The organism is Thermoactinomyces sp. CICC 10523, from assembly GCF_016055105.1.
GTDB classification, from domain to species: domain Bacteria; phylum Bacillota; class Bacilli; order Thermoactinomycetales; family Thermoactinomycetaceae; genus Thermoactinomyces_A; species Thermoactinomyces_A daqus.
The window spans coordinates 57,672-106,861 of sequence record NZ_JAECVX010000012.1 but is presented as its reverse complement, the minus strand read 5'-3'; the positions used below and the strand labels follow the sequence as shown (position 1 = coordinate 106,861).

The following is a 49,190-nucleotide window of genomic DNA, read 5'->3' as shown; positions in this document are numbered from 1 at the left end:
GAGAAGCTGACGAGTGGAGTTTACGGGGAACCTTCAAAGGCTAAATGAGGCACCGGGGTGGGTCAATTTTAAACCGGCTGAAGTGGGTCAATTTAATCCCGGCGTTGACAGGCATTATTCAAAAACATATTTGGGCATGGTATCTATGCATATTTGCTCTTCCTGTATTAACGGCTTACTTATTTTTTAAGGTGATCACTTCGGGTTGGCTTAATCGTTTGACTAAGGAATTTCAAGAGCCTATTCTTACTCCGTGGGATTGGGTCTTTCGTAAAAAGAAACCTTATTGGGTTATCGTTCGGCTAAAAGATGGGAGTCGGATTGGCGGGGTATATTCAGAAGGATCTTATGCTTCAAAATACCCGGCAAAAGAACAAATATACCTGGAGAAAGTATATACATTAGATGATAATGATGATTTTGTTGAAATGATTCCAGGGAGTGCAGGGATGATCATATTTGGTGAAGAAATATTGGCAGTGGAATTGTATAGTAGTGTAGAAAGTGAGGATGGATCGAATGAGCAAGAAGAGACAGAAGAACAAGAATACGGAAAAGGGTAAACAAGGAGAGAGTAGTACTGTTTTTTATAGGAATATATTTGTAGGGGATTTTCGTAATAATTCAGCAAGTTATAGACCGAATGAACCTCTTAATTTATCATCTCTTCCACCTAAAAAAGGACCTGGTAAACCGTCGATTAAACTTCCGAAAGACAAAGGATAATAAAGTAACCGCCTGGCAAAAGGGCGGTTTTATTATGATTTCAAAGATCCTCCTTTAAAACCGTTAAAAAAACCGTCTCTGTCCCAGGGATCATTTGGAACCAAGGGTGTCGGGCAAGGCAGAGAGAAGCCGCCGATTGCTCAGAGAACCCCATAAAAAGGAAGCTACATAGTTTTATGCTTCATTTCTTGATTGGGGTAGAGGACATAGCGATTTCATACGCAATGCTCATTTTTGGTATGAAGTAATGCTGAGAAATTTTCACACCTGCCAGAAAAACGGGAAGAGTCTATTCAAAATTTTGAATGTTAACTGAAAATGCAAAATCTATCTTTGGGGTGTCAAAAATTATGCGAATTATTCATCTTTTGCTGACTGGTAAGAAAAAATTCAATCTTATTTGACACGAAAAATTGATTCCGATAACATTATATTATCGGAACTTATAGTGAAGGTGATCAATTATGCTTTCTCCTTACCAAAAAAATGAAATCATGCTTACTGAGAATGAGGGATTAACCCGGAGCGCCATGGATGTTTTTAAAAACCTCCATGCGGGTAACACGCTTCGGGCCTATGAATCAGATTTCAGAGATTTTAGCAAATATCTTGATTCCATCGGGAAACACCCCGAGGATGTGACCGGCACAACCATCATCAACTATTTGGATTCGTTGAAAGAAAAGGGACGCAAATATTCCACGATCCAGCGCCGGCTTGTTGCGATCCGCGCGGTCTACAAAGAATATGGGCAGATGATGGAGCAAGAGGCCCAAGCAAGAGGGAATAAAGAATTTGTCTATCACAATCCGGCCAGCACGGACCGGGTGAAAGGGTGGATGAAGGCACTCCGGAAAACCATCGGGATTGCCCAAAAACAAAAGAGGCCAGCCACCAAACGGATCATGAACGCATTTCTGAGTGAGATGGAGGGAGACCGGTTAATCGATATCCGAAACCGCGCCTTATTGGTCATTGGATATGCGGGAGCCTTTCGACGTTCCGAACTGGCTGCGTTGAACGTGGAAGACATCGAACGTGATAATGAAGGGATCTATATCATCGTGAGAAAAGGAAAAACCGACCAAGAGGGGCAAGGATTGAAGAAGTTCATTTATTATGGCGAAAGGGCCAGTCAATGTCCGGTCCGTTTACTGGATGCCTGGCTTCGGGCTGCGGGCATCACTGAAGGAGCGGTTTTTCGTCAGGTGAATAAGGGGGGGCGGGTCGGCAATCGGATGAGCGACAAGGCCATTTACAATGTAGTGAAAGACGCCGCGGAAAAAGCCGGTTTCGATAAGAGCGAATTCGGCGGCCATAGTTTGCGTGCCGGCATCATCACTCAGTTGGCGGATGATGGAGTGGAAGAACGCGATATTATGCGACACAGTGGTCACAAGAGCATCGCCATCATGCGGAGGTACATCCGGGAAGTCGACATCAAAAAGAAAAGTCCGACCAGAGGGATTTTATAATTTTCCTCTGTTTTGAAATAAGCTGCCCAGGTAATTCGTGCAGCTTATTTCATCGGAGCAACAGACCAGTCTGATGTCCGCTATTTATTCCGCCTCGATCGGTTCTTCCCCGGCCAATGAGTGGAACTATTTTTTGATTAATGTGTTTAGGAGTTTTTTTGCTCTTTCTTGTTCGCTCGCAACATTTTTATTTCCATATCGTTCTTTTAGATAAAGATCAGTCAGTTCTTCCATAAATACTTTTTTGTCGGGTATAAATGGGGCAATCTTCCGGATATATTCCGGCGCCGTTTCGTTGGGACGTCTTTTGGTAAATGATTTACCTGCGAACTTGAGAAATGTACGATAGGTTCTTCTGATTGGTGTAAGTGAATTATCATTCATTTTTAAGTCTGTTTTTTTAATAGGGTTTATTTTAAAAAGAAATTCCCGCTCTTCGATTTCTTCTTCATGTTTAGCTGCAGATTTGATTGATTTGGTGTTGGATTCGAAGGATTTATAAATAAAATAAACGACGATGACCGAAATGAAAATCATAAAAGCCGATTGTACCCACTGACCACTAAAGCTATTTTGGTTGAGAGAAGATTGGACGTGGGTGAGTCCGTTTATTTGATTAACAGACGCATCATAAAATCGAGGCCTGAAAGGCAAGTCGTCAGGGATTAATTGCTCGAGAATAAATCCAACAACATCGATGACAGGAGAAAAGAGGTAAAATAAAAAAATGGCGATTGTTTTATAAACGGGCCAACCGGAAAGTTGGATGATCCATCCTCCCATAATTCCAGTAATTAATAAGGCAAAAGGAATAAAGAATTCATAAAGGGAGCTTTTTGATTGATGACTTTCCTCATCTCTCGACATTTTGGAGATCATCGATAAAGAAACCATCCTTGTAAACAAGAAAGCGATAAAAAAAAGAAAAACTTGGTCTTCCCAATAACGGTTAACTGCAAATAGATAAGCTGCGCCTACAGAAAGAAATATCCCTGCCAAATTAAATTTTGTTTGTGTCTGCAATAAATAGCGCCGGGAATCCGTTTGTTCATTTGCAATAGCTAAAGATTTGATTAAAAGCAGATTAAATAGGAAGCAAAAAAAAGAAACTGCTGAATCTTCATATTTTAGTTGCCACCAGGCAGTGATCATCAAGAGCAGAAGCAATTCAGCCATAAAGAATCGTTTGCCGCTGAAATATTTACCGAAAACAATTGATCCCCATACTAAAATGAAAGAGCTGATTAAAAATCTGACGGTAAAGTCGCCGCTTTGATTTAATATTGCTGTCAGTGCGATAAATTGGATCGAAACGGCTGATACTTGGCTTGCGTAACAAAAGAAAAGGAACCTGTATTTTGGAAGCAAAACTTATTCACCTCCATGGTTTCAGCTCTTCAAACATGTAAATGGGTATTTCCTTTTCCATTTGAATATCCTTTCTTGAGAGTGGGGGAAAGGCAATGACGGATACATGTGAACCACGCTTGATGATACTCCCGATCCTTTCGGTTATTTCCTTATTCCAAAAAGATGTCAGGATAATCAAATGGTTTGTTTTACTAATATTATCATCATTATATTTTTTTAAGACCGAACTAAACGGGCAGGAAGGGAATGATTTAATTTTTCCCAACAAAGAAAGCAAAAAATCTAAGTGGTCATATGAACAGTTTGGTTCTATTTTCAATACTCCTGGCCCGCTCCACGCCGCGTTGGAAAATAAGCCGTAAGGAAACCCCGATTCTTGCGCTTTAAGGAAAATCGCAGCCGCAACCCGGCATTGCTGGTCAACAATCTCCTTTTTGATGCCCAACCGGAAGTAATCATGAGATTGGAGATTTAACATGACATGAATAGATGTTTGCGAAGTGGTATCATACTCCTTGACCATCAATTTTCCGGTTTTTGCTGTGGCTTTCCAGTCAATTTGTTTATACGGATCATTTGCTGTATACTCACGCACACCTGAAATTCTGGTTTCATCTCCATGGTACCAACGATATAATATGTATTCTCCCGATAACTCAGTTAAGGCGAAGGATGCAAATTCTTCTTCCATTGGTTGGGGACGTACCAACAGACGGGTATCCGTCGGTAAGTCAATATGTACCTCATTTAATCCTATACCATCATACAAAACGCATCGAACCGGCTCAAAAAAATAATAGCCTCGTTTCAAACAGCGGATCCGATAACGTTTTCGCACCCGTTGTTTGGGAAGTAAATAGGTTCGTATGCTTAACTTTTGTTTCGCTTGCTGATCATAAATCCATCGAAGGCCTTCAGGCAGCAACTGATTAATATGAATCAAAGGAATGGGAAAATATGATTTATTTTCAATTCTGATCCAAAACTCAATTTGATCATCTTCTTGGACAGGTTTGTGTGGTAATTCATAGATAATCTCTATATTCTTTTGAATATTCCTCTCCCAAAGGCGGCTATAAAACCAAATCATACACACCAATATGGCCATCCAAAAAAGCAGCATCATGATCGATCCCCTGTCAGTTTTGCATCATCCTCCACAGGCACAGGAATGTTCCGTAAGATTTCATCAAGAACATCCGATTCGCTTCTTTTTTTCATTCGGCTGGATGACTTCACTTTGATGCGGTGAGATAACACTTTGGATACAGGCGCTTTTACGTCATCGGGAATAACAAAATCCCGACCGTGAATCGCCGCAAAAGCTTTGGAAGCTTTGGTCAGGAAAATTAATCCCCTTGGTGATGCACCTAAAGAAATTTCCTCATGTTCACGAGTCGAACGAATGATTTGGATAATATAAGTTTCAAGATCCTCCGTGATGGTTACTTGATTAATTGTGTTTTGTGCAAGAATGATATCTTGCGGGCTGACGACAGGTTTAATTTGTTCGATCGGGACAAACTGAGTAAATCTTCGAAGAATAAAACGTTCATCTGCTTCCGAAGGATAGCCGAGTGATAATCTCATCAGAAAACGGTCCAATTGAGCTTCAGGAAGTGGGAACGTCCCTTGAAATTCGATCGGATTTTGTGTTGCGATGACAAAAAAAGGCTTTTCTAACGGGTGAGTTGTTCCCTCTATGGTAACCTGTCCTTCTGCCATCGCTTCAAGCAAGGCCGATTGTGTTCTCGGAATTGCTCGATTTATTTCATCAACAAGTAAGAATCGGGTAAACAAGGGACCTTTACGAAACGTAAAATCTCCGGATTTTTGATTGTATACAGTTGTGCCCAGGATATCAGAGGACAGAAGATCGGGGGTACATTGAATTCTTTTGAAAGAGCATCCGATGCTTGAGGCAATTGCCTTACATAATACCGTTTTTCCTACTCCGGGAAGATCCTCAAGCAGTACATGTCCGGAACAAAGTAATCCTGTCAATACAAATTTTAAAGTCTCATCTAAACCTATTACAACCTTGTGGACTTCATTATTAATTTTTTCAGCTAATTCCCTGATAAATTTCATTTTGATTACTCCTAAAAAACATAATATTATGAATTATGGTCAGAGTATTATATCATAAAAGTGAGAATAATAAAATAACAAGGGAAACCACTCTCTAACATAAGTTCCCCTCCGAAGCGAATTTGACGTTTCTCGTTTCGAAGGGGATTTATGCGACGGGAGTGGATTATTTTTTTCGGCGATCCCGAGTCAATCATAAGCTGAGGGGATCAACTGTTTCAATTTCTTCATGATGCGGTAAACGCGTTTGTGATTGGAAAAGCAGAAAGTCCCCAAGTAGCCTGACCTACCTAATCCCCCATATATTAACGACTTTTTTGGTTAGTGTTACAATATTGAAAACTGGATCGAGAAAGGTGACACCATGAAACAATCGTTTGTTCCAAGTAACGCATTTATTGATCCATATGGTCGAAATATGCCAGAAGCTAAACATCTGATGGAAGCTGTTATGAGTTTGGTACTTTCAAACTTATCTTCGGCATCTCAACGATTGCCGCTGTCACAATCATTGAAACCATCTTATGCATATTTTCCCGAAGAAGGGCTTTCAACAGAAGAAATCCTTCAACAATTAAAAGGAATTTTAGAGAGTTCAATGAATCCTGCTCATCCTCATTACATTGGACATATGGATTCGATCCCAACGCTCATGTCTTGTTTAGGTGAGTTTATTAGTGCATCGTTGAATAACAATATGTTAAGCCTTGAGATGTCACCTGTGTTCTCGCATATGGAAGTTGAAGTCATACAGACGATTTCTCAATTTTTTGGTTACAATGAGAAAGCAGGAGGAGTCATGTTGAGCGGAGGAAGTCTTGCAAACCTTCAAGCCCTTGCGGTGGCTCGAAATCATGCTTTCCCTGTTTTACAAAATGGTTTATCCGGTATTGATGGGCAACCTGTGGTGTTCGCCTCCGAGGTGGCTCATACATCTTTGCAAAAAGCTGCTATGCTTCTCGGATTAGGGACTTCTTCTGTGATTCCTGTCAAAACAAATGCAAATTCACAGATGGACACTGCTGATTTGGAGGTCAAGATTAAGCAAGCCCGCAATCAAGGGAAGAAACCTTTTGCCATCGTTGCTACGGCGGGAACAACCGTAACGGGAAACATTGATCCAATCCCTGCCATTGCAGAAATCGCACAACAATACAGGCTATGGCTTCATGTGGATGCCGCATATGGGGGAGCGTTGGTATTCTCCAAAAAACATCGTGATCGCCTTACAGGAATTGATAAAGCTGACTCCATTACGTTTAATCCCCAGAAATGGATGTATATCGCAAAGACGTGTGCAATGGTTATATTTAAAGATCGAACCATTTTAGAGAAAGAATTTCGTATCCCGGCTCCGTATATGAATGATACCGAATTTACAAATCTCGGAGAAATTAGCGTTCAAGGAACTCGTCATGCAGACATATTGAAGTTGTGGCTATCCTTGCAACATATTGGGATGAAAGGCTATGAGCAACTTCTTGATGAGAGTTATGTCTTAATGGAAACCTTTATTGAGCAAATCAAGCAACGCCCGTACCTTGAACTGGCAAGCGAGCCTGACACAAACATTTGTTGTTTCCGAGGAAGACCTGAGTATATTCCACCGGATCAATGGAATTTAGAACTTCAACAAACGCTCCTGCGTGATGGACAAACCTTCTTCTCTTTACCAACCTATCGGGGAAATCGTTGGTTAAGGGCGGTTCTTCTCAATCCATTTACTTCTGTAGAAATGATCCATCAAGTGTTTGACAGAATGGATCAATTTTATAAACACAGAAGAGGCGATTCGTAAGAGTCGTCTTTTCATATGGTCTTGAGACGAATGTATTTAAGTGTCCGAAACAACGTCATGCTGCTGGTACCAAGATTTCTGAAGCCCGGCATGTTTTCACAGATAAAAGGATGGCCAGTATATCCCAAGCTGGTAAGAATCTTGCCAATCGACCAGCAGTCTGTAAGCAGGGCTGTGATTAACGCAATTTGATTCAGCGACCGTTGTTTTTTCATTACTCATCTTGCCTAAATTGAAATCGCTTAATATGATATTTTTGGGAGGGATTACAATGGAGGAAAGAGCAGAGAAGATCAGAAGGCTGGCCGATATCGAGGAACATAAATTGAGAAAGGTGATAGCAACAGACCCGCATCCGGTCTATACTGACATGGATGATTACTGTGATGTCTGCTGTCTCCGCTTAAATCGAATACATATTCGGATTGTTGAAGACGTACAAAACATGGACGACAACGGGATCAGGGCGTGTTTAGATTGTATTAAAAAGCATGATCTTAAAGTACTGGATAACAAAAAAGCGCTTGAGTATGAAGCCATGACAGAAGCAAAACTCAGGATCAAAAAAGGTACGCAAATTAATTTCTGAAAAGGGGAGGAATTTTAAAAATAATGTCTAAAAGAGATGTCAAGATAGGAGGTGAAAATGATGAAACGTTTTCTCATCGGAGAACCTCCGGCTGGAAAAACCGGAGGAGAACCGCCGCAATGCTAATCTCTCTTCTCAGCTATATTTCTGCTATTGGAGGGCCCCTGAGTAAGGGGCCTCTTTTTTATATATGTGCTGCTCAGCAAATTATTCACTCAGTGAAATTACTGCCGAACCGTCAGTATCGGCCCAACCGAATCCACTTTGGGCGTGAAAGGTGTAGTTCTTCGCATCGCCGCGAATGTCGTAAACCAGCGTAATCTGTTTTTCACCTGTCGGAGGAAATTCATTCAAAAAGCTGCTTTCGTCGCTGCTGTCCATTACATATAAAATCGCATCTGTGTCCGGCTCAAATGAGCGATTCTGTTTGTCTTTCAGTACAGTCATACTGGAATCAATGACTCTTGACTCTTTGGCATTATTCTTTACTGATACTTTCAGGATAGCGAAGTTGCCGGCGCTCGGCTTCTTTGATCCCATTATGTTTTTAAGCTGGTCTTTTTCCTCAACGGAATCTACCCGATATTCCAGCTTGCCAGCTTTGACCCACTGACCGATTTTCGCTACTTTGGGTTGTTCCGGCTTTTTAGCCGGGGCAGGTGATGACACCGGCGGTTTGTCGGCTACCGGTTGATTGTTAGACGTATCTCCACCTCCGAAAGCGAAGCCGAAAATGACGAAGAGGACAAAAACACCGAATCCCCACCAAGCCCATTTTCTTTGAACGCTTTTGAAGTGATCAACACTTTTCCATGATTTCGCTTTCCAAGCCCATTCACTTCCTTTAGCGCCTAATATGATATTCATGATAAAACCGAATATTGGGACAAATGCGAGCAAACCAATCCAGACTCTGTTGCCGATCGCCCATATCGGCCCGAGAAAAAAGCCCCCCAGTTCCATTTTTTTACTCCGGATACATCAGAATGGTTTGTAATGTTTTGATCCATGTCCAATTCCTCCTGATTTGTTTCCAAAAGTCATAATGGATTCTTCGATCTGTGCTTTTATGTCTTCGATGCGGTAGTAAAGCAGAAAGGCATCTATAATGCTTTGAATAGCATCTCCGACATAAAAGCGATGAGCGCCGAATATGCCCAAGAAGAACCAGAGCAGATAAGCTGTAGATTTTTTCTTTTTTGCTCCAACTCAGAGTTAACAAACCATGGCTGTTATTTTATGTCATCAAATCGTCTGTAAACAGATTGCTCACCTTTTCACCTCCTTTGTTTTGTCAGGCCCGCTGATCCGCATCAACGGGCCTTATTCTAGATAAAATCCCAATCCCGGAATAGCTGGTCTTTCACCCGTTCAAAAATTTGTGGATCAATATCTTCTTTGTTGGTTGTCCATGCGCTTTTAGCTCTATAATCTCCGAATTCAACGAATGCTCTTTTTGGCTCCCCTTATTTTAATTCGCAATCGGTTTCCGTTTTTTGTCATTTTGCGGCTCATTTTTTGTCAATTAACTACAGGACTTTGGCAGACTGGTGTCGGGTTGTCCCGGCCAGTTCGGCCAGGTTTCTCTGGCTGGGCCATTCTTTATGTTGGTTGAAAAATTTTTCGGCCGCTTTTTTGATATAGTCGGGCGATATCTTCTTTTTGGCTAAAAATAGTAAAGCTGCCCCCAAAAAGGGCAGCTTTACTATTCCAGTCGATTTCGTCCCCTCTATCATGACTGTTGTGGTGCTATTTTGCCTCAGGTCCATTGTGATATCGGGAGAGGTTTCCTCATTGGTTGGCCAAGATCGTTCCGAGCCGTTTTTCGATGTCACGTGCCCTGCCTCCGTACTGCTTCATCTACCGTATTTTAAAAGATACCATTTTGCGATATTTGATTGGACTGACACCGAATTTTTTTCTGAATATCCGTTCAAAGGAAGAGAGACTGTTGAAACCAGTCTCAAAGGCGATGGAGGTGACGGATTTTTCGGAGTGGCGCAACAGTTGCGATGCAAGGTGCAATCTTTGATCCTGAAGATATTGGCCTGGTGTGGTACCAATATGTTTTTGGAATAAGCGAATCAAGTGAAATTTACTGAGATTGGTGATCTTGCACAGGTCGTCCAAGGTGATTGAAGAGGACAGATTGGAATGGAGATACTCGATCCCCTTTCGCAATGATGGATGTGCAACCGGAGGCGGAGATGACGGGAACCAGCAGTTGGAGTGAGTTCCTTTGTGGACGGACAACAAAAATGACGCCAAGTTCCATTCAAATTCATCCAATTCTATGCCGCTAAGCGGATGATGAAGACTTCTTGACAACGCTTGTTCCGCCTGTTGAACCAAAATCTTTGTGTAGCTGTCTTCACTCCACGGAAAGAAACAAACTTCGGTTTCGGAGACGTTCAGACGGTCGGCAACGACTTTTTCAAGAAAGTCTTGTCGAATCGTAATCAATAAAATCCGTGCCCCGCCTTCGGCTGCCGAATGCTTGTGCCGCTGACCGGGGGACAAAAGCATGCGACTTTCCGAAGACGCCATATGCAGGGTGGTTTGCTCATGTTGCATGATGCTTTTTCCCGCAAGCGGAATGCTGATCTGGTACACGTCCTCATGACCGTGATATTCATCGGCTTGTCTTTCTCTGAGAGTGAAGATTGTAAACTTACAGTTTTTTAGTCTTAGTTGTAGTGACATGTTCTCCTGTCCTCCGATTCAAGGTTGGAAGGAACGAGGGGGATTACTTCTATAGGAACATTATATTTTTATTAATACCTTCCCGGCAATAATTGCTACTTGAAGAGCAACGAATGCCGAGCCTCTTTCGACGGTTTCTTTAGATAATGATAATAAACAAGAAAGGGGAATCGTTTACAAACGGTGAGGAGGATGCTTTATGACATACAAACGGCGTTGTTTCATGGTGACGGCATATGCTCCGAAAGGGATGAAACTGAGGGAGGCCAATCATCTGTTCAATCGGTACATTGCTGACCGGGAGCGGGGTCACTGTGTCTTTCACGATCACTTCCTCGATCAATCTGGCGGGGTCGCATTTTTTGAGGTAAACAGTAAGGAACAGGAGGACCGGATGCGTAAGGCTTCCGATCTTCCGGGTTGGACGGTTCAGATCCATCCGCTGATCCATTCCCAGTCGGCGGCGGGTTTTGTGGCACAGTTGGATTATACTAGTGGAAACTATTTCAATATTCCCTTGTCTTCCCTAATGGAACGAATCCGCAGTGCAAAGGAAGAGAATCGAAGTCCCTACCAAGCATGAGTGCCTGATTCATATAGGAGCAAACCACTCTCTAACATAAGTCCCCTCCGAAGCAAATTGACTTTTTCGTTTTGATTCGAAGGGGATTTATTCGACGGGAGTGGATCAATTATAAGCCGTCAGTAAGAGTGACTAATTGTCTATCTTTTCTTGCACGGGGAAAGAAGTCATCGAACGGCAACTTGTTGTTCAGCTTGTTGATTCTGAACTTCTTGCGGTAACATGAAGCTAAGAACTGCTGCTCCTCCCAACATAATGGTCGCAGTCAGGAACGAAAGAGCGTAGCCTCCTGTTAAATCGTATAACCATCCTGGAATGAAAGCACCCAACGCGGAGCCCGCCTGATGGCCAAAAGAGAGCCATCCCAATACCAATCCCACATTTGACTGAAAATATCTGGTTGCGAATAGCGTGGTGGGAGCCACGGTGGAGAAGTCCACCAACCCGAAAAGGATGGAAAAAAACCAGAGTAAATACGGTTGATGGATGTAAATAAGGAAGAAAACCGTGATTGCCCGAACAGCATACAAGGTAACTAACATCCACCGATTGCTCCAACGGTCGGCGAAGTGTCCCGAGGCCAAGGTTCCCTCCACATTGAACAAAGCCAACAGACTGACAGCTGTTCCTGTCGCTGCGGGGGAAAAGCCATGGTCATGGGCGAAAGGAACGAGATGCGTATCTATTTAACCTGTAGTGGTAAATCTGCAAACGAAGTAGGGAAGGATCAGACACCAAAAACCCCGATGCCTCCAGAAAGAGAAATTGGAACCTTGTCTCTTTGCTTTTTTTGTAGCAATGTCTGATTGGTTATCTGGTGATCCTCCATAGGGTTGAAGCCCCATGTCCGAAGGCCGGTTTTTCAGAAACAGCAAAAGAAGAGGGAACGCTAAAACAACAAGAATTCCTCCCAAGGTGAGGGACGCAGCTTCCCATCCTTTCTCCCGAATGACCCCCAGAGCCAGGGGCACCATGAAAAACTGGCCGGCTCTAAACCCCGAAGTGATAATGCCTAAGGCCAATCCCCTCTTTTTATTGAACCAATTTGTTACCGCAATCGATGCAGCAACACTCGATGCGCCTCCAAATCCAATAGAAGCGAGGATGCCAAACCAGAGCCACAATTCAAAAGGAGTGGAGGCAGTCACTGTTAAAAGAATACCTATACCGGTAATTAAAGCGCTATAAGCAAGAATTCGACGAACTCCCCATCGATCGATTAATTTTCCTATCAAGGGCTGAGTCAACTCATAAATAACGAAACTTAACGTTCCGGTAAATGAAAGCATCCCTCTTCCTGTGGAAAAGGACTGTTCCCATGGTACAATGAATGAACCGAACGATAACCGGGCTCCCTGTACGGTTAAAAGGGAAAAAAGGAGAAGAACAGGATCCACCATCCATAATGTATTTTTCGCATCTTGATCTCCTTTCCAAGTTTCTTTCTGACATAATAAACCGGCTGATTTCTGAGTTAAATATAAAATCAAACGATTTAAAAGAGAAATGCTTATGATTTTTACGTGTTTATCATTATGTAACTAAAAATCGTAAGGATTGTGCGAGATCTGCGCTAAAGTAAACTGCTTTTGAAGGATTTGATCAATCGAGGGAACTTGCCATGAAAAAGACCTCGTCTTTCAGGGCTTGGTACCATTATGTTCATTAATATTTTTGCAGGAATGGATGTGAATTTGATGGATGAAATCGATATAAAGATTTTGGAGCGTTTACAGCAGAATGGGCGAATCTCGTTCAGTCAACTCGCAAGAGAGTTACACTTGAGTTCTCCGAGAATAGCGGAACGCAAGCTGCTCATTATCATTCAGGCAGGAGAGTTAAAGGTGCCTTGCGGTGAGTTTGAAAAAAAGATTAAGGAGGAGCCTGCGATCCTGGAGTGCCATCGAGTGACAGGTTCCGATAGTTATTTCATGAAGGTAGCAGTACCATCCATGAAAGAATTGGAACAACTGGTCGACAAGTTTACCCCCATTAGCCGTTTCTGTACGTCTGTGGTACTTTCTTCCCCGGTTACCGGCCGGATCATTTTGCCGCCAGAAGACGTCGAAAATGGTTAGACTTTCTGATTTGCAAGGCAGATAATAACAAATTGCCAGTTATTTTGGAAGAAGGGATTGCAAGATGTATCAAGAAAGTTGCTTGTTATTTTTCACAGGCTTGTTCGCTTCGTTTTTAGGGACTCTGGCCGGCGGAGGAGGACTTATTACAATCCCTGCAATGATGATTTTTGGCCTTCCGGTTCAGATCGGAGTAGCCACAAATAAGTTTTCTTCTGGAATTGCATCTTTGTCCAGTGTTGTTACCCTCATAAGGCACAAGGAGATTACATGGAAACAAATCTGGCGATATCTGTTTGTAGCAATGATCGGGGGAATGATCGGTGCAGCCATTACTTCACACTTAAATGAACATACGATGAACGTGACAGCAATTTTTCTTCTCATTTTCGCCCTGCTTATTTCTATGAAAAAATGGGATTGGGGAAACAAAAAAACAGTTTCTTGGGCGAAGAAGCTGGATCTTTTGTGGACATGCCTTATTGCTGCGTATGACGGAGGGTTTGGACCAGGTTCATCTACCTTTGGAATCCTTCACTATGTGAATTTGACCAGAGCTTATATCCGAGCTGTCCAATTAACACGAGTCCTTATTTTGGGAAGTTGTTTGGGAGCCTTTATGATTTTCTATCATACCGGATATTTTCAATGGAAATATGCCATACCATTAGCATTGGGGTCTGTTATCGGAACAGAATTGGCTTTGAAAGTTTTACCAAGGATTCCGGGGGAATGGGCCCGGAAACTGATCAATATCATTATTTTTTTGCTGATTATGGAAGTCGGGTTTAAATTAATATGATCGGCATTACCAACCCGTTCATCGTACGGGTTGTTTCTATATGGGGTAAGTCCGAGATACGTGTAAAATATACAGTTGCAAATGGGGTAAGTTGGAAAAAGTCGATTCCTAGTAAAGGAACGGCTTTACAATTATTTATAGATATCACATGCTCTCGTACTCTTTGACCACCTTATAAAATGAGTTCTTTTTCAACCCAAGTAATCGCATGAATTCAACGCCTGTAATCTCTTTGTTTTTCCATCTCGGATAGTGAGAGGCTAATAACTGGCGTTGCTCATGGGACAGCGTCTGTAAATTGATCTTGGGTCTTCCTAAATGTTTACCTTGAGCTTTTGCAAGCGATATGCCTTCAGCTTGGCGCTGTTTGATTTTCTTCCGTTCTTGTTCGGCAACATAGGAGAGGAGACTCAAAAACTGGTCCTCCATGAGTTTGCCGATATCCCCTATCTCTCGATATTTGCGGCTATCAAACAATGTTTCGTTTTCCAACACCACAATATCTGCTTGAATTTCCCTCGTAATCTGTTTCCATTCCTGGATGATCCCATCATAATCCCTGCCAAGGCGATCAAGAGCGTCAAGATAAAGAAGATCCCCTTTGCGTAGGATACGCTTCATCGTCTGGTAACCGGGCCGCTCAAAATCCTTCCCACTTTGCTTATCAACGAAGATCATCCGTTCCTCGATTCCTAACTCCAACATTTTTTTGATTTGGCGTTCCTCATTCTGATCTGCAGATGAAACACGAACATAACCGATTTTCACCATGAACTTCCTCCAGAAAATGCATTTTCTACCTTTTATTGTATCTGATTACGTTTCCAAAGGTATATGTATTTTCATAAACGTTTAAAAAGTGATTTTCATACATTTTTAAACGCATCAATCTGCATGTATTTCATAGTTTTTAAAGGTCTACCTTTAAGGACATTGCAATAAATAAAACATCAACTTTTTTTGATTTATCTATTTACCCATCAAAATTATTTGATGTATAATTGAATCAAGAAAAGTTGATATGAAATAACAGGAGAGTGAAAACGATGGTATTAAAACCCCATGTAGCGATTAACGTGAAAGACTTGAACAAATCTGTTTTTTTCTATACGCAATTGTTTGGCGTCGAACCGGTGAAAGTTCGACCTGGATATGCTAAGTTTGATCTGGAACAACCAGCTTTGAATTTCACCTTAAATGAGGGCGGAGAAGTAAGTGGTGGACTGAATCATTTGGGAATTCAAGTGAAATCCACTGAAGATGTGTTGGCCACCAAAGAGCGTCTCCAAAAAGAGGGACTGGCCACTTTTGACGAGATGAATACGACTTGCTGCTATGCTCGCCAAGATAAAATTTGGGTTACCAGCCCGGATGGGCACCGTTGGGAAGTGTTTACGGTATTAGCAGATGCCGAAGAGCAATCCAATGAATCGGCTGTTTGTTACACATTGGATGAACCTAAACAAACAGAAACGATTGCGGCTGCTCATAATCAGCAAAAAGGAGGTGGGCATGATGTCCTTATCTACAGAAAAATTTGCTCAAATCGCTAAGGCCCTAAGCGATCCGATTCGCATCAAAATCCTCGATCTCATCCAAGCCGGGTACGATCAACTGGGTGCTTCGCCTCCTGTTGCTTGTTGTTCTGGTGGTGTTTGTGTTTGTGATATTCAAGAGCAAATGAATATGGCGCAATCCAAAGTGTCTTATCATCTGCGAGAATTAAAAAATGCTGGTCTCCTTCACGAGACCACGGTAGGAAAATGGAATTTTTATGCGATCAACTATACTACGATGAAGTTATTTCAAGACGAACTCCAGCGCCGTTATCTCTTGGAGACAGAAACTGTCGGAACAAATCTGGATCATTAACTTCAACAGAAAGACAGGAGGATTCCATGGTTATCATTCGCTCAGCCCTTCCCTCGGATGCTTTGGCTATTACTGAAATATATAACCAGGGAATTCAAACACGACGAGCCACTTTTGAAACTTCCTTATATACAGTGGAAAACAGGCGGAAATGGATCGTTGAGCAAGAGGAGCATTATCCCATCTTGGTAGCGGTGCTTGATGAATTGGTAGTTGGCTTTGCATGTGTCCATCCTTACCGATCTCGAGACTGCTACCGGGGTATTGGTGAATTTTCCATTTATATTCGAGATGGTTATAAAGGCCGGGGAATTGGGAAACATCTGCTCCATTCACTGGTGGAAGCATGTGCAAAGCGTGGTTACTGGAAACTGGTCTCAAGAATCTTCGATTTCAACCATGCGAGCAGAGCCTTGTGTCGAGCCTGTGGGTTTCGAGAAGTTGGAATCTATGAAAAACATAGTAAATTAGATGGCGAATGGCTTGATTGTGTCATCGTAGAAAAACTGATTGAAGAAAACCTTGATTAAACGAGTAAAGAGTCATTTCCCTTTGTACAGGGAATAACTCTTTATTTGTTATTTCCCTTCTTTCGCAAACTGTATAATCCGTGCTTCAATTTGGTCTCGAACGCGGCGGAACACTTCCCATACTTCTTCCTCAGTTCCCTGGGCTTTTGCTGGATCTTCAAATCCCCAATGATCACGGTGAACATGAGGAGGTGTCATCGGGCATTTATCGTTGGCATCGCCGCAGAGAGTGATAACGTAGTCCGCTTTATTCAGCAACTCCGGATCAATGATCTCGGATGTTTGATTGGAAATATCGATTCCTTTCTCCGCCATGACTTTCACTGCTTTTGGATTAAGTCCATGTGCCTCAATCCCTGCGCTGTATACGTCAAATCGATCGCCTAAATATTTCTTTCCAAACCCTTCCGCCATTTGACTGCGGCAAGAGTTTCCTGTGCAAAGGAAGTAAATAATTTTCCTATCTGACATCGTTGTTCTCTCCTCTTTGGAATATAGATTTTAGCTTGATTCAATCATTTTTTGTGCAAAGTATTTGCGTCGGAACCAAAATGCGACGTTTACGAGTCCAATTAATACCGGCACTTCTACAAGTGGACCAATGACAGCAGCAAAAGCAGCCCCTGAGTTAATACCGAAGACACCGATCGCAACTGCGATGGCCAACTCAAAGTTATTGCTTGCGGCAGTAAAGGAAAGAGAGACCGTTTTTGAATAATCTGCTCCAACCTTTTTGCCCATATAAAACGAAACAAGAAACATTACAACAAAGTAAATTAACAGAGGAATGGAGATTCGAATTACATCCAACGGTAATTGAAGGACCAACTCACCTTTTAAGGAGAACATGACAATAATCGTGAACAGCAATGAAATGAGTGTAATGGGGCTGATTACAGGAATGAATTTAGTCTCATACCATTCACGTCCTTTAGCTTTCACCAATGCAAGACGGGTGATCATGCCGGCAACGAAAGGAATTCCCAAGTAGATCAAAACACTTTCGGCGATTTGGCCCATGGTAATATTGACGACAGCTCCTTCTAATCCCAACCATTTCGGTAAAACCGTGACGAAAATATACGCGTAAACTGAATAGAAGAGAATTTGAAAAATCGAGTTGAAGGCAACTAACCCAGCGGCATATTCTCTGTTTCCATTTGCTAAGTCGTTCCAAACAATAACCATAGCAATACATCGAGCAAGACCGATAAGAATAAGACCAACCATGTATTGAGGATCATCTCTTAAGAAAAGGATAGCTAACACGAACATCAAAATAGGACCAATCACCCAGTTTTGGATCAGAGATAAACTGAGGATCCGGTAGTTCCGAAATACTTGCCCGATTTCCTCATATCGAACTTTGGCCAGTGGAGGGTACATCATCAAAATCAATCCAATGGCAATAGGAATGGATGTAGTACCTACCTGTAGTTCTGTTAAGACTTTCACCATACCTGGAAATAGATAACCGGATCCAATACCAATAACCATGGCAAGAAAAATCCATAACGTAAGATAACGATCCAAGAAGGAGAGTCTTCTCATGACTCCACTCATTCCATCACGACCTTTCTTAATAAGTTTTAGGATGAGGACGGAGCATTAATCGCAGACTACTTTTCGCCCACTTTTCTTTAACTCCTCGATTTCACTTCGCATATCTGGAAGTGTCTCTAGTACCGATTGAAAGAAAGGGTACATGGAGCCATCTAATGAATAGAAAACCCATTGACCATTCCGGCGTTCTTTCACCAACTTCGCGTTCTTCAATTTCCGCATGTGTTGAGAAACGGCCGGCTGCGTCATATTCAAAATTGCTACCAGCTCACATACGCATAATTCCTCCACTTTTAGTAAAGCGAGAATACGCAAGCGAGTTTTGTCCGCCAAGGCTTTATGACACTCCGCCATCTGCTCCCAATCCATCATATTCATCACCTCATCATTATATAAGCATGTACTTATATTTTTGTCAAAGATGAAAATAAAAATAACCAGTTCTAAATAAAACTGATCAGGGTCATGACAGTCTCGACACCACCATGATTTATGTGAAAATAAACATGACTACAGCATGAGGGGGGATTGACCTTGGCATCCATTGAACGTACTGCATATCCCCGGCTCAAGCGTTCATACACCGAAAAAGAGTTGGAACGGGTATATAAACCTTCAAGCGAAGAAGTTCGATTTGTATACGAATTAACACGGGGTCCAAAATCCTTGCTAAGCGCAATGATTTTGTTGAAGACTTCGCAACGGTTGGGCTATTTTCCTAAACTCGAAGAAGTGCCTACTCAGATTGTCGATTATATCCATGACCGAATGAAACTACCTCCAGAAGTTGTTCCAGGATATGATAAACCACGAACTCGGTATCAACACCAGACAGCTATCCGGAAATTCCGAGGCATCCAATCCTACGGGAAGGAAGCCCAACGGATTGCCTTAGAGGCGGTGCAAAAGGCAGCCCAAGTCATGGATCATCCGGCAGACTTGATCAATGTGGCCATTGCCGAACTGATTCGGCAAAACTATGAACTCCCAGCTTTTAGTACGCTGGATCGTTTGGCGCGTCATATCCGAAAATCGGTCAATGACGGATTTTTTGAAATGGTGTTCCAACGTCTAGGCAATCAGGAAATCAAACGGTTGGATGAATTACTGGAACGGGGAGAATCTCACTATAGCGAATACAATCGTTTGAAAAACCTTCCTAAAAAGCCCAAGTTGTCGGAGATCCGGGAGCGGTTGGATCATTTGGCCTGGTTAACAACTTTTGGGGATGCAAGACCGTACTTAGAGGGCATCTCACCGGCCAAAGTGAGCCATTTTGCGGCTCAAGCCAAAGCACTGGACGCACGGGAGATGAAAGATTTTTCACAGGCAAAACGAGCCGCACTTCTTCTCTGCCTGATCTATCGCTCCCAAACAAAGACACGAGATCACCTTGGAACCTTGTTTATTAAGCGGATGGCCAGCCTCCATAAGGCTGCTAAAGAAGAATTGGAGCAAATAAGAGAGCAACACCGGGAGAAAACAGAGTCCTTGGTTTTGGCATTCACAGAAGTGTTACAAGCCTTACAGGATAATCCTGAAGATGCGGAAGCGGGACGCTTGATCAAAGAGGTTTTAGCTTCCCGAGGGAGCATTCCGGATCTTCTCGATGATTGTGAAGCCGTCGCTTCCTGCCAAGGAAACAACTACCTGCCCTTGATTCTTAAGTTTTTTCGACAGAATCATCGCCCCGTCTTGTTCCGGCTGATTAATTCCCTTCAGCTTGATTCCACTTCAGAGGACGGCCGTCTAATTCAGGCCCTCGAATTTGTGAAGAAACACCAAAATAGCCGAAAAGAGTGGCTCCAAGATGAAGTGGATTTGTCGTTTGCTTCTGATGCTTGGCGCCGTATCATCCGGGTTAAACAGCGTGTTGGCGGATATCAAATTGCTCGCCGCCATTTAGAGGTGTGTGTGTTCTCCTACTTGGCAACGGAACTGAAAACAGGAGATGTCTGCATTCAAGATTCTGATGACTTTGCCGATTACCGCGAGCAACTTCTATCTTGGGAAGAATGCCAGCCTCTTTTATCTGAATACCTTGATGAAATGGATTTTCCTGAACAAGGGAAAGAGTTTGTCCAACAATTACAGGAATGGATGAACCACACTTGCCGAACTGTCGATTGCAAATACCCTGACTCTGATGCTGTTGTCATCAACGAAAAAGGGGAGCCGGAATTAAAGAAAGTCCGGGCAAAAGAACGTACAGTGGATCAAAAGCATTTGGAGAAATTAGTCCTTGAAAGGATGCCGGAACGGAGCATCCTTGATATCTTGTGTAACGTAGAACATTGGATCAGATGGACACGTCATTTTGGGCCGCTATCTGGATCTGATCCGAAACTGGAAAGACCGACGGAACGATATATCCTCAATACCTTTACGTACGGCTGCAATCTTGGACCTGCCCAAGCTGCTCGGCATATGCGAGGGTTGGTCACTCCTAAGATGCTCTCATTCGTGAACCAGCGCCACGTGACAGCACAAAAACTGGATCAAGCAATTAAAGATATCATCAATGAGTATTACCGGTTCGATCTTCCCCAACTTTGGGGCAGTGGTAAAACGGCCGCCGCGGACGGAACCAAATACGATATCTATGAGGAAAATCTATTGGCTGAATATCATATCCGGTACGGAGGATACGGTGGTATCGCTTATCACCATGTATCCGATAACTACATAGCGTTATTCAGTCACTTCATACCCTGCGGGGTCTGGGAAGCTGTTTACATTCTTGATGGCTTACTGAAAAACAAATCCAATATTCAGCCTGATACCGTACATGCGGATACCCAAGGACAATCCACACCCGTGTTTGCCTTGGCCCATCTGTTAGGAATCAAGTTGATGCCCCGGATTCGAAACTTGAAAGACTTGACGTTTTTCCGCCCCTTTGAAGGCGTTCGCTATAAGCACATTGACTCCCTTTTTACTGAAACAATCAATTGGAAACTCATTGAAACCCATTGGAAGGATTTACTTCAGGTCGTACTTTCGATCAAGGCCGGAAAAATCTCTTCAGCTACATTGCTTCGTAAACTGAGTAATGACAGCCGTAAGAACCGACTATACAAAGCGTTTCGAGAGTTGGGGCGGGTAGTGCGAACCGTGTTTTTACTGGAATATATTTCAGACTTGGAGCTTCGCCAACAAATCACAGCTACCACAAACAAGGCTGAAGCTTATAATGGCTTTTCTAAATGGCTCTTTTTCGGCGGTGAAAGCATTATTGCTGATAATGATCCAGAAGAGCAAGAAAAGGTGATTAAGTACAATGATCTTGTTGCAAACGCAGTTATTCTTCAAAATGTAGTGGACTTAACAGCCGTGCTACGGGAGTTGACCAGAGAAGGATACGGAATCGAAAGTGAAGCCGTGGCTACTTTGAGTCCTTACATGACCAGTCACATAAAGCGCTTTGGTGACTATGTAATTGACATGGACAATGCACCTGAGCCCCCAGAACCACAATTAATCCTGCCAACTAGCATTGTGGAATAGCAAGTCATAAACTAACCAGCTCCCTTAACGTGAAACAGGCAAGGGAGCTGGTGTTATTTTGATTTGGAACAAATTTCTATTTATAACTGTATATTTTACACGTATCTCGGACTTACCCCTATATTATATTTTGATTGCCATTATGACCGTTATTCAGCCTTGTGTTTATATTCTGAATTATCCATGACTGATGCTCAGGAGGAAGCATGAACACGTGATTCCTGAGTTACCTGTATAAATTTGAAATGACTTGAGAAACCATCCACGATGCGCGCTGGCGTTCCCGTGACCGCCACGTTGGGAGGAGAGCAGGACTTTTGTCTTTACATAATGTAAAAAACATATTACACTAACCATCAAGCAGATAGAGTGGTGATCAATCATGACGTTAAACAAAAAAGGGAAACTCCGGAACAGGATCATGGTGTTGCGAACAGAAAAGGGTTGGACACAAAAAGAGTTAGCGGAAAAAGTAGGGGTTACCAGACAGACGATTATTTCGTTGGAAAGGAACAAATATTCGCCATCTTTGGTGTTGGCTTTTGAGTTGGCGCGCGTTTTCGGAAGAGATATCAATGATGTGTTTCAATATAGCATATCTGAAGAGGAATCGGATGATATTTGAATTATCTAAATATAATGAATGTGAATATTACTTTCACCTGGACGGGGGATTGATGTCTGTTCATCTTGGGTGACGCGGTGGGAGAAGTGATTTTACAGACTGTTGTTAATCAAGTAAACATGAAAGTAAGACGAGCAGAGGTTTATGGCTTTTCGGTACCGAATGGTGCAGGTAAAACAACCACTATTGGTATGTTATATAAGTGCCTAAAAGTCTAATAAAAAAAACAGGCCATCGTGACCCTTAATCAGAATAAAGTTAGCGATAATTTCCGATAAAAGAGTTGTTTCACATGGCTCTGTACAAGATTACCATAGATTTTGAGATTTGCCTCGTCTATGGATAAAAGATTCAAAAGGGAATGTAGTGGCTAAATGGTTCGAGTTTTGTGATCTTAATGATCCGATTTTTGTTTGATGAAATAGTAAAGATCGCCCATCAGTGATAGCAAAAGCCAACCGATATTCACAAGTAGAAACGGGTTTAACAATACATCGGCGATAGAAGGATTCTTCTCCATGATTTTGGTCATGCCCATCGCGGGTAAGGACCATGGATAAAAATATCCAATCCAATAAGCTTTTTTGGAGCCAACGATAAGGAAGACAGGGAGCGCCAACAAAACACTGAAGACGACAGATTTGGTGTAGTTGCCCCAATGGGCAGAAATAGCTAATTGTAAAGCAATCAATGGCAAAGCACCAAACCAACCCAAGATGATACTCTCTATCATAATGAGCCAAGGAAAAGCGCTGTCAAAATTGCTCACCCATCTGGCGATCGCAAATTCAAGGAAAGCGATCACTTGGGTAAGCCCTAACAAGATCGTTAGCCAGAGGAATTTAGACAAATAAAATTGCTTCCACGATATTGGATATGTTAAGATTTTGGACCAGTTATTCCCTTCGTGTTCTACTTTGCATACATTGGCAGCGAGTAAACCGGACAGGACAGGGAAAAAGATGGTCGGATAAAAGAAACTGGTCATCCCCCATGCCGTAAGCGAGTCATTGGTGCTTAGATAATGGTTGGTTTCGGTCATAATTTTCACATAGATCAATACACCATATGTGATTGGCAGCAAAGGCAGCAGCAAAATGAGCCACCATATATTGGTTTTTCTTGTTTTTAACCATTCAATTTTTAAAAGGGTCACCAAACAGAAGTCCTCCTTTAACCGTTAGTTGAATTCCTTTTGGTAAAAATGTACCACCCCGATGGCCAACGATATCGCTCCAAACAGAACCGAAAGCAGTAAACTGCTCCCATCCAATGCAGACGTTGTTTTTTCCATGAATAATGCCTGATAAGAAGTTGGTTCAGCGGGTAAAAAAGTGGACCAAAATCCCCACGGAGTCCACCATCCCCATTTTTTAAAAACGGGCGCTAAAATGATAGCAGCGATGCCGATTGCAATAGGTGTCGTCTGGTTTCGACTGACCATCGATATCCACAATTGAAAAGATATATATGGTATTGCAAGCATGAAAGGAGAATAAACACGGAAAATAAGTTGATTTATGGTAACAAGGTGTTCGATATCCCAAAATAGACAGATGAAGTAAACGCCCAGCACGAACAAGATCCCCATTACCAAAGTGAAGATCAGAGCCCAAAAAAATTTAGCCAGATACACTTTCCATTTCGCTAAAGGCATGACAAATATTTGTTTCCATGTGTTTGATATTTGTTCCATGCTTACCAAATAAGAAGTGAAGATCGGAACGGTGAAGGCGATTACCTGCCAGAGAAAACGGCTAACCAGTGTGAAAATCAATCCCCATCCTTGCTCTGGGGTATGATTTGTTTGCAAGTAAAATCGAAGCGCCAATCCTAAAAGGGTACAAAAGGTAAAGGGGACAATACCGATAAGCCATACCATCCAACTGCGTCGGAATTTAATGAATTCGACACCGATCATCGAACTCATGATGAAATCTCTCCATCTTGTACCATTTTCAAAAATATTTGCTCGAGAGAAGTATCTTCTTCCTGAATTTGATAAATCGTAAAGTGATTATCAATTAATAGTCTTTGCATCTGAGCAACAGTTTCTTGTGAAGGTGAGTCAACATAAATAAACAGGTGATCTCGAGAGATGGAGTAATGGTTTTGTCGAAGTAATGACTCGGCTTCTTCTGAACGGTCTGTCTTGATAATGAGGCGCTGTTTATTTTTATTTTTGAGTTCAGTATTCGACCCTTGAAACAGCTGATGACCATGGTGGATAATGCCCACGCTGGTCGCCATTTGTTCCACTTCACTCAATAAGTGGCTAGATACCAAAATGGTGACCTTAAATTTTTGGGGAAGCTCTTTGATTAAGTTCCGAATCTCATGGATTCCTTCTGGATCTAAGCCGTTGGTTGGCTCATCTAATATCAAAAATTCGGGCTGATTTAAAAGAGCGGTAGCAATCCCCAAACGTTGCTTCATCCCCAGCGAATATTTGTTTACTTTTTTGTGTTTGTCCTTTTCCAAATGAACCATTTTTAGCACTTCGTTGATTCGAGACTGAGAAACATTGAGCATTCTGCGTGCAATATCGATGTTTTCGTATCCAGTAAGATGTCCGTAATAACTTGGTTTCTCCACTAAACATCCGATTCGCCTTAAAATTGAAATCCGGTCTTTGTGAAACTCTCTCCCGAATATTCTAACTGTTCCTTTCGTAGGACGAGTGAGTCCATGTGACTCCTCCTCAATGAAATGAAGGATGGTAAAGCGGATGAGTCCTTCTTGGAACGACTCAATATTTTTTCCGCAACCAAAGGAGTGAAAGGTTGCCTATCAATAATGAACCCATGAGAGAGAGCGTAATGACATTTTTGTATATTGTAATTGAAAAATTCAAATAAGAATCCAAGACAATAATGGCTGTGAGGGCTGCCGCAAGGATGGTTAACGTTATTCTGTAAGATTCGTTGAAAATCAGCAGACCACGTTCATCTTTCCCCTCATTACGATATATGATCATTTTTAAAATAAACGCAATCACAAAGATGATAGGCACCACTTTGGTGAGTAAATCCATCTGTACCATCTCCTTTTATACATATTAACGAAAATTAAAATTTAACTGCAGCTTCGTGTTCAATCCCAATAGCAATATATTTTTTACATTTTAACAACCACTTTTGTATAGTGATAATTTTCTCATTTTTAGGAAAACCAGACTCTGCGCTGATTGGAACGCCGAGAAGTCCCTTTTGTCGGGTCGGCTCTTTTTTTTGCAAAAAACAGGGGTCTAAAAGCCTTTTGTGAGCAAAGGAAAAATCTTCCGACGGCAGCATGATGACCACTTTCAAACAAGAACGACTGAAACACCGGTAACCGAATCATCCCCCGTTTCGTCCATCCGGTCGCACCCGCCTGCTTTCCTCGATTCCGATCAGCCAGCCAAACCCGCCTTTTCTTAGCCCGGTCAACCGGACATCATGATAATGATAGTGGATCACTTTCAGCCAATCATGTGATCGCTTGCCCACTTAATAGATGGAATCTGTCTTCTCCATAACGATTCCTTCGAGTCCCTGCTCACTGATCAGGTCAAAGACGCCTTTCCTTGCTCTCCAGGTAACCACCGCACCAGGGCAAGATGGTCTTGATCACTGATATGTTCCTCTAACAATGCTTTTCGCTCCATGAGTGGCAGCCGCGTCAAGTCCTCTCCCTTTAACCACAGAAGATCGAACACACAGTATTCTACTGGGTACGAATCGACATCGAATCCGTCTTTCGTGGATTCGTCTTGAACTGTTTCATGACTGCTTCAAAGTCCGAATGGCCCTTTTCATCGGTAATAATCAACTCACCGTTGAGTATGGTATCTGTCGGAAGATGAAGCCTGGACAATTCGGAAAATCGATTAAAGCAAGGGGTTCCATGTCGGGTCCAGCACTGAAGTTGGCCATCGGCGTTGGACAGAATCAAACGAATTCCATCCAATTTCAATTCACAAATATGGGAATCATCGCTCATGGCGTTGTTTTCTTTGTGTAATAGCATTGGTTTGATCATTGTAAGCCATCAATATCTAACAGCGCGTACCAAATCCCGTTTTTGAATAGATTCGGCAATTTCCGAGTAAGATGCGTTTATTCGTACGAAATTTCGTACAATGCGTTCCGCACTGACAATTGAAACGGAGTACCGTATAAATCAACTGGCATCGTAAAGGTCATGCGCTGACTCCGGAAATACTCTGCCAATTCGACCGCATAAGGTTGTAATTTTTCATCATCTTGCATCAAAACGCTGTTCGGAAAAGGGAGCATCGACCGATTTTGCTGGTTTCGTAAGGAAATCAGAGTGTTGTTGGTGCAGTAGCTCAGGATGAATATCAGCGTGTCATCCCTGAGTTTTCTGTATAAACACGAAATGACTTGAGTTGCTTCGCATGCAATCTCAAGTCATTTCGTATCAGCTATTTATGGGATCGGGACAATTAAACGACGACAAACTTTAATCCGATTCAATCCAGAAATGCTCCTCGCAATGCCTCCAGGCCATCCTTATAGATCCCATGGAATAGATTTATGGCCTCTTCGTCACTAACCCCTACAGGTGTGAAGCTGCCAGACCACTCTACCAGCGAAGTTTTGCTGTCAGGAAGCTCACGAACGCGGATCGTGGATTCATAATCAGTGACTGGAAATGGTGCTTCCATAATCGAGTAGGTGTAATAGCGCTCCTTGTCGTTAAACGCAACCAGACGCTCCACAATCACATCGCCATCGGGATTAACCAGCCGACGTACGCGTCCGCCTTGGCTTAGTTCGCTTTTCGGTATATAAGGTAGCCAGTCTGGCAATGAGTTAAAACCTCCGATCAATTGCCATACTTGGTCAGGCGAAGCTGGAATTTCAATCGTTGCAGTTGTGTGTGCCATATTGATTACTCCTTTTTGAAATCGATTGGCAGTGGTGCGTCATGCGCCACCAGTTTCTGTTCACGCATTTCATGCCAAAATGCGTCTGGAATAATTTCGTTCAATGCAGCTTTGTCTTCTGCGATCCGCTCAGGACGGCTAGCACCGGGGATGACGGCAGCAACTGCCGGATTGGCCAGCACAAATTGCAGGGCGGCAGCCTTGACGCTGATTTGGTGGCGCTGTGCAATGCTTTTGATTCGCTCAACTTTCGAAATGATTTCCGGCGATGCCTTCTGATACTCGAAGTGGGCACCTCCAGCCAGGACGCCTGAGCTGTATGGGCCACCGATAATAATGTCGACATTGTTTTTTGCGGCGGCGGGCATCAATCGTTGCAGTGCGCGCTCGTGATCCAACAATGTGTAACGACCGGCCAGCAAGCATGCGTCCGGATTCGCTTCCTCCAGTTCCAGAGTAATTTCGATCGGCTCAACGCGGTTCACTCCGAGCCCCCAAGACTTAATTACTCCTTCTTCACGCAAACGTGTCAGCACACGGAATGCTCCTTTTCGGGCGGTTTCAAATTGTGAAAGCCACTCGTCGCCGTGGAAATCCTGCGCTACATCATGAACATAGACAATATCCAGACGATCGGTTTTCAAACGTTTCAGGCTCTGTTCGATCGAGCGCAGGGTGGCGTCTGCACTGTAGTCGTTGACGATCTTATTCTTGCGGCCGAATTCGAACAGCCCCCCTTTCTCGCCCAAGTCACGCGAGGATGGGTCTTCCAGTTCGTCCAGAATCAAGCGGCCCACTTTTGTACTCAACACATAGTCATCGCGACGCCGTTTCGACAGTGCTTCACCAAGACGGATCTCGGCCAGACCGGCGCCATAGAATGGAGCGGTGTCAAAGTAACGAATGCCATGCTCCCAGGCGGCATCTATAGTTGCCATTGCTTCTTCTTCCGGGATGTTACGGTACATATTGCCCAGTGGAGCAGTACCAAGCCCAAGTTTCCCCTTTAGCATGCTTCTCATATTTATAAATCCCTCCAAACAATCCCAGTTAGAGAATGTACTGGTTATTTGTTCTGTAATCATTATGAAATATATTAAATAACAATAAAAGTACGCACATTTAAGTAACAAAGGAACCAAAAAGTAATAAAGGAACCAAAAAGTAATAAAACATGAAAGAATCGTGATCTTTGTTCCTCATATACGACCTAAATGAAAACATCGCCAATCAAATTTTGGCTATTTGTAATCGAAAATTGAACTGTTTGGAGGAACCTATAAATAAAATGATGTCGCCAACCATTTTTTAGGAAGATGGCTGCAAAATCGTCAGATGCTCCTTCCACCTCTATAAGTGGGGAGGCCGCAACATATTAGAGACGAACAATAATCCTGGCAGAAAAGAAATCAGAGGCCTATTTTTTGGGCCTCATTTTTACGTTACACAATCAATTTATGGATCAGATATATAGACGGAGATATGCAAAAAAGAGTCCTTAAGTTCTTTATGTGAGTGGGAAAGGATTGTCCTTATTTTTGAAATCCCGGCCTTACATAGATTGGAGTCGGCTTTCCGCCTACCAGTACATCAGGCGGGAAACGGAATGGAATCGCAAATCATCAGCATAATTCTTACCGCTATTATACATTCTTGCTTTGAAAAAATGGTTAGAGAAGAATATGAAAAAGGATTCCAGGGCTGTTTTCACCTTCATTTTACAGGATAAGGGAAAAACGCTTAAACAGGCGACTAGGGGCCTCTATGGCCGATTCGCCTTACCAGGGAATTAGTCTCCCCTGGAAAAACAGGCGGCTTCTAGGTTGAAAATAGAAGGTCGTTTTTTCTTATCGTCGTTTTCGCTGAAAGGGGTAGAGGTAGCGAACGACGATTTTGCCGCCGTCTCTCCTGTTTCTTGGGATGGACGGAGAACACCGTCGGATGGCAAGTACACAAGATCTATTCGGCACGAGGGAAGACGCCCGAAGAAAAAGACTAGTGGATTGTTTCGTATTTGTCCTCCCACCGAGAGAAAAAACCTGTATTATCTCAAGCCCAAAGGAATGGCATATGTGCCAAAGCGCTGAATCAGCCGAAAAAGAAGAAGTGGGTACATTATGAAGGATTGCTGAACATTTATACACGGTTAATCGTTAAACAGGGGTATTGACGGTAACCCTATTTTCTTAAAGCATATTGCTTTTGTTTTTGGTTTGTATTAATTTTGTTTAATGGGGTGAGTAAAAGTGGATATCCATATCCGAATCGATGGTGAAATTGTTGATTTATTGGCTTTATCGGATGAAGAATATGCATTTTACCAAAAGTGTTTGCTGGCTTTCCGGCAGAACATTCCATATGATGAATATCTGAAAATCATCCAGGAGCAAGACAGTATTCTTTTAAAAAATACTCCAATAAAAAAAGCCTATCAAAAACCATTGGGGAAAGCTGTGCTCGATCTCGGGGATCGCTTGGCTATTCAGCAAGGATTAAAGCAACCACCCGCAGAATATGTTAATAACGATCCATGTCAAGAGGAAGAATATATTAGCGCCAGCGAGGCTGCCAGGATCAAAGGGATGAAACAACCTTCCATTGTTGCGGCATGCCAAAAAGGAAAAATCGCTGCGCATAAAGGATCGAATGGTCGTTGGCATATTAGCGTAAGATCACTTCAAAGGTATGAGGTGAACAAAACGCGACAAGCCAACCGTTTGGGAAAGACCATAAATAAATTATCCCATGAATAATTGGGGTGATTTATTTTGATCTTTCTGATCGGATTTTACTGGTGACGGCACGCCGTTGTATTTGGTGAGATCAGCGAGAAAATAAATCAACCGACTCCTTAACGCATCGGGAGTCGGTTGATTTTATGTTAAGAGTACAATCTTCTTTTTAAGCTCCCGTTTTCGTTGTTAGATACGGGGGGCTAAGAAAGTTCGAAAATAAGATCAACTAATCCATTATATAAACTTGTTTGCTTAACAAACCAAACCTGACCATCAAAACAAAGCCACCCAAGTGATCACTTCCCGAAACATCACTCCATCTAATTTGAAAACTTCCCTTGGTGCCAAGAACTCCAAAGCCAACATGCGCTTACAGATAAAAGGATGGCCAGGATTATCCATGCAAACTGATAAGAACCCTGCCAATCAACCAGCAGTCCAAAAACAAGCGGAGCTGTGATTATCGCAATCTGATTCAGCGTCAGTGCATAACTCACTGTCAGACCAATCGCATATCGGCTGGATTTTTCCGCTATTTCCACGATAAATAAGCTGTACCAACCAATCCCGAAAAAGCCCAGCCAGGCGCAAAGGATGAATAATGCCCAGACAGGTGAATCATGAGGTAAAACAACCAAAGCCAACAATCCGATTACCGATGAACATATGGACAACATCAACGGGCGAATGCGATCTCCTGTCCAAAGCTTGTCACTTAGCCAGGCCAGCAGGATGCGGCCAACCATTCCTGACAATAAGCAAACGGACAGCATTTGCCCGGCAGACACGAGCGTGATTTGTTTCATTGTACTTTTTAGGAAAATCATCAAGTGGGCGACCAGGACGATTTGCAGGGAGACAAGGATAAAACCGGAAAACAGCAGCGGATACAACTGCTTTTGTCGGCATAACTTCTTTATTTCGCCCCAGAAACGGTAATTTTCGATGGATTTTTTGTTGGATGCAAATGGTTCACGGTAGAAAAAAAGGAAGGCCAGACCACCAGCAATTGCAAAAATCGCTTGCATTCCGACTGCAACCGGCCAATCATAGCGGCTACTGAGTACAGGAATAACCCAACCGGCCAGGGCCCCGCCAATCGGGATGCCAGATTGGCGGATTCCCATGGCAAACCCTCTTTCAGTCGAATCGAACCATTTGATGACAACTTTGCTGCCGCCGGGCTGCGCTGTTCCGTAATGGATGCCGACCAAAAACAAAAGGAAGAGCAAAGTTCCGTAACTGTTCAGAAAGGAAGCAAATCCAACAGTGAGCCCGAGCAGCACCGAACCGATTCCGGTAATCCATCGTTCTCCATACTGGTCCAACGCGCGGCCGATCAACAGCATTGACAAGAGTGGTCCAATATTGACAACGGAAACAAGCAAACCTGCCTGTGTTTGCGACAGAGAAAATTTGAGTTGCCAAATGGCGGCTAAAGGCCCGACACCATAAGTGACAAATGTGGCGGATGCCTGGGCCCAGGTAGCCAAACCTAAAACAACCCAACGATAATTCTTTTGTTTAACAGTCTGATTGCAAATAAAGATCCCTCCTTTTTATTTGAAGTCTAAATTAATTCTGATATCATGTAAAATAATGAATTTAGATATCGTGAATCAATATTTTTGATAGTGAGGTGAAGGCGGTGGATTTTCGTGACCTGCAATTTTTTCAGGCCGTGGCACGTCATAAGAGTGTAACGAAGGCAGCCGAAGAACTTAACTACGTGCAATCCAACGTTACCACCCGTATCACCCGGCTGGAGAGGGAGTTGAAGACGTCGTTGTTTTATCGTAACGGGAAAGGAATGACCTTAACCCCCAGCGGAAGAATTTTGATTCATTATGCAGACCGGATTTTGCAATTGATGAACGAGGCAAGAAATGCTTTTCTTGCACCACAAGGTCCGTTGAAACTGGGTTCCACCGAATCAACGGCAGCCGTTTATCTTCCATCATTGTTAAAGGCGTATCACCAAAGCTATCCGGATGTGGATCTATCGTTGACAACGGGTTCCTCGGAACAATTGATCGAACAGGTTCTTCATTATGAGTTGGATGGCGCTTTTGTTGTCGGTCCCGTAAATCATGCAGACTTAAGGTCTTCAGTCTTTGTGGAAGAGGAATTGGTATTGATCACGGCTCCTCATCATGAACAAATCCGGTCTGCCGGCGACCTTCAAGACCAGACCATTTTGGTATATAACGCAGGTTGCTGCTATCGGGCAAAACTGGAGGAATGGCTGAGAGCAGAGGGAATCCGTCCGGTCAAGCGGATGGAATTCAGTACATTGGACGGACTGTTGGGCTGTGTCAAAGCCGGCCTTGGCGTCGCTTTGGTTGCTCATTCATTCGCACGGGAAGATCGCAGCGGGCAAATCAAACTGCATTCCATGCCTGATGCTTACAAACATGCGACCACGTTTTTTATCCGGCGAAACGATATGCAACCAACACCTGCTTTAACACACTTTATGGAACTGATTGATGCTTTCGCGGATGAAAAAAGAAGAGTTACAGAAGATTAACAATGTATACGGCATGGAATACATTGTTTTTGGTTAGCGGACAATGGTATGACACCTGGGGGGCATGGGCACGGTCGCAGGGATTCCGCTTGGATTGATCGCTGCCAAACATTAATAGCAAATGGAAGAATGAAAAAGACTATCTCGAAAGAAGAGGTAGTCTTTTTCTTCGCTTTGCCCCCCTGTTTCAGGGATTCGCAAAAAAAGGGCAAAAATAATACTTGTGTTAAGTGTATTAAGTGATATAATACACTTAAGAAAGCTGATGCTTCTGAAACGGAGGGGGGCCTATGGAAGAAAGGCAGGTTGGCTCGTTCCGCTTTCAACTGGATTTAAGCCAACCGATCTATGAGCAAATCCTGCAGCAAATTCGAAGTCTCATCGCCAAGGGAAAGGTCAACCCCGGTGAGAAAATTCCTTCAGTTCGAGAAATGGCAAAGGCTCTGAGGGTAAATCCGAACACGGTTATGCGCGCTTATCAGGAACTGGAACGAGACGGACTGACAGAAAAGCATCGCGGACAAGGAACTTTTATTACCACCTCAAGCGAGCGGATCGCCCGGTTTCGGAGAGAGCTGATGGAACAATATATTGAAGAATTTTTTGCGCAAATGGAAAGCCTCGGGTTTACGTGGACTGAACTGGAGTCTGCCATTTATGAACGATACAAAAAGCAAAAAGGAGGAGACACATGACTGCAGTTGCGGTTCAATGCGAACGGTTGACGAAGAGATATGGAAAAGATACAGCTCTCAAGGAATGCTCCTTGTCGATTGCTTCCAATCAGGTAACCGGAATCCTGGGGCCGAACGGGTCGGGTAAGTCCACGCTGTTTCGGATCATTGCCGGACTGGTTCGTCCGGATGAAGGTCAAATAGAGGTTTTGGGTCAATCTCCCGGTTGGAAGATGAACCATCAACTCGCCTATCTGCCGGACAGGGCACGGTGGTATCCGGAACATACCGCCTCCGATGCCTTTGAATGGGGACGGCAAGTGCTCCCCGGATTTCGGATCGATCAGGCAAAGAAGTTGGCTGAATGGATGGAGATCGACCATGGAAAACGGGTGAAAGAAATGTCACGTGGTCAAGAAGCACGACTGATGCTCGTTCTTTGTCTCGCCCGCGAGGTTCCGTTGGTAGTCCTGGATGAACCATTTGCCGGAATTGACGTTATCTCCCGTGAGCAGATTGTCGAGGCTCTCATCGAGCATCTCAGCAACAGGGAGCAGACCATACTGATCAGCACCCATGAGTTGTATGAGGTGGAGGGACTGTTTGATTACGCGGTTTTTTTAAAAAACGGGCAAACGGTACTGGCCGATGAAGCGGATGAGCTGCGAAGAAAATATGGAACCATGCACGATATCTTCAGGAAACTGTACCGGTAACAAAAGGAGGGATACATGTTGCCAAAAGGGAGTTTATTTTGGTTTCTCGTCAGACATGAATATCGAATCGGATCGGCAATCAGACGTGGGAAGAATGAGGAGGACCAACGTCGCCGGCGAAATCAGTGGGTGATTTTCTTGCCGTTGATGATGCTGGTCTGGATTGTCCTTACGACATATTCCGCCATGCACGGAAAATTCAATATGGAAAATGCCTGGTTTTATACGATGGGCCTTCCATGGGCAATGTTTCCGGTCGGAGCAGGGGCGATTAAAAATGAGTGGCGCAACAAAACGGAAGGCTGGTGGCTCTCTCTGCCCTATTCCCGTTTTAAATTGATCGCTGCCAAATTCGTTGCGGCATGGCTTAAAGTGTTGATAATGTTGGCAGGAACCTATCTGCTTGCTTTTCTTTATGCCGTTTATATGGCATTCATCATCGGACACTTTCACTTTCATTTTCAATCAGTTGCTGTATTTATGATGATCGGGATGGCATGGTACAGTCTTTTGCTCAGCTTAAGTCCCTTGCTTGTCTCACTTGGCATTTTAAGGGGAGTCCTTCGGTATACCAATCTCCGGACACTCCATTTCACGATGACCGTCCTCACCGTTTTTGCCGCCATTTTATTCTATTATGCCATCGGAACGTTTTTTGGAAACAGCAACATCTATTTAATGTTTACCGGGCTTGGCACGTTTGATCTGTCTCCATATTTTTTTGCAGCAGCAGTGATTATCCTGATCGCGATCTTTTCTTCCTACTTTGTTCTTCGCTGCTCTGCCTCAATTTTGGAGAGAAAACTTGATATATAGAGAAGCTGAATGGAGAGGGATACGATGATTCAAATTGCGCATCTGAAGAAGAGATATGGGAATAAGCAAGCGTTGGACGGGATCAGCTTATCGATCCCGTCAGGAATTTGTTTTGGCTTAATCGGCCCCAATGGTGCGGGAAAATCAACTTTGATGAAGATTCTCTGTGGTGTTCTGGAAGAATATGAAGGCGAAGTCAGCATGAATGGCATTGACATTCGTGAACGAAAAGCAGAATTAAAAAGGAAAATCGGCTATGTTCCCCAGGATATCGTATTGCACGAGACATTGACCGCCCGGGACAATCTGATGTTTTTCGGATCAATGTACAGGATGAAGGGAAATGAACTGCGACAGCGGGTCGACGAAGTTCTCCGGCTCGTCGGATTGGCTGAGCGGGGAAATGATCCAGTAAAATCATTCTCCGGCGGGATGAAACGCCGGATTAATATCGGGTGCGCTTTAATGCACAATCCGGACTTCATCATCATGGATGAACCGACCGTCGGGGTTGACCCGCAATCGCGGAACTATATTTTTGAGATGATTTATGCGTTGAAAGAGGATAAAAAGACTATTCTTTATTCCAGCCATTACATGGAGGAAGTAGAAGCGATCTGTGAGGAAATCGCGTTGGTGGATAACGGGAAAGTGCTGGAGAGCGGCGACATTGCCGGTTTAATCGACAAATATTCCACTGCCGGCGTTTATCTTGAAGCAGACGGGGTGTCCGCGGAATCGCTGCAAAACTTCGGCGAAGTTCTGGCTAAAAAGGATGGCTGGCTCATTTGCTCCGAAGATCCATTGGGCGTGATGAATCAACTCGCTCTTTGGTTAAAACAGCAGGAGATATCAGTGGGCCGTCTTGAGCTTTCCAAAATGACATTGGAAGATATATTCCTGTCCTTGACGGGAAAAAGTTTGCGGGATTAGGAGTGACAAGAACATGGTCAAAGCCTTAATCAAAAAAGAAATCAAGCGTATGTTGAAGGACAGGGGTACCTTTGTGTGGATCTTCATTATACCGATTGTGTTTATCGTGATCTTTGCTACCATCTTTAATAATCAAAACTATACCTTTAAAGTTTATTATCAGGATCTGGATCACTCAACGATGTCCGGAGCTTTTGTCAAAGCGATGGAAAACGTGAAAGGGTTTAAGCTGTTCAAGGAAACCGACAAGCAAAAAGCGATCAAAGATATCCGAAACGGCGATATCTCCACTTTCATCGTTATTCCGAAAGGGTTTGAAGAAAAGATCAAAGCCGGAAAACAAACTCAGATTGATTTTTATTATGCCGGCAGCCAGGATGCCCAACAAGAGGTGGAGCCGGTAAAAACCGTGGTCAACTCGGTCGTCCAATCCTATAAAGATAACAAAATAAAATCGTATGTCATCCAAACCACAAATGGAAACAAAAATCTGGAACAGGCGATTCTTTCTCCGCCCGTCACCATCGATGCCAAGGAGCAACTGGTGAAAAAGGTGAATGCGGTCACCCAGTTTGTTCCTGGTTATACGGTGATGTTCGCGTTTTACACAATAATCAGCCTGGCGCGAACGCTGATGCGCGAACGCGAAGGCGGGATGCTTTCACGCCTGTTAAGCACGCCGATGAATCGCCTTCAGTATCTCATCGGGATCTGGATTCCCAATTTTCTGCTTGTTTGTGTGCAGATCCTGGTCCTGTTCACTTTTGGCCACTTGGTGTACGGATTGGAAATCGGAAATGCACCGGCGCTGATCGTACTCTCCTTGTCTCTGGCGTTAACCACAACGGCCATCGGATTATTGATCACCTTCCTGTTTAAAAATGAACAAATGGTGATGGCCTGTACGCAGATTCTCGCTTTGGCTGGAGCTGCATTGGGAGGGCTGTGGTTCCCGATCAATCTCTTGCCCGGTTTTCTTCAGAAAGCTGCAAAGGTGTTTCCGCAGTATTGGGCGCAAAAAGGATACCTGGATATTTTGCTTCATGGCGGTCAACTGGCGGAGATCGGCTGGTCCGTCGGCATCCTTCTCACCATTGCCGTCATAGGCTTGTGCGGAGCAATGCTGAGTTATAAAAATTTCCTTAAAGGTGCCACGCATTAAGGCGGAAACAAGTGATGGATTGAGGGGGTCAGATGATCCCCTCATTTTTTAGTAAAAACGACTGAAAGAGATCGAACAATGCCACCCAATACTGGAAGAAACAGTTTTAGCTCAGGCGGAAATTTCCGTTTGCGTAATATTTGTAAAACTAATTTAATTTGGATGTAAAAGAATTTTAATTTTCTTTTGTTTAAATTTAATTGAAACGTTATTTTTTCAAGCCATAAAAGAGGAGAGAGATCCCATGTGCGGAATCGTCGGTTGGATTGACTGGAAAAGGGATTTGAGCAGTGAGAGGGCCACGATAGAAGCGATGACAAAAACACTTTACTGGCGCGGTCCGGATCAGCAAGCGGTATGGGTTTCTCCCACAGCTGCCATCGGTCACCGCCGTCTCATTGTGATCGACCCGGATGGCGGGGTTCAACCGATGGTATACGAGGAATCGCGGGGACGGGTGGTTCTCGCCTATAATGGGGAAATTTATAATTTTCAAGAGTTGCGTCAAGAATTACAGTCTCTTGGCCATCGGTTTAAGACTCGTTCCGATACGGAAGTGGTATTGCGGGGCTATCTGCAATGGGGAGAGGAATTACCCAAAAAATTAAACGGGATTTTTGCCTTTGCTGTCTGGGATGAAAGAAACAGAGAACTGTTATTGGTCAGAGACCATCTCGGAGTCAAACCGCTTTTTTATGCTCAAATCGGGGAGTCCGTTTTTTTCGCTTCGGAAATGAAAGCACTTTTCGCGCATCCTGATATAAATCCGGAAGTGGATGCAGAAGGGTTGGCAGAACTCTTTGTAATGGGAGTGAGAACACCGGGACACGCGGTATATCGCGGGATCAAAGAAGTATTGCCCGGCCAGTTGATTCGTTTTACACAGCGGGGGAAACAGGAGAGCATTTATTGGGAGCTGCAAAGCAAACCGCATACCGATGATTTGAAAACAACCTATCTCCATATTCGCGAATTGCTGAGAGATACTGTGAAACGGCAGTTGGTGGCCGATATGCCGGTAGTTTCCCTGTTGTCCGGCGGGCTCGATTCCAGCGGGATCGCGGCCATTGCCGCCGAAGAATACCGGAAACAGGGAAAAGAGCCGCTGCGGACGTTTTCGGTTGATTTTGTGAACAGCGAACGGGATTTCAAGGAAAACCTGATGCATCGCAGTTTGGATACGCCTTGGGTAAAAAGGGTTTCCGAACATGCCAAAACGGATCATCAACTGGTCATTTTCAATGATGAAGATCTGATCCAACATTTAAGCATCAGTTACCGTGCCCGCGATTTGCCGGGATCGGGAAATATGGATACATCCCTCTATTTGCTGTTTAAAGAGATGAAGAAATCTGCAACTGTCGCCCTTTCCGGGGAATCTGCCGATGAAGTGTTCGGGGGATATATCTGGTTTCACATGAAGGAAATGGTGGAAGCGGATACATTCCCCTGGGCGGCTGTTATCTCGCATCAAGATGAGCCTTTCTCTTATTTATCCGAAGAGATGAAAAAGGCGATCCGTCCCGAGGAGCACATCAGGACACGGTATTTGGAAGCGCTGCAAAAGGTTCCGCGGCTGGACGGGGAGGAAAAAGAGGAGGCGCGGATGCGCGAAGTTCTTTACTTGAACCAGAAATATTTTCTCCTGATGCTGCTGGAACGAAAAGACCGCATGAGTATGGCAACCGGTCTGGAAGTGCGGGTGCCGTTCTGTGATTATCGGTTGGTCGAATATGTGTGGAACATTCCATGGAAAATGAAATGTGTGGATGAGATTGAAAAAGGCATTTTGCGTCGCGCCTTTGCAGATGTACTCCCGCATGATGTTCTGTATCGGCGGAAAAGCCCGTATCCTTCCACGTACAGTCCCACTTATCTGCAATTGATCCGCGACCGCCTGAGCGCCATTTTAAATGATGCCCATTCTCCCCTTCTTCCGCTTGTCTCCACTTCGAAATTACGTGATTTTCTGAAAGGGATTCAGGGGCAGGAAGTTTCCTTTCAACTTCTCAGCTTTATTGAACGCTTGATCCAGATCGATTCCTGGATGCGCGAATATAAAGTAAAGGTTGTGCTTTAATCGAAGACGAGGCTTGGCGGGATATGAGGAGCCAAGCCTCTTTTCTCTGATTTTTCCCGGTCCGCTTGAATAAGATTTAGGATTTCACCTTCCGATAGCCTTTGTAAAAATAATATGTATTATTGTACTATTGCTATAGGGGAAAGAGACAGACCGTAACAAAAAAGACGTCTCCGCGGGGGAAACGTCTTTTGCGCACTATTCCTTCCATTTGATATTGCAACCGAGACTCGGCTTCTGTTTTACAGTGACCGGTTCATTGTTCAGAATTTGATCCAGAGCGCCGCGAATCGATTCGCCTGTGACCGGGATTTCATTGCCCGGGCGGGAGTCATCCAGTTGTCCGCGGTACACGCATTTCAAATTCTTGTCAAAGATATAGAAGTCTGGAGTGCATGCAGCTTGGTATGCTTTGGCGACTTCCTGTGTTTCATCAAAGAGATAGGGAAACGGATACTTGAATTCTTCGGCCACTTCCTTCATCTTTTCCGGAGAGTCGTCGGGATATTTTACCGCATCGTTGGAATTGATCGCAATAAAGGAGATCCCTTTGGAGATATAGTCGTTAGCCAAACGAACCAGTTCTGGTTGCACATGCTTGACAAACGGGCAATGATTGCAAATAAACATGATCACTGTGGCAATATCCGATTTTTGTTCAGTCAATGAAACGTTTTTGCCTGAGATGACATCAGGCAGGGAAAACAAGGGGGCGTCGGCGCCGAGGGGAAACATATTGGACTCCGTACGGGCCATAATCAAACTCCTTTCTTTTTGCATTATTATACCAAAAGGACGAGCGTTCCTTAACCCCTGACAATTCTTAATGGAGCGGAGGAAGATGGTATGTGGGCGGATACAGAACTGAGTAAAATGCTGAAGATTGACTATCCGATTATTCAGGCGCCGATGGCAGGCGGACCGACAACTCCCGAGTTGGTGGCCGCTGTTTCCAACGCGGGCGGGTTGGGCTCTCTCGGAGCAGGATATCTAACACCAAAGCAGATACGAGAAGCAATTCGGGATATTAGAAATCGAACCAACCGACCTTTTGCGGTCAACTTGTTCATACCCGGGCCGGTCGAAGTGAACCCGGAGCAAATTTCCCGCGTGAATCAATATCTAGCTCCCTACCGGGAACAACGGGGGATGGAGCCGGAACCGAAAGTGAAGACGTTTGCGGAATCGTTCGAGGAACAAGTGAACATCGTTTTGGAAGAGGAAGTGCCGGTATTCAGTTTCACTTTTGGTCTCCTTTCCAAGAAACTGATCAGGATGATGAAAGAGAAAGGAATCATTCTCATCGGAACAGCGACCACGGTTCGGGAAGCGGTGCAATTACGGGAAAGCGGAGTGGATGCCATTGTGGCCCAGGGAAGTGAGGCCGGCGGTCACCGGGGAACCTTTGCCGGTTCGTACCGGCAGGCGCTGATCGGAACCATGGCATTGGTGCCGCAAATCGTTGATCAGGTTGACATTCCCGTCATCGCGGCCGGGGGAATTGCTGATAGCCGGGGCATTGTTGCCAGTTTGGCTTTGGGGGCGGCCGGAGTGCAGCTGGGTACCGCATTTTTGCCCTGTGTGGAAAGCGGGGCCCACGTTCAGCATAAGAAGATGATTTTAAACAGCACCGAAGAAAGCACAGTGGTAACCCGGTCTTTGACGGGAAAAGCCGCTCGCGGGATCAGGAATACGATGGTGGAAGTAATGGAGAAGCTGGATGAACAGGACATTCCCGATTATCCGGTTCTCAACGGTTTGACACGGGATTTGCGACAGGAAGCGGCACGGCAAAACAACCCCGAATGGATGTCTTTATGGGCCGGGCAGGCAACGCGCCTTTGTTCTTCTGTAACCGCCGGCGAATTGATGGAAAAGCTTGTTTCCGGGGTGACAACGATTTTAAGGCAGCTAAAGGATGAATGACAGGGACAAACCCGATTTCAACAGAAAGGAAGAGGGGATCTCAATGCTGAATTTTGCCCTTACAGAAGAGCAGGAAGCCGTCCGGAAGTTAGTACGCTCATTTGTTGACAGGGAAATCAACCCCTTTATTCGGGAATGGGATGCCAAAGGGCATTTTGAAACCTCTGTAATCGAGCGATTGGCCGAATTGTCATTAATGGGGGTTTGCATTCCCGAAAAGTACGGCGGAGCGGGCATGGATTATAACACATTGGCGATTGTTTGTGATGAGCTGGAACGGGGGGACACCGCTTTCCGCACCGCCGTATCGGTTCACACGGGACTGAACAGCATGACGATTCTCCAATGGGGAACCGAGTTGCAAAAACAAAAGTATTTGGTGCCGCAAGCGCGAGGGGAGAAGATTGGCGCTTTCGGTCTAACAGAACCCAATGCCGGATCGGATGTTGCCGCCATGGTGACCACGGCAAAGCGGGCGGGAGACGAATATATCCTGAACGGACAGAAGACATGGATTTCGCTTTGTGATATCGCCGATCATTTTCTGATCTTCGCCAAAACCGATCCCGACAAGAAACATCGGGGAATCAGCTGCTTTATCGTTGAACGGACGTTCCCCGGCGTGACAACCCGCGCGATCAAAGGGAAATTGGGGATTCGGGCCGGCAATACCGGCGAAGTGTTTTTGGAGGAGGTTCGGGTGCCGGTGGAAAATCGGCTGGGCGAAGAGGGAGAAGGGTTTAAAATCGCCATGTCAGCTTTGGACAATGGCCGTTTCACGGTGGCTGCCGGAGCATGCGGCCTGATTAACGCCTGTTTGGAGGCGAGCATCAAGTATTGCCATGAACGGAAAACCTTTGGCAAGGAAATCGGCAAACACCAATTGGTCCAACAAATGATTGCCAAAATGTCCGCCAATCTGGAAATATCCCGCTTGCTCGTCTACCGGGCCGGCTGGTTAAAAAATCAGGGGAAGCGCAACACGCGGGAAACCTCATTGGCCAAGTGGATTGCTTGTGATGCTGCCTTTGAAGCGGCCAACGATGCCGTGCAAATCCACGGGGCATACGGTTATTCCAATGAATATCCGGTGGAGCGCTACTTGCGCAATGCAAAAACTCCTGTCATTTATGAAGGAACACGGGAGATTCACACCCTGATGCAAGGAGAATATGCGCTCGGGTATCGTGTGGACAAGCCTTTGCGCAAGATGCTTCCCCCTTGGCCATTTAACGAATAAGAACAAAAAGACAGCTTCCCGCCGCCGTTTACGAACTGTACCACCCGGAAAGCGTGTAAATACGGAAGATGCGAGAAAAGAAGAACAGCCCGATTCACCCGAAAAAACTAAACACACTTCGATTCCAATTTTATAAATAGGAAAAAAATTATGCTATAATAAAAAAATAAGGGAAGTGGACAACCATAAACACAGAGGAGATGAATGGTGTGCCACTTATAAAGGGCAGAAAACCGGTGAGAGTGATTCGGGTTGTTGATGGAGACACAATCAAGGTAAAAATAGACGGAAGAGTGGAACGGGTGCGCTTCTTGTATGTCGATACCCCGGAGTTGAACGCTGTCAATCTGCTGGAGCATTTCAAAGCGTTGGAAGCTAAAAGGTATATTGTCAGCCAGTTGAAGAAGGCGAAACAGGTCTACATCGAACAAGGAAAGCTTAACCGCGACCAATACGGACGTCTGCTGGCGCATGTTTATGTCGATGACCAGCATTTGCAAAAATTGCTTTTGCGAAAAGGTTTGGCCAAGTGTGTCTTCCCCAAAAAAGCGCGGGGCATCAAAGAAGAGATCAAGGTTTTGGATGAATTTAAACGAATCGAAGAGAAAGCCAAACAAGAGAATCGGGGAATATGGCAATACGAACAAGCTGGTGGCACGATGATCAACCGCGTCCGCAAAATCCGAAATTGATTTGCATCCTACGTCCTTTGGTGATGTAGGATTTTTTATTTTGCTTTGCAGCCGTGGCCGGCATCTCATAAAGGTAGATAATCCGGCATATCAATCAAAAAAAGAAAGGTCTGAGGAACAGGGGTGAGTCGAATGGACAGAGTGGGAAAAAGCGATTTTGTCAGCGGTTTTGTTCCCAATCACAACCACGGTTCGGTTGATTATACGTCCGTTGATGCCGGTCATGTTCATCAATGTTTGGATGTTTCCTCCCCGCCAATTCCGACAAAGGACGGGAGCCACATTCACTATACGGAAGGTTATGTTGTCTTTGAAAGTGGTCACATGCATTATTACAAGGCTTATTCCGGACCGGCCATCCCGGTGGGAAATGGTATGCATGTTCATTATTATGATTTTTATACATCGGAGGATGCCGGACATCGGCACCGGGTCAGGGGAGTGGATCAACCGGCTCCGGGAACCAAATAGCACGCCTTTGCGTTTAAAAGAAAAAGCTCCTGGATTTCCGCCAGGAACTTTTTTGTGCACTCTGTACCATCATTTCCTCATCCCGGTAAAGATGAGAATCGCGTCTCTTAAAAATTCGGTCATGCCAGGCTGCTTTTCATAGTATGCCTTGAAGCGCTCATCATCCACATACATTTGGGCAAGGCCGGCGTGTGCTTCCCTGCTGTAATCGCTCCAGTGGAACGTCAGCCAACGTTTATGCAGCGCCGCCGTTTTTTGCGCAAGTTCGCCAGCCGGATCACCAGTGGCAAATGCCTTGGCCAGCGTCGACTGAATTTCCTCTTCCAGCCGGGTCATCGCTTCAAATTCTTCTCTGGTCATGTTTTTCAGTTTTTCATTGGAGCGATCCACGGCTTCATCGCCGTATTTGGCACGAATTTCTTCACCATATTTGGCTTCGTTCTCGTCAATCATCTGCTGTTTCAAACCTTCAAATTTCTCCTGATCAGTCATGATGATTCTCCCTTCCATGGAGGCAATGGTTTTTTCCACATTGACAATCAGCATATCCAACCGCTTTCTTTTGTCAAGCAGTTGCCGTCGGTGTGCCCGCAATGCTTCCAGTCCGTCATAGTCAGGGGAAGTGACGATCTCTTTGATTACCTCAAGACGGACTCCCAGCTCTTTGTAGAACAGGATTTGCTGCAAGCGGTCAACTTCCGCATGACCGTAGATCCTGTAACCTGAGGAGTTGTATCTGGCCGGCTTCAGAATTCCGATCTCATCATAATACCGAAGCGTTCTGGCACTGATTCCTGCCAGACAGGCCAGTTTCTGTACCGTGTATTCCATGTGTTCACCCCCTGTGCTATTACTGTACACCTTTCCGTTTGCGTAAAGGTCAATCCTTTTTTTCTTCAATAAAATTGACCATATAAATAAAAAAATCTAAAATGAAAAAGGATAGTTTATCTTGGCTCTGGTGATTGCGATCTCGTGGACTTCAATTAACCGGAATATAATCGGTAAGGGTTTCTTTCTAAAATCATATACAATATCAAAAGCTCTGCAGTGGAGAAAGCGTTGTCCAAAAGGAGGATTTTATGCGTACAATTACAGACATCATGAATTATCGGGTTCATTTTACTCCGGGATTAGAAGCGCTGGTGGATCGCGGGAAACGATATACTTACCAGGAGTACAATCACAGAGTCAATCAAATGGCCCATTATTTGTTGGAATTAAAGGTGAAAAAGGGAGATCGCATCGCTATCCTGTGTAAGAACAATTATTTGTTTCCGGTTATTGTTCTTGCTACGATGAAATTGGGGGCAATTGCCGTTCCGCTGAATTGGCGACTGAATCCCAATGAGCTGGAATACATCTTAAGGGATAGTAAACCTGCAGTCGTCTTTTATGACAAGGAATTCTCTTTCTTGCTTTCCGAAGCCAAAAAACCAGATCTCCAGTTTACGGAGATCCGAGCAGAATCCGGCATAGATGGCCTTCTTTCTCTCGAAACCCTATTACATAACCGTCCTGTTGACGAACCTGATGTTGTGCTCCACGAAGATGATCCGGCAACCATTATTTATACTTCCGGCACTACCGGCAATCCAAAGGGCGTGGTCACCAGCCACAAAAGCTGGATTTTCAGTGTGATTGCCACTGCAAATGCATTGGAATGGCGTTTTCGCGACCGCTATCTCGCAGCTGCCCCGCTGTTTCATGTTAGCGGAATCATCATTACATTGGGCGCGATTTATCAAGGGATGACTATTGTCTTTATGGAAGATTTCGACCCTTCAAAAATATGGGAATTAATCGAGGCGGAGAGAATCGCCACCATGTTCGCCGTTCCGACGATGTTCATCTATATGCTGCCTGAACTGATGAGGAGCCAGAAAGAGATTACTTCCCTGCGAAACTTTATCGTGGGGGGATCGCCGGTTCCGAGAAAACTGATTGAACAATACGATCTTTACGGATATGAGATCACACAAGTCTACGGGTGCACGGAATGTACAGGCCTGTTTTCCGTCTGGCATCCCCATATGGGCATGGAAAAATGCATCTCATCCGGGAAGACCATTTTGGGAGGTGAACTCAAGATTATAAATCCCGAAACCGGTCAAGAAGTGCCCACTGGTGAAGTAGGAGAAATTTTGATCAGAGGGCCGCAGCTTTTCATGGGATACTGGAATAACCCGGAAGCTACGAGAAAAGCACTGAGGGATGGATGGTTCTGTACCGGAGATGCGGGAAAAGTTGATGAAGATGGCTTCTTATACGTTTTGGATCGATACAAGGATATGATCATCTGCGGAGGAACCAATATTTATCCTGCCCAGGTCGAAGGTGTGATCAAAGAGCTGGACGATGTTCTGGAAGTGGCTCTGATCGGGATTCCTCATGCAGTTTGGGGAGAAATTCCACGGGCATATATCGTCAAAAAACCCGGCTCCAATTTGACGGAAGCAGACGTGTTATATCACTGCCACCAAAAATTGGCCAATTATAAAGTATCGGAAGTGGTATTTATCGATTCACTTCCAAAAAACAACGTAGGAAAAGTGTTAAAGCGGGTATTAAGAGAGCAAGCGATCAAGCAAGGATGAAAATGTCTCACCCCCTCTCATTGCAAACGGGAGGGGGTTTTTTATTCCCGATTTCCGCAAACAATTTTTATAAAGCGCTTGACCCTTACCTTGGAGGAGGGATTAATGTATTAATCGAGGAGGAGAAATATGTTGTATACCGGGGGAAGTCCGAGATACGTGTAAAATATATAGTTACAAATGGGGAAAGTTAGAAAAAGCCGATTCCTGGTAAAGGAACGGCTTTATTTCATATTGGCCAATTATTTATAGATATCACTTGCTCTAGTACTCTTTGACTACCTTATAAAATGAGTTCTTTTTCAGCCCGAGTAACCGCATGAATTCAACGGCTGTAATCTATTTGTTTTTCCATCTCGAATAGTGAGAGGCTAATAACTGGCGTTGCTCAAGGGACAGCGTCTGTAAATTGAACTTGGGTCTCCCTAAATGTTTACCTTGAGCTTTTGCAAGCGAAACATAAGAATAGTTTTTTATTAAAGGGACTTTTTAGAATGATTATCGAAAAAAGTACTATCAAATCAGATGAATCTGATTCGAGAGGGTGAGGGAATGAAAAGCTCTGAACAACGTTTGGATTTTTGTTTGCAACCTGTGGGAGAAGTGTCCCAGGCGTTTCAGTTTTTGGGTGTACAGACGTTCCAGGAAGCCTCCTGTTATTTGCAGACGTTGCCGTACGGGCGGAATGCAGACCGGGTGGATGCGCGATCAGTCTTGCGCGAGGGGAAAGGGACATGTAGTACGAAGCACGCGCTGTTGGCCATGTTGGCGGAGGAAAACAACATTCCCGTCCGGTTGATGGTCGGCATTTATTTGATGAATAAGGCCAACACACCCGATGTTGGCGAGGTGTTAAAGAGATACGGCTTTGCGGTATTTGGATTTCACGCGTCTGACTGGTCAAACGGATGGGATCACCTTTCATTCCTGGCGGAAAAAGAGATTACACCCGAAGGAATTGGGGAGGAAAAGATACGGTTTCATCAAGATTATTTGAAACACTGGGTGACATCCTCAGGCGTGCCCATCAAGGACTGGAGAAAAGTGTGGGAGATACGTGAAGCGTGCATCGCCGCATTGACACACAATCGGAATGAACCTCCACCCTATCATCAAGCTAGGGGTAGATGTAGTGAACAAATAAACTTGACTACAGCATGAGGGGGGATTGACCTTAGCATCTATTGAGCGTACTGCATCTCCCCGGCACAAGCGTTCATACACCGAAAAGAGTTGGAACGGGTATACAAACCTTCGGGCGAAGAAGTTCGGTTTGTATACGAATTAACACGGGGCCCTAAATCCTTGCTAAGCGCAATGATTTTATTGAAGACTTCGCAACGGTTGGGCTATTTTCCTAAACTCGAAGAAGTGCCTGCTCAGATTGTCGATTATATCCGTGACCGAATGAAACTACCTCTTCTTTTGCTTTGATGGTGAAAGAAAAAACCTCTCCCTCACATTGGAGCGAGAATCCATCGATAGGAGGAGCGAGTCGAAACATGGCTCGATTCAGAAATACGGGAGTCGGAACTTCTTCGTCAGTTTTGACAGCTCAAACGCTTATATTTTGATGGACCAAAGCCAGTAGCTCCAACCCCATAATCATTTTCGGTACTTTTTTCAGCCTGATTTCCACCTATTTCCGAAATGGCGGCAAATTGCTCTATGCTCCCTCTACCCCTTATAGGGGTGAAGGTAGGCAGTTTTGGTATGATCTTACCAATAAATAGGATTTGACATGACACTAATCGGTGTCCTATAATGAATACGACACCAAATGGTGTCTAATTAATCGGTGTCATTTTAGGAAATGATTATAAGGGGGAGGTGATTTGAACGAAAAAAGGTCAAATGCGGGACGTTTTTGCCGCCGTTGCTGATCCAACTCGGCGTAAACTGCTTCGTCTGTTAGCAGATGCGGAAGAATTGCCTCTTCATGAATTAACGATTCATTTTCAAATGGGGCGTACAGCGGTTTCCAAACATTTGGCTATCCTTAAAGACGCCGGTCTCGTAACCGACCGAAGAGTTGGTAGGGAAACGCGGTATCGGTTGAATGCCGCTCCATTGAGAGAAATTCAGGATTGGGTATCTTTTTACGAGAAATTCTGGAAAGAAAGAATTGTGCTTTTAAAGGATTTACTACAAGAGGATTCAGGAGGAACAAAAATGAAACCAGATGTTTCACTAGATTTTCATTTTAAAAGTTCAATCGAGCAGGTGTGGTTTGCCTTAACAGATTCGGATACTCTCGCGAAATGGATAGGGATGGATAATGATTTTAAACCGGTCGTTGGGCATAAATTTCAGTTTCGGACCGAGCCAACAGAATGGTGGAATGGAATTATAGATTGCGAAGTACTCGAAGTGGACGAGCCTCAGAAGTTATCTTACACTTGGGTAAGCGGTTCGGAAAATACAACGGTTACATGGACTTTGAAAAAAGCTCCGGACGGTACTACCCATCTGCATCTTGAACAAACTGGATTCAAAAATGAACAAGCGAAAAACGGAGCGATTCATGGTTGGCAGAGAATGCTTGACCAGCTCGAAAAAGTGTTGGCATAACTGTGCGGGCGCTCATCAAATCACCCCCAACTTGATATGGGGATCAATCACGTAACCATTAAGGTCGCAAAATCTACACATCTTGAGGAACTATTAGCGAAGATGTTCGCATGGTGCGAGCTTTATAGATTGAGGTGAATTTTATGAATTTAGGATTTAACTTTTATTTAGTCTTGGATGGAAATGGACAAGAAGCTGTTAATTTCTATGAAAACACATTGGATGCAGAAATTGTTACAGTTGTTCTTGATGATGCGAAGGAACGTGTACAACATGCACATTTAAAAGTGGGTAATACGGATTTTATGCTTTCAGACGAATTACCACCAAATAAAATAAAATCATCTCAGGTGACCCTATACATGCCGTTGAAGGATGCAGAAAAAGCAAAAGAAGTATTTGGTGGTCAAATAGTTTCGCCGATGCAAGAAACTCCCTGGAGCCCAGCACATGGAGTAGTAACAGACAGATTCGGCGTAACTTGGATCCTCAACACACGTAACTAATCATATAAATATAGCCTAGAATTTATGAGGCGATTGCTCTCCAGCTAATATCGGAAGCGATCGCCTCATTGTTTTGGAGCATTTATCATTGAACACTTGAGTCTTAGATGGCGTTTTATTGGGTAAATGGTGGCCAAAATCGACGGATGCTCCTTCTACCCCTACCCCATCAGGAGGAGCGAATTCGGGAATAAAAAACTTTACAGAATATGTATTCTGTCAACAAAATTTATCCGAACCCATTGAATTTACTTTACAGAATACGATGTAATGAAGGCAAAATTAACTTTTACAGAATACATAACCGATGAGGTGATCATGATCAACTACTTAGACC

General features: G+C 44.1%; 54 protein-coding genes and 3 pseudogenes (1 of these 57 only partly in view). 31 read left to right on the top strand and 26 right to left on the bottom strand.

The genetic code is table 11. From position 1 onward, the window contains the following. Window positions 1-104: 104 nt before the first annotated feature. Window positions 105-563: a DUF6338 family protein gene (locus tag I8U19_RS14285; RefSeq protein WP_198056273.1), complete on the top strand. Its 459-nt coding sequence runs from the start codon at window positions 105-107 to the stop codon at window positions 561-563. Window positions 564-1,256: 693 nt separating this feature from the next. Further along, window positions 1,257-2,201 (top strand): site-specific integrase, encoded by a 945-nt coding sequence (locus tag I8U19_RS14280; RefSeq protein ID WP_198056272.1) that lies wholly within the window; start codon window positions 1,257-1,259, stop codon window positions 2,199-2,201. A 126-nt stretch (window positions 2,202-2,327) separates the two neighbouring features. On the opposite strand, the gene I8U19_RS14275 is transcribed toward I8U19_RS14280, so the two are convergent. The 3 genes from I8U19_RS14275 to I8U19_RS14265 are packed head-to-tail and all read right to left on the bottom strand — an operon-like array spanning window position 2,328 to window position 5,663. Beyond that, complete coding sequence (locus tag I8U19_RS14275) at window positions 2,328-3,569, bottom strand: DUF4129 domain-containing protein (RefSeq protein ID WP_198056271.1); 1,242 nt, start codon at window positions 3,567-3,569, stop codon at window positions 2,328-2,330. Between the two features lie 7 nt (window positions 3,570-3,576). Further along, window positions 3,577-4,698 carry a DUF58 domain-containing protein gene (locus I8U19_RS14270; protein WP_198056270.1) on the bottom strand — a complete coding sequence of 374 codons (1,122 nt, stop codon included), beginning with the start codon at window positions 4,696-4,698 and terminating at the stop codon, window positions 3,577-3,579. Continuing rightward, window positions 4,695-5,663 (bottom strand): AAA family ATPase, encoded by a 969-nt coding sequence (locus I8U19_RS14265; RefSeq protein WP_198056269.1) that lies wholly within the window; start codon window positions 5,661-5,663, stop codon window positions 4,695-4,697. The genes I8U19_RS14270 and I8U19_RS14265 overlap by 4 nt, the downstream gene beginning before the upstream one ends. A gap of 364 nt (window positions 5,664-6,027) precedes the next feature. On the opposite strand from I8U19_RS14265, the gene I8U19_RS14260 reads away from it, so the two are divergent. Together I8U19_RS14260 and I8U19_RS14255 are read left to right on the top strand one after the other, a co-directional pair. Continuing rightward, the gene (locus tag I8U19_RS14260) at window positions 6,028-7,461 is read left to right on the top strand and encodes a pyridoxal phosphate-dependent decarboxylase family protein (protein ID WP_198056268.1); all 1,434 of its coding nucleotides are present in this window, start codon (window positions 6,028-6,030) and stop codon (window positions 7,459-7,461) included. Window positions 7,462-7,732: 271 nt separating this feature from the next. Next, entirely contained in the window at window positions 7,733-8,050 is a 318-nt protein-coding gene (locus tag I8U19_RS14255; protein ID WP_198056267.1) for a hypothetical protein, read from the top strand. A gap of 207 nt (window positions 8,051-8,257) precedes the next feature. Here I8U19_RS14255 and I8U19_RS14250 read toward each other — a convergent pair whose 3' ends face one another. The 4 genes and pseudogenes from I8U19_RS14250 to I8U19_RS14235 all read right to left on the bottom strand — a co-directional run bounded on the left by I8U19_RS14250 (window position 8,258) and on the right by I8U19_RS14235 (window position 10,753). Further along, window positions 8,258-9,013 (bottom strand): DUF4352 domain-containing protein, encoded by a 756-nt coding sequence (locus I8U19_RS14250; protein ID WP_198056266.1) that lies wholly within the window; start codon window positions 9,011-9,013, stop codon window positions 8,258-8,260. Window positions 9,014-9,031: 18 nt separating this feature from the next. After that, window positions 9,032-9,238: pseudogene (locus tag I8U19_RS14245) on the bottom strand (NINE protein); the annotation flags it as partial. A gap of 341 nt (window positions 9,239-9,579) precedes the next feature. Continuing rightward, a complete protein-coding gene (locus I8U19_RS14240) occupies window positions 9,580-9,885 on the bottom strand; it encodes a hypothetical protein (protein WP_081943980.1) in 306 nt (101 codons plus the stop codon). 25 nt (window positions 9,886-9,910) lie between these two features. After that, window positions 9,911-10,753 carry a helix-turn-helix domain-containing protein gene (locus tag I8U19_RS14235; RefSeq protein ID WP_198056265.1) on the bottom strand — a complete coding sequence of 281 codons (843 nt, stop codon included), beginning with the start codon at window positions 10,751-10,753 and terminating at the stop codon, window positions 9,911-9,913. Window positions 10,754-10,952: 199 nt separating this feature from the next. Here I8U19_RS14235 and I8U19_RS14230 point away from each other — a divergent pair, with 199 nt between their 5' ends. Continuing rightward, window positions 10,953-11,336, top strand: a complete 384-nt coding sequence (locus I8U19_RS14230; RefSeq protein WP_198056264.1) for a hypothetical protein — start codon at window positions 10,953-10,955, stop codon at window positions 11,334-11,336. A gap of 167 nt (window positions 11,337-11,503) precedes the next feature. On the opposite strand, the pseudogene I8U19_RS14225 reads toward I8U19_RS14230, so the two are convergent. Continuing rightward, window positions 11,504-12,756 (bottom strand): annotated as a pseudogene (locus I8U19_RS14225) (MFS transporter). A 277-nt stretch (window positions 12,757-13,033) separates the two neighbouring features. Between I8U19_RS14225 and I8U19_RS14220 the strand changes: the two are divergent. Further along, window positions 13,034-13,414 (top strand): Lrp/AsnC family transcriptional regulator, encoded by a 381-nt coding sequence (locus I8U19_RS14220; protein WP_198056263.1) that lies wholly within the window; start codon window positions 13,034-13,036, stop codon window positions 13,412-13,414. Window positions 13,415-13,478: 64 nt separating this feature from the next. After that, entirely contained in the window at window positions 13,479-14,216 is a 738-nt protein-coding gene (locus I8U19_RS14215) for a sulfite exporter TauE/SafE family protein (protein WP_198056262.1), read from the top strand. Between the two features lie 144 nt (window positions 14,217-14,360). Here I8U19_RS14215 and I8U19_RS14210 read toward each other — a convergent pair whose 3' ends face one another. After that, on the bottom strand, window positions 14,361-14,984 hold the full coding sequence (locus I8U19_RS14210) for a recombinase family protein (protein WP_029072083.1): 624 nt from the start codon (window positions 14,982-14,984) through the stop codon (window positions 14,361-14,363). 278 nt (window positions 14,985-15,262) lie between these two features. On the opposite strand from I8U19_RS14210, the gene I8U19_RS14205 reads away from it, so the two are divergent. From I8U19_RS14205 to I8U19_RS14195, 3 genes are read left to right on the top strand one after another with little or no spacing between them, the layout of a single operon-like run. After that, window positions 15,263-15,769, top strand: coding sequence for an ArsI/CadI family heavy metal resistance metalloenzyme (locus I8U19_RS14205; RefSeq protein WP_198056284.1), 507 nt, complete (start codon window positions 15,263-15,265; stop codon window positions 15,767-15,769). Further along, a complete protein-coding gene (locus tag I8U19_RS14200) occupies window positions 15,732-16,088 on the top strand; it encodes an ArsR/SmtB family transcription factor (RefSeq protein WP_198056261.1) in 357 nt (118 codons plus the stop codon). The genes I8U19_RS14205 and I8U19_RS14200 overlap by 38 nt, the downstream gene beginning before the upstream one ends. A 26-nt stretch (window positions 16,089-16,114) precedes the next feature. Further along, window positions 16,115-16,618, top strand: coding sequence for an arsinothricin resistance N-acetyltransferase ArsN1 family A (locus I8U19_RS14195; RefSeq protein ID WP_198056260.1), 504 nt, complete (start codon window positions 16,115-16,117; stop codon window positions 16,616-16,618). 48 nt (window positions 16,619-16,666) lie between these two features. Here I8U19_RS14195 and arsC read toward each other — a convergent pair whose 3' ends face one another. From arsC to I8U19_RS14180, 3 genes are read right to left on the bottom strand one after another with little or no spacing between them, the layout of a single operon-like run. Then, a complete protein-coding gene (gene arsC, locus I8U19_RS14190; RefSeq protein WP_198056259.1) occupies window positions 16,667-17,089 on the bottom strand; it encodes an arsenate reductase (thioredoxin) in 423 nt (140 codons plus the stop codon). Between the two features lie 30 nt (window positions 17,090-17,119). Further along, window positions 17,120-18,169 carry an ACR3 family arsenite efflux transporter gene (gene arsB / locus I8U19_RS14185; RefSeq protein ID WP_022738254.1) on the bottom strand — a complete coding sequence of 350 codons (1,050 nt, stop codon included), beginning with the start codon at window positions 18,167-18,169 and terminating at the stop codon, window positions 17,120-17,122. Window positions 18,170-18,226: 57 nt separating this feature from the next. Beyond that, window positions 18,227-18,550, bottom strand: a complete 324-nt coding sequence (locus tag I8U19_RS14180) for an ArsR/SmtB family transcription factor (RefSeq protein ID WP_029072081.1) — start codon at window positions 18,548-18,550, stop codon at window positions 18,227-18,229. A gap of 165 nt (window positions 18,551-18,715) precedes the next feature. Between I8U19_RS14180 and I8U19_RS14175 the strand changes: the two genes are divergently transcribed. Beyond that, window positions 18,716-21,688, top strand: coding sequence for a Tn3 family transposase (locus tag I8U19_RS14175; protein ID WP_198056258.1), 2,973 nt, complete (start codon window positions 18,716-18,718; stop codon window positions 21,686-21,688). A 382-nt stretch (window positions 21,689-22,070) separates the two neighbouring features. Beyond that, window positions 22,071-22,313 (top strand): helix-turn-helix transcriptional regulator, encoded by a 243-nt coding sequence (locus tag I8U19_RS14170; RefSeq protein ID WP_198056257.1) that lies wholly within the window; start codon window positions 22,071-22,073, stop codon window positions 22,311-22,313. Between the two features lie 394 nt (window positions 22,314-22,707). Here the strand turns inward: I8U19_RS14170 and I8U19_RS14165 are convergent, their stop codons facing one another. The 11 genes from I8U19_RS14165 to I8U19_RS14115 form a co-directional block, all read right to left on the bottom strand. Continuing rightward, on the bottom strand, window positions 22,708-23,469 hold the full coding sequence (locus I8U19_RS14165) for an ABC transporter permease (RefSeq protein WP_370589791.1): 762 nt from the start codon (window positions 23,467-23,469) through the stop codon (window positions 22,708-22,710). 24 nt (window positions 23,470-23,493) lie between these two features. Next, complete coding sequence (locus I8U19_RS14160; protein WP_198056255.1) at window positions 23,494-24,243, bottom strand: ABC transporter permease; 750 nt, start codon at window positions 24,241-24,243, stop codon at window positions 23,494-23,496. Continuing rightward, window positions 24,240-25,019, bottom strand: coding sequence for an ABC transporter ATP-binding protein (locus I8U19_RS14155; protein WP_370589790.1), 780 nt, complete (start codon window positions 25,017-25,019; stop codon window positions 24,240-24,242). Before I8U19_RS14155 ends, I8U19_RS14160 begins: the two co-directional genes overlap by 4 nt. Window positions 25,020-25,062: 43 nt before the next feature. Continuing rightward, window positions 25,063-25,347: a hypothetical protein gene (locus tag I8U19_RS14150; protein WP_198056254.1), complete on the bottom strand. Its 285-nt coding sequence runs from the start codon at window positions 25,345-25,347 to the stop codon at window positions 25,063-25,065. Window positions 25,348-25,381: 34 nt separating this feature from the next. After that, complete coding sequence (locus I8U19_RS14145; RefSeq protein ID WP_198056253.1) at window positions 25,382-25,606, bottom strand: hypothetical protein; 225 nt, start codon at window positions 25,604-25,606, stop codon at window positions 25,382-25,384. 45 nt (window positions 25,607-25,651) lie between these two features. Continuing rightward, on the bottom strand, window positions 25,652-25,801 hold the full coding sequence (locus I8U19_RS14140; RefSeq protein WP_198056252.1) for a hypothetical protein: 150 nt from the start codon (window positions 25,799-25,801) through the stop codon (window positions 25,652-25,654). Window positions 25,802-25,857: 56 nt separating this feature from the next. After that, the gene (locus tag I8U19_RS17740) at window positions 25,858-26,010 is read right to left on the bottom strand and encodes an ATP-dependent DNA ligase (protein ID WP_370589412.1); all 153 of its coding nucleotides are present in this window, start codon (window positions 26,008-26,010) and stop codon (window positions 25,858-25,860) included. A gap of 8 nt (window positions 26,011-26,018) precedes the next feature. Continuing rightward, window positions 26,019-26,294, bottom strand: a complete 276-nt coding sequence (locus tag I8U19_RS14130) for an ATP-dependent DNA ligase (protein WP_198056251.1) — start codon at window positions 26,292-26,294, stop codon at window positions 26,019-26,021. A 116-nt stretch (window positions 26,295-26,410) separates the two neighbouring features. Beyond that, complete coding sequence (locus I8U19_RS14125; protein WP_483316410.1) at window positions 26,411-26,563, bottom strand: hypothetical protein; 153 nt, start codon at window positions 26,561-26,563, stop codon at window positions 26,411-26,413. 224 nt (window positions 26,564-26,787) lie between these two features. Then, window positions 26,788-27,204, bottom strand: coding sequence for an SRPBCC family protein (locus I8U19_RS14120; protein WP_198056250.1), 417 nt, complete (start codon window positions 27,202-27,204; stop codon window positions 26,788-26,790). 5 nt (window positions 27,205-27,209) lie between these two features. After that, window positions 27,210-28,226 carry an aldo/keto reductase gene (locus I8U19_RS14115; protein WP_198056249.1) on the bottom strand — a complete coding sequence of 339 codons (1,017 nt, stop codon included), beginning with the start codon at window positions 28,224-28,226 and terminating at the stop codon, window positions 27,210-27,212. A gap of 1,224 nt (window positions 28,227-29,450) precedes the next feature. Here I8U19_RS14115 and I8U19_RS14110 point away from each other — a divergent pair. After that, a complete protein-coding gene (locus tag I8U19_RS14110) occupies window positions 29,451-29,957 on the top strand; it encodes a MerR family transcriptional regulator (protein ID WP_198056248.1) in 507 nt (168 codons plus the stop codon). A 302-nt stretch (window positions 29,958-30,259) separates the two neighbouring features. Here the strand turns inward: I8U19_RS14110 and I8U19_RS14105 are convergent, their stop codons facing one another. Next, complete coding sequence (locus I8U19_RS14105; RefSeq protein WP_232337282.1) at window positions 30,260-31,432, bottom strand: MFS transporter; 1,173 nt, start codon at window positions 31,430-31,432, stop codon at window positions 30,260-30,262. A 155-nt stretch (window positions 31,433-31,587) separates the two neighbouring features. On the opposite strand from I8U19_RS14105, the gene I8U19_RS14100 reads away from it, so the two are divergent. The 7 genes from I8U19_RS14100 to asnB all read left to right on the top strand — a co-directional run bounded on the left by I8U19_RS14100 (window position 31,588) and on the right by asnB (window position 38,850). Further along, window positions 31,588-32,469, top strand: coding sequence for a LysR family transcriptional regulator (locus tag I8U19_RS14100; RefSeq protein WP_198056247.1), 882 nt, complete (start codon window positions 31,588-31,590; stop codon window positions 32,467-32,469). A gap of 290 nt (window positions 32,470-32,759) precedes the next feature. Next, a complete protein-coding gene (locus I8U19_RS14095; RefSeq protein WP_198056246.1) occupies window positions 32,760-33,164 on the top strand; it encodes a GntR family transcriptional regulator in 405 nt (134 codons plus the stop codon). Continuing rightward, window positions 33,161-33,859 carry an ABC transporter ATP-binding protein gene (locus I8U19_RS14090; RefSeq protein WP_198056245.1) on the top strand — a complete coding sequence of 233 codons (699 nt, stop codon included), beginning with the start codon at window positions 33,161-33,163 and terminating at the stop codon, window positions 33,857-33,859. The genes I8U19_RS14095 and I8U19_RS14090 overlap by 4 nt, the downstream gene beginning before the upstream one ends. Before the next feature lie 18 nt (window positions 33,860-33,877). Beyond that, window positions 33,878-34,675, top strand: coding sequence for an ABC transporter permease (locus I8U19_RS14085; protein WP_198056244.1), 798 nt, complete (start codon window positions 33,878-33,880; stop codon window positions 34,673-34,675). 24 nt (window positions 34,676-34,699) lie between these two features. Further along, window positions 34,700-35,608, top strand: coding sequence for an ABC transporter ATP-binding protein (locus I8U19_RS14080; RefSeq protein ID WP_198056243.1), 909 nt, complete (start codon window positions 34,700-34,702; stop codon window positions 35,606-35,608). A gap of 13 nt (window positions 35,609-35,621) precedes the next feature. Continuing rightward, the gene (locus I8U19_RS14075) at window positions 35,622-36,770 is read left to right on the top strand and encodes an ABC transporter permease (RefSeq protein ID WP_198056242.1); all 1,149 of its coding nucleotides are present in this window, start codon (window positions 35,622-35,624) and stop codon (window positions 36,768-36,770) included. A gap of 244 nt (window positions 36,771-37,014) precedes the next feature. Then, entirely contained in the window at window positions 37,015-38,850 is a 1,836-nt protein-coding gene (asnB, locus tag I8U19_RS14070; RefSeq protein WP_198056241.1) for an asparagine synthase (glutamine-hydrolyzing), read from the top strand. Between the two features lie 198 nt (window positions 38,851-39,048). Here asnB and I8U19_RS14065 read toward each other — a convergent pair whose 3' ends face one another. Next, the gene (locus tag I8U19_RS14065) at window positions 39,049-39,606 is read right to left on the bottom strand and encodes a thioredoxin family protein (protein ID WP_198056240.1); all 558 of its coding nucleotides are present in this window, start codon (window positions 39,604-39,606) and stop codon (window positions 39,049-39,051) included. Window positions 39,607-39,696: 90 nt separating this feature from the next. Here I8U19_RS14065 and I8U19_RS14060 point away from each other — a divergent pair, with 90 nt between their 5' ends. The 4 genes from I8U19_RS14060 (at window position 39,697) to I8U19_RS14045 (ending at window position 43,179) form a co-directional block, all read left to right on the top strand. Next, the gene (locus I8U19_RS14060) at window positions 39,697-40,776 is read left to right on the top strand and encodes an NAD(P)H-dependent flavin oxidoreductase (RefSeq protein WP_198056239.1); all 1,080 of its coding nucleotides are present in this window, start codon (window positions 39,697-39,699) and stop codon (window positions 40,774-40,776) included. Window positions 40,777-40,819: 43 nt separating this feature from the next. After that, window positions 40,820-42,016 carry an acyl-CoA dehydrogenase family protein gene (locus tag I8U19_RS14055; protein WP_370589784.1) on the top strand — a complete coding sequence of 399 codons (1,197 nt, stop codon included), beginning with the start codon at window positions 40,820-40,822 and terminating at the stop codon, window positions 42,014-42,016. Window positions 42,017-42,225: 209 nt separating this feature from the next. Continuing rightward, window positions 42,226-42,708 (top strand): thermonuclease family protein, encoded by a 483-nt coding sequence (locus I8U19_RS14050; protein WP_198056238.1) that lies wholly within the window; start codon window positions 42,226-42,228, stop codon window positions 42,706-42,708. A gap of 132 nt (window positions 42,709-42,840) precedes the next feature. Continuing rightward, complete coding sequence (locus I8U19_RS14045) at window positions 42,841-43,179, top strand: YmaF family protein (protein ID WP_198056237.1); 339 nt, start codon at window positions 42,841-42,843, stop codon at window positions 43,177-43,179. A 69-nt stretch (window positions 43,180-43,248) separates the two neighbouring features. Here the strand turns inward: I8U19_RS14045 and I8U19_RS14040 are convergent, their stop codons facing one another. Further along, window positions 43,249-44,010, bottom strand: a complete 762-nt coding sequence (locus tag I8U19_RS14040) for a MerR family transcriptional regulator (RefSeq protein ID WP_198056236.1) — start codon at window positions 44,008-44,010, stop codon at window positions 43,249-43,251. 251 nt (window positions 44,011-44,261) lie between these two features. Here I8U19_RS14040 and I8U19_RS14035 point away from each other — a divergent pair, with 251 nt between their 5' ends. The 7 genes and pseudogenes from I8U19_RS14035 to I8U19_RS14010 form a co-directional block, all read left to right on the top strand. Further along, window positions 44,262-45,776: a class I adenylate-forming enzyme family protein gene (locus tag I8U19_RS14035; protein WP_198056235.1), complete on the top strand. Its 1,515-nt coding sequence runs from the start codon at window positions 44,262-44,264 to the stop codon at window positions 45,774-45,776. A gap of 552 nt (window positions 45,777-46,328) precedes the next feature. Further along, window positions 46,329-46,937: a transglutaminase domain-containing protein gene (locus tag I8U19_RS14030; RefSeq protein WP_198056234.1), complete on the top strand. Its 609-nt coding sequence runs from the start codon at window positions 46,329-46,331 to the stop codon at window positions 46,935-46,937. A gap of 36 nt (window positions 46,938-46,973) precedes the next feature. After that, complete coding sequence (locus I8U19_RS17735) at window positions 46,974-47,210, top strand: DUF4158 domain-containing protein (protein ID WP_370589789.1); 237 nt, start codon at window positions 46,974-46,976, stop codon at window positions 47,208-47,210. Between the two features lie 420 nt (window positions 47,211-47,630). Further along, window positions 47,631-47,846: pseudogene (locus I8U19_RS17355) on the top strand (ArsR/SmtB family transcription factor); the annotation flags it as partial. A gap of 102 nt (window positions 47,847-47,948) precedes the next feature. Next, window positions 47,949-48,347, top strand: coding sequence for an SRPBCC family protein (locus I8U19_RS17350; RefSeq protein ID WP_232331141.1), 399 nt, complete (start codon window positions 47,949-47,951; stop codon window positions 48,345-48,347). 143 nt (window positions 48,348-48,490) lie between these two features. Then, entirely contained in the window at window positions 48,491-48,853 is a 363-nt protein-coding gene (locus I8U19_RS14015) for a VOC family protein (RefSeq protein ID WP_198056231.1), read from the top strand. Between the two features lie 270 nt (window positions 48,854-49,123). Beyond that, window positions 49,124-49,190 carry the beginning of a site-specific integrase gene (locus I8U19_RS14010; protein ID WP_198056230.1) on the top strand. Its footprint extends 383 nt past the window's final position, so 67 of the gene's 450 nt are visible here — the first part of the coding sequence; the start codon lies at window positions 49,124-49,126; its stop codon lies beyond the right edge, outside the window.

What these genes read in the sequence shown, in the direction of transcription:
- I8U19_RS14280 (WP_198056272.1), top strand. Translation starts at nt 1,257, where the DNA reads ATGGATGTTTTTAAAAACCTCCATGCGGGTAACACGCTTCGGGCCTAT.
- I8U19_RS14270 (WP_198056270.1), bottom strand. Translation starts at nt 4,698, where the DNA reads ATGATGCTGCTTTTTTGGATGGCCATATTGGTGTGTATGATTTGGTTT.
- I8U19_RS14265 (WP_198056269.1), bottom strand. Translation starts at nt 5,663, where the DNA reads ATGAAATTTATCAGGGAATTAGCTGAAAAAATTAATAATGAAGTCCAC.
- I8U19_RS14260 (WP_198056268.1), top strand. Translation starts at nt 6,028, where the DNA reads ATGAAACAATCGTTTGTTCCAAGTAACGCATTTATTGATCCATATGGT.
- I8U19_RS14255 (WP_198056267.1), top strand. Translation starts at nt 7,733, where the DNA reads ATGGAGGAAAGAGCAGAGAAGATCAGAAGGCTGGCCGATATCGAGGAA.
- I8U19_RS14250 (WP_198056266.1), bottom strand. Translation starts at nt 9,013, where the DNA reads ATGGAACTGGGGGGCTTTTTTCTCGGGCCGATATGGGCGATCGGCAAC.
- I8U19_RS14235 (WP_198056265.1), bottom strand. Translation starts at nt 10,753, where the DNA reads ATGTCACTACAACTAAGACTAAAAAACTGTAAGTTTACAATCTTCACT.
- I8U19_RS14230 (WP_198056264.1), top strand. Translation starts at nt 10,953, where the DNA reads ATGACATACAAACGGCGTTGTTTCATGGTGACGGCATATGCTCCGAAA.
- I8U19_RS14220 (WP_198056263.1), top strand. Translation starts at nt 13,034, where the DNA reads ATGGATGAAATCGATATAAAGATTTTGGAGCGTTTACAGCAGAATGGG.
- I8U19_RS14215 (WP_198056262.1), top strand. Translation starts at nt 13,479, where the DNA reads ATGTATCAAGAAAGTTGCTTGTTATTTTTCACAGGCTTGTTCGCTTCG.
- I8U19_RS14205 (WP_198056284.1), top strand. Translation starts at nt 15,263, where the DNA reads ATGGTATTAAAACCCCATGTAGCGATTAACGTGAAAGACTTGAACAAA.
- I8U19_RS14200 (WP_198056261.1), top strand. Translation starts at nt 15,732, where the DNA reads ATGTCCTTATCTACAGAAAAATTTGCTCAAATCGCTAAGGCCCTAAGC.
- I8U19_RS14195 (WP_198056260.1), top strand. Translation starts at nt 16,115, where the DNA reads ATGGTTATCATTCGCTCAGCCCTTCCCTCGGATGCTTTGGCTATTACT.
- arsC (WP_198056259.1), bottom strand. Translation starts at nt 17,089, where the DNA reads ATGTCAGATAGGAAAATTATTTACTTCCTTTGCACAGGAAACTCTTGC.
- arsB (WP_022738254.1), bottom strand. Translation starts at nt 18,169, where the DNA reads ATGAGAAGACTCTCCTTCTTGGATCGTTATCTTACGTTATGGATTTTT.
- I8U19_RS14180 (WP_029072081.1), bottom strand. Translation starts at nt 18,550, where the DNA reads ATGGATTGGGAGCAGATGGCGGAGTGTCATAAAGCCTTGGCGGACAAA.
- I8U19_RS14170 (WP_198056257.1), top strand. Translation starts at nt 22,071, where the DNA reads ATGACGTTAAACAAAAAAGGGAAACTCCGGAACAGGATCATGGTGTTG.
- I8U19_RS14160 (WP_198056255.1), bottom strand. Translation starts at nt 24,243, where the DNA reads ATGAGTTCGATGATCGGTGTCGAATTCATTAAATTCCGACGCAGTTGG.
- I8U19_RS14150 (WP_198056254.1), bottom strand. Translation starts at nt 25,347, where the DNA reads ATGGATTTACTCACCAAAGTGGTGCCTATCATCTTTGTGATTGCGTTT.
- I8U19_RS14145 (WP_198056253.1), bottom strand. Translation starts at nt 25,606, where the DNA reads ATGCTGCCGTCGGAAGATTTTTCCTTTGCTCACAAAAGGCTTTTAGAC.
- I8U19_RS14130 (WP_198056251.1), bottom strand. Translation starts at nt 26,294, where the DNA reads ATGAGCGATGATTCCCATATTTGTGAATTGAAATTGGATGGAATTCGT.
- I8U19_RS14125 (WP_483316410.1), bottom strand. Translation starts at nt 26,563, where the DNA reads ATGCAAGATGATGAAAAATTACAACCTTATGCGGTCGAATTGGCAGAG.
- I8U19_RS14120 (WP_198056250.1), bottom strand. Translation starts at nt 27,204, where the DNA reads ATGGCACACACAACTGCAACGATTGAAATTCCAGCTTCGCCTGACCAA.
- I8U19_RS14115 (WP_198056249.1), bottom strand. Translation starts at nt 28,226, where the DNA reads ATGAGAAGCATGCTAAAGGGGAAACTTGGGCTTGGTACTGCTCCACTG.
- I8U19_RS14095 (WP_198056246.1), top strand. Translation starts at nt 32,760, where the DNA reads ATGGAAGAAAGGCAGGTTGGCTCGTTCCGCTTTCAACTGGATTTAAGC.
- I8U19_RS14090 (WP_198056245.1), top strand. Translation starts at nt 33,161, where the DNA reads ATGACTGCAGTTGCGGTTCAATGCGAACGGTTGACGAAGAGATATGGA.
- I8U19_RS14080 (WP_198056243.1), top strand. Translation starts at nt 34,700, where the DNA reads ATGATTCAAATTGCGCATCTGAAGAAGAGATATGGGAATAAGCAAGCG.
- I8U19_RS14075 (WP_198056242.1), top strand. Translation starts at nt 35,622, where the DNA reads ATGGTCAAAGCCTTAATCAAAAAAGAAATCAAGCGTATGTTGAAGGAC.
- asnB (WP_198056241.1), top strand. Translation starts at nt 37,015, where the DNA reads ATGTGCGGAATCGTCGGTTGGATTGACTGGAAAAGGGATTTGAGCAGT.
- I8U19_RS14065 (WP_198056240.1), bottom strand. Translation starts at nt 39,606, where the DNA reads ATGGCCCGTACGGAGTCCAATATGTTTCCCCTCGGCGCCGACGCCCCC.
- I8U19_RS14060 (WP_198056239.1), top strand. Translation starts at nt 39,697, where the DNA reads ATGTGGGCGGATACAGAACTGAGTAAAATGCTGAAGATTGACTATCCG.
- I8U19_RS14055 (WP_370589784.1), top strand. Translation starts at nt 40,820, where the DNA reads ATGCTGAATTTTGCCCTTACAGAAGAGCAGGAAGCCGTCCGGAAGTTA.
- I8U19_RS14045 (WP_198056237.1), top strand. Translation starts at nt 42,841, where the DNA reads ATGGACAGAGTGGGAAAAAGCGATTTTGTCAGCGGTTTTGTTCCCAAT.
- I8U19_RS14040 (WP_198056236.1), bottom strand. Translation starts at nt 44,010, where the DNA reads ATGGAATACACGGTACAGAAACTGGCCTGTCTGGCAGGAATCAGTGCC.
- I8U19_RS14035 (WP_198056235.1), top strand. Translation starts at nt 44,262, where the DNA reads ATGCGTACAATTACAGACATCATGAATTATCGGGTTCATTTTACTCCG.
- I8U19_RS14030 (WP_198056234.1), top strand. Translation starts at nt 46,329, where the DNA reads ATGAAAAGCTCTGAACAACGTTTGGATTTTTGTTTGCAACCTGTGGGA.
- I8U19_RS17350 (WP_232331141.1), top strand. Translation starts at nt 47,949, where the DNA reads ATGAAACCAGATGTTTCACTAGATTTTCATTTTAAAAGTTCAATCGAG.
- I8U19_RS14015 (WP_198056231.1), top strand. Translation starts at nt 48,491, where the DNA reads ATGAATTTAGGATTTAACTTTTATTTAGTCTTGGATGGAAATGGACAA.